We start from the raw sequence: 47,583 nt of genomic DNA on the forward strand, positions 1-47,583 counted from the left end.
AGTATACTTCCTTCACCATAGATGATAGCAATTTTCTCTGGGGAGTTGATTTTAGTTTCTTGATATTTTTCAATAGGAATTAATTTTTTCTTTCCTATTGTATTAAATATATCCTCTTCATAAGCAAGTTTATCAATAAGATGAAATTTTTCCATTTGATGTGGTTCAGAAAAAACAAAATCACCATTTAAAATTCTATCATTAATAAGTTCTTTATTAATTTTTCTTTCTATAATAATTTTATTTAAGAAGTTATCATATATTTTATCATGAAGTCTTTTAATATTCTCTCTATACTCATTAGACATCTCTTTTTTAGTAAAATTTTCACCATAAGACTTATAATCTCCAACGTGGATAACATTAAATTTTACTCCAAATTTATCTGCTAATCCCTTATAGTATGCTAATTCACTATAATAACCAGTGAGATTAACATTAGCACTCATAGTAGGTGGCATAATTATCTCATTAGAGTTAAGTGCAAGTGAATAGTTTCTATTATTTAAGTTAAGAGCAAAAGAGAGAATTTTTTTATTATTCTCTTTTAAAATATTTAATTTTGATCCAAGCTCCTCAATTTGAGCTCTATCCAATGTTATATTATCAAGTTTAAGGAAAATACCTTCAACATTGGGATTAGAATTGATAGAATCTAATTTTTTTAACAGTGAGAAAAAATTGATCTCTCCATCTTTGAGAAAATTAGGAATAGCTTCAGATTTCTCACTATATTTATTCCCTAAGTCAATAACAATATAACTTCCTTTTTCAATTTTTAAATTATTTTTTTCTTTTTGTGCTGAATATTTATTAAATACTCCAATTATTATAAGTAATAGTATTGACATTAAAACTAATTTTATAAAGAATGAAAATATCTCCTTTATAATAAAAATAACAGTTCCAAATATCAAATTTTTTAAAAATTTAAAGAGTTTCATAACAACTATCTTCTCCTATATTGATTTATATTTTAAATGATATCAATATTATAAAAGATAGTCAAATAAAATAAATATTTTCTTTTGATTTTTTAATATATATAATATAATCATAGTTAAGAAAGGTATAGAAGGAGGATTTAATGAAGTATTTAGGAGAGATTTTTGCATTGATAACAGCTTTAGGTTGGGCTTTGAGTTCTTTATTTTTTGAAAAAGCATCAAAAAGAGCTGATAGTATTTCAGTAAATGTAATAAGATTAGTAATAGGAATAATATTTTTAGGGGTATTTACCTTCGTAGAAAGAGGAGTATTTTTACCAACTGATTCTACTAGTTATAATTGGAAGATACTAGGAGTTTCTGGGATAATAGGGTTATTTTTAGGGGATATATTTCTATATGAATCTTATGTTTTAATAGGTGCTAGATTATGTATGTTGTTTATGACATTAACACCTCTTATAGTTGGAGTTTTTGGATATGTATTTTTAGGAGAAGTTTTAACTTTAACTCAATTATTAGCTATGATAATAACATGTAGTGGAGTATTAATAGTTGTTTTAAAATCTAAAGATGGGGAGCAAAATAAAAAAATATCTTCAAAAGGGATAATGTATATATGTATAGCTACTATTTTTGAAGCTATAGGAACTATTTTTACAAAAATGGGTTCGATTGGATATAATCCTAGTTCATCTACTCAGATTAGAATGATATGTGCTTTATTAGTTTTCATTATTTTTATAACTATAAAAAAGTTATGGAGAAAAGTATTTAAAGTAGCTGGAGATTTTAGAAATTTACTTTTAATTACAGCTGGAACTATTACTGCAACAGCAGGAATAACATTTTTGGTTGCAGCATTGAATCTAGGAAATGCAGGAGTTATATCAACAATTGCCTCAACGAGTCCTATATTAATTATTCCTATTTCATATTTATTTTTTAAAGAAAAAATAGCACTAAAAGAGATTATTGGAGCATGTATATCAGTTTTAGGAATAGTTTTATTTTTTTATAAATAAGATATGGATTTTACAAAAAACGATAAAGAAGTCCCTTCGGCCTCAGGACTTCTTTATACGTAGAAATTAAAATGTAATTTAAGGAAATGTCTTATGACAATATTATTATAACATATATTTTGTTATTGTCAATAAATATTTTGAAAAACTAATTATTTTTTTATAAATATATGAGATTAAATATATTTTAATGATATAAAAAATATATTGTACAATAAGAATAAACTAATGTATACTAATAGTAAAAGCAAGATAGAGGAGCAAATGACAGGAGTAAAAATATATAGCTTGGCAGGCGTTATGATATTTTGAAAGGGGAATTTGCCGAAATGGAAGAGAGAGCTAAACTCTTTTGTTGGCAATGTGGATAATATTTACATTGTTGTCATTGAATTTTTTCAGTGGAGAGCTATCTGTGAGAATAAGAGAGGGATTATTTTATCTTTTTTGTAATTTATCACAGTTTAGTCAGCTGTGATTTTTTTATTTTGCTAAAAATTTGAGGAGGTATATATTAATGATTAATGCAATTTGGTGTGGACTTATAGTTATAGGAATTTTAGTAGGAATATTTACAGGTAATGTACAGGCTGTCACAGACTCAGCAATTAAATCAGCGGGAACAGCAGTAACTTTATCTATAGAGATGATAGGTGTTATGGTACTTTGGCTTGGGTTAATGAAAATAGCAGAGGAAGCTGGAATGGTAAAGGCTATTGGAAATTTAATGAAACCAATCTTAGTAAGATTATTTCCAGAAGTACCTGCTGATCATCCAGCAATGGGAAGTATGGTAGCCAATATGGCAGCAAACTTTTTTGGATTAGGAAATGCAGCAACTCCTTTAGGAATAAAGGCTATGCAAGAGTTACAATTATTAAATGATAATAAAGATGAAGCTTCAAATTCAATGGTAATGTTTTTAGCTATAAATACTTCATCAATAACTCTTATATCATCAAGTACAATAGCTTATAGAGTAGCTGCAGGTTCAGCTAATGCAACAGAGATAATAGCTCCTACTATAGTAGCAACAATAGCGTCTACAGCAGTAGCTATAATTTCGTGCAAATTTTTAGAAAAATTACCAAAGTATAGAAGAGAAAAAATATAATATTGAAATAATTTTGAATATTTAGTAAAATTTAGGAGGAAGAATATGTTTGTAAGAATAATGGAGAGTATCTCACTTTATGCAATACCATTAATAATTTTAATAATAGTAGGATATGCTTATTTTGTAAAAAAAATAAAAGTATATGAGGTATTTTGTGAAGGAGCAAAGGAAGGATTTAATACATCAATAAGAATTATACCATTTTTAGTAGCAATGTTAGTTGCAATAGGGATATTTAGAGCTTCTGGATGTATCGATATAATGATGAAGATATTAGATCCTGTATTTGGATTGATAGGAATGCCTGGAGAGGTATTACCAATGGCAATATTAAGACCATTATCAGGTGGTGGAGCAACTGGGGTAATGAATGATTTAATGTTAACATATGGACCAGACTCTTTAATAGGAAGAATAGCTTCAACAATGATGGGATCTACAGAAACTACTTTCTATGTTCTTGCTGTATATTTTGGAGCAGTAAGCATAAGAAAAACGAGGCATGCTGTTGCAGTTGGATTACTAGCCGACCTAGCTGGATTACTAACTGCAGTATGGATTTGTAGAATTATGTTTGCATAAAAATATAATTTGGAGTAGAAAATGAAAAAAATTAAATTATTATTAGTAGCTATAATTTTATTAACTGGATGTACTAATACAAAAGTAGAAAATGAAAATCAGAATCTTGCTCAAAATCTTGAAGTTTCAGAGCAAACCCAAATAGATTCACCAAGTGATATCTTAAAAAATCTTCAAAACACTAACGAGAGTCTTCAAGAAGCAAAGGAAGCTAGAATAGATATCAAAAAAGAGAGTTTAGAAAATAGTATTAAAAGTATAGATGAAGTAGATTCAACTAAAAAAGAGACTATACTTAACGATATTAAAGAGAAAAAAAATGAAAAACAGATTTTTAAAAGTAAAAAAAATATAGTTAAGGAAAAAACTCAAAAAGCTATAGATAAATTTGTAAATTTAGAAACATTAAGATATAGTAATGTAGGAATTAGTATTGTAGATTTAAAAACTGGAGAAACCATAGGAAGTTATCATAAAGAGGCAGCAATGAATCCGGCTTCAGTTTTTAAAGTTATAACATCAGCTACAGCTTTAGAAGTTTTAGGAGCTAATACTAGATTGGAAACTAAACTTTTATATGATGGAAAAATAGATAATGAAGGTATATTAAAAGGGGATATATATATAATAGGTGGTGGAGATCCAACATTAGGATCTGATGGAATAAAGGTTAAACAAAGTGCATTCATGGAAGAATGGTTAAGTAAAATAGAAGCTGCTCAGATTAAAAAAATAGATGGAGATATAATTGTAATAGATAATCTATTTGGTTATGTAGGAGTAGAGGAGAAATGGCTATGGGAAGATTTTGGAACTAGCTATGGACAGGGAACATATGGAGTTAGTATATTTGATAATCTCTATACTTTATATTTAAAATCAGATGATAAAAATGTAAAAATTGTTGGAACTAAGCCAGAAATAGAAGGATTAAAATTTGAAAATAGATTAAAGGTATCTGAAAAGGGTAGAAAGAGTTTTTCAGTAAGAGGAGTAGCTTTTGAAAATAAGAGAATCTTAAACGGAGAAGTACCAGCAAATCAAGAGAAAATAGTTACAAAAAGTGATATTCCAAATCCAGGTTTATTTTTAGGGCAATACTTTAAAAATAGTTTAAAAACTGTTGGAATTGCTGTAAATGGAGAGGTAAAAACAAGTAGAAATACAAATAAAAGACCTAAAAACCCAAATACTTTAGCTATTACAAAATCAGCTACAATAGAAGAGATGGTAAGAGTACTTCTAAAAAGAAGTGATAATCACTATACAGAGCATCTATATCAACTTATAAAACTAAAAGATGTAGATATTGAAGAGTTTTGGAAAGCAAAAGGAGTTGATACAAAAGCCCTCGTGATGAATGATGGAAGTGGACTTTCTCGTGGAGATTATGTATCAGCAGATATTTTAACAAATATATTAGTATATATGAATAAAAACTATTCTGGGTTTGATAAGCTTTTACCAAGAGGGGGTTATGAGGGAACTGTTTCAGATTTCTTAGAACCAAGTGTATTCTCTGGAGATATAAGAGTAAAAAGTGGAAGTATGAGTGGAATTCAATCTTATACTGGATATGTAAAGAAAGATGGACGTGAGCTTGCATTTACAATAATTGTTAATCATTGGAATGGAAGTAGAAATAAATTAAAAGATAATATGGAAACGTTAATTAATGATTTATTTTAGAGGGATAAAATGTTAGGAAAAAAACTAAAAAAAGGTGATACAATAGGAATTATAGCACCAGCTAGCTGTACAACTTATGAGAAAGTTTTAGAGGCAAAGAAAAACATAGAAGACATGGGATATCAGGTAATTTTGGGAGAGTGTACTAAAAAACAGTGGTATTCATATGCTGGAACAGACGAAGAAAGAGCAGAAGAGATAAATAGTTTTTTTGATGATAAAAGTATTGATGCTATAATTTGTATGCGTGGAGGATATGGATGTAATAGATTAATAGAGCTTTTAGATTTTGAAGTTATAAAAAGAAATCCAAAAATATTTGTAGGTTATAGTGATATAACAACACTACATATAGCATTAAATGAAAAAGCTAATCTAATAACATTTCATGGACCAATGGCAGTAAGTAATTTTACTGGTAATTATAACAGAGATACATATGAAAATTTCATAGAGATACTTTCTAACTCAAGAGATAAACAAAGTATAAAAAATATTACAAAAGAGTTGGAAGTTTTAAATGAAGGAAGAGCAAAGGGAAAGCTTGTAGGTGGAAATTTAGCTACTCTTATAGCAACACTTGGAACTGAATATGATTTAGATTATAATGGAAAGATACTATTTTTAGAAGAGATTGGAGAAAAAACTTATAAAATAGATAGATTTCTAAATCAATTAAAAAAGCATGGTGTTTTTGAAAAAATAGAAGGTTTAGTTCTAGGAGATTTTAAAAACTGTATTCAAGATTCAGAAAAAGATATGACACTTTTAGAGGTTTTTCAGAATTATTTTAAGGAGTTAAAAAAGCCTGTAATATATAATTTTGAAAGTGGGCATTCAGAGCCAATGTTGACTCTTCCATTAGGGGCTATATGTGAAATAGATACTTATAATAAAGAGCTAAAAGTATTGGAGAGAGTAGTTAGTGAATAAAGTAGAGATGAGGTATTATGAGTTTAATTCAAAATACCTCATTTTTTAATTGAATTCTATTATTATGAACAAAAAAAATAAAGAAATATTAATTTTTAAAAGGAAAAATAATAAAAATATGAATGATAAAAAAATAAAATTGATAGATAGTATACAGGTAAAAAAATTGCTAAAATAATTTTAGAAAAAATTTTTACAAGCCTGCCAAAAAAGTGTAAAAATATAAAAAATATATTGAATAAAAACATAAAAAGTATTAAAATAAAGGAGTTCAATAATAAAAATCTGGAGGGGTTTCATGAAAACAGAAACAGTGGCAGATAATTTGAAACTTTTACAAAAAGGAAGTGGAAAGTTATATCTGTTATGTATAGTTGTGGGAACTTTGACAGGGGTTACAGTATCACTCTATAGATTAGCTTTAAATTATATTAATCATTTTAGAGAGCTAATGATAAAGAACTCTTTGATAGAAGGAACACACACTATATTTATTATTTGGTTATCTTTTATTTTAATAGGACTTTTAGTAGATTATATATCTAAAAAATATCCTAAGATTTCCGGAAGTGGTATACCACAAGTAAAGGGAATATTATTAAGAAAGTTAGATTATATAAAGTGGTTCCAAGAGCTTATAGCTAAATTTATAACTGGACTTATGGGAATTGGAGCTGGTCTTTCATTGGGAAGAGAGGGGCCATCAGTACAATTAGGTTCATATATTGGTTTTGGAATTACTAAAATATTTAAAAGAGATAGTATAGAGAAAAAATATTTAATTACAAGTGGTTCAAGTGCAGGATTAGCTGGTGCTTTCGGAGCTCCTCTTTCAGGAGTAATTTTTGCTTTAGAGGAATTACATAAGTATATTTCTGCTAAACTATTGATATGTACATTTTTAGCTAGTATAGCTTCTGATTTTGTTGGAAGAAGAATATTTGGAATGAATCCATCATTTAATTTAATAGCTAGTTATCCTAAAAATATTAATCCATATTATCAGTTTGCACTATATATTATCCTAGGGATTATTATAGCTTTTTTTGGAAAATTATTTACAACTACATTAATAAAAGTACAAGATCATTTCAAGGAGTTAAAGCTTTCAAGATGGCTAAAGATTAGCTTTGTAATGTCAACTTCTTTACTATTATGCTATTTGCTTCCAGAAGTTACTGGAGGAGGTCATGAACTAGTAGAGGGAATGGCTGGTGGAACTAGGACAATAAAGTTATTAATAATAATATTTTTAATAAAACTTTTTTTTACAGCATTAAGCTATGCAACAGGATTTGCAGGTGGAATATTTTTACCAATGTTGGTATTGGGAGCTATTATTGGAAAAATATATGGATTAACTTTGATGAAATATCTTGGAATAGGAATAGAATATGTTCCACATTTTATGGTTTTAGGAATGGCTGGTTACTTTGTAGCTGTTGTAAGAGCTCCAATAACTGGAGCAGTACTTATTTTAGAGATGACTGGGAATTTTGATCATTTATTAGCATTAGTTACTGTATCGGTTATAGCTTACTATGTAACTGATCTTTTAGGTTTAGAACCTATATATGAGATACTGTTTAAACGTATGCCAAAAGATACTCCAATGATCGAGGAGAAAAATGAGAAAAAGACAGTAATCTCTATACCTATAATGGCTGAATCTGAATTAGATGGGAAAAAAATATCAGAAATAAAATGGGCTGAAGATGTTTTGGTAGTTGCTATTACAAGGAATGATCATGAGATAATTCCTAAAGGAAATACTGAGATAGAAAGTGGAGATGTGTTGACACTTCTTTTACCAGAAAATAAAGTTTATAATATGAAAGAAATGTTATACAAGCAAGGTGGAAATTAAAATAAAAAGGACTTGATCTTCAAGTCCTTTTTATTTAGTTATATCTATATAAAATATTTTGGGGAAAGATTTAGTATGTATTAAGTATACCATTAGTTAATGTCAAAAGTGTTACAAATATAGGTAATTTAAATAATTATTAAATATCAAAGCAAAAGGTAAAGTTTCGAGGTGTTTTATTTTTAGAATAAATTGAAAGTTTACGAATATGCTCAAAGGATGTACCACAACATCCCCCAATAAAATTAAGCTCACTATTTTCAATTAAACTTTTTAAATTTTCTAACATTATTTCAGGAGTTTCAGGATAATATTCATTTATATCAGGAAAACCAGCATTTGGATGTAAAGATATAGGTTTTGTAGTTAAACTTTCAAGAAGCTTGATAAAAATTTTTATTCCTTTAGAGCCGAAAGAGCAATTAAAACCAAAAGAGACAACAAATTTTCTGTCTAAGTTACAGACAAGATATTTTATATCTTGCCCAGTAAAAATTTTTCCATTTTTATTAATAGTAAAAGATAACATAACAGGAAGAAATATATTTCTTTTATGAAAAATATCCTCTATGACAGAGATAATACATTGAGCATTTAGATAGTCATAAATTGTTTCAATTAGAAGAATATTAACACCCCCATCAATTAAACCATTGATATGTTTATAGTAGGTTGATTTTAAAATATTAAAATTTTTTTCAATTTCAGATAAATTTTTATATTTAGAAAGGGATGTATTGGTAGGCCCAATAGAACCAGCTACATAGATTTTTTTCATAGAGATATCAGCACTTTCTCGAGCTATCTTTGCTCCCTCCTTAGATAAAGTATAAACCATATCAATAAATTTAGGATTTTGGAGAGCTATATTAGAGCAGTTAAAGGTATTAGTTTTTAAAATATCAGCACCAGCTTCAATGTATTTTTGGTGAATATTTTTAATGAGCTCTGGATAAGATAAATTTAAAGCTTCATAATAATTACCCTTTATAAGAAAATATTTTGATGGTATGTGATAGCTTTTAATAGTAGTACCCATAGCTCCATCCATTATTAGTATCCTTTTTTTTAAATCTTCTAAGAATGTCATATATTGCCTCATTAATATTAAATATAATTTCATTAATTCTATCATAGTTATTTTTTGATGTCAATGAATGCTTGATTATCTTTAGAAAAAATGTTTTAATGATATAGGAGGTAAAAATGAGTTTAAATAGAAAAGAGTTAAGTATTTTAGAAGAGTTAAATAAAAGTATTAAAATTTCTCTTACCTATTTTGCTGAAAAGTATAATGTTAGTGAAAGAAACATAAGATATAGTATAGAAAATTTAAACTATTATCTTCTAAAGTTTTCATTAGCAGAAATAAAAATAAAAAAAGGTGAGGTATATTGGAGTATAGAGCAAGAAAATTTAAAAAATTTTATAGAAAGTATTGATATAGAAAATTATATTTTTTCAAAGGAAGAAAGAGAGAACTATATTTTAATTAGTTATCTTTTTTCGGAAAAAACAAAAATTACAGACATAGAGAAATATTTAAAGATAAGTAGACCTACTATAAAAAAAGATTTACTATCATTAGATGGCTATTTAAAAGAATTTGAAGTAGGTTTTATAAGAGAAGAGAATACAATTTTTATAGTTGGTAAGGAGAAAAAGTTAAGGCATTTAAAGTTATTAAAGCTTTTGGAATATTTGGATATAAAGAATGGAAAAGTTGAGTATTTAGAAAAAATATATCTTACTGAAAAAAAAGAGTTAGAGATAGTAAAAAGGTATTTAGAAAAATTTGATATACCTAAATATTATAATATTATTTTACAAATAGAAAGAGAATTAAAAGTTGAATTTGATACTAAATTTAAAAAATTGATGTGTATATATTTAATTTCAACAATAGAGAGAATTGATAAAAATTTTATTATAACTAAAAAAGATAATAGTAAGTTTTTAAGTCAATTAACAGACTAAAAAATTATTAAAAATATTTTGAAAAATATTATTCCAGAAGAGTTGGAATTTGAATTTTTACATCTTACAGAGTATTTTATAAGCGGTTATTACTCTCATGATTTTTCAGAGAACATTTATTTGGTTGAGAGTTTTATAGATGCATTTTGTGGAAAAATAAAAAAAGAATTAGAGTTTGAATTTTTTAATTCTCAAGATTTTAGAGAAGAAGTTTTGAAATATTTATTGCCAGCAGTTTACAGGATAAAAAACAATTTTTTCTTATTAAAAAAGGATGAGAAACCTGATGTGGATAAAGATATATATACTATTGTAAAGAGTGTGGTTTTAGATTGTAATCATATTTTAAAAGAACCATTTAGAGAGGATGAAATATATTTTCTTACTAATAAAATAGAAAAGTATATAGAGATAGAGCAAGATAAAAAAATTTCATTTAAAAAATTATTGGAAATTATAAAAAAGTGTAGTCTAGATTTAGATGAAAAAAAGCTGAAAGAAGAGATAATAAAAGTATTTAAAGATAAGATAGAGTTTGAATAAATTTATATTTGAGAATTTACCTTAAATTTTATTTCAAAAAAAATTGAAAATTATTTGATATTAACAAAAAAATATCTTAAATATATAATAAATGTATTAATATAATATAGGAGGTTCTCAAATATGAGTAAAAAAGTTGGGTTTTGGGAGTTTTTTCAAGGATTGGGAAAAACATTTATGTTACCAGTATCATTATTGGCTGCATGTGGAATTATGTTGGGGATAGGAAGTTCATTTGCTAGTTCAGTTACGGCTGAAATACTTCCATTTTTAAAAATTCCAGCAATAAAATTATTTTTTGAATTTATGTCTACTGTTGGTTCATTTGCTTTTTCAAATTTACCAATAATGTTTGCAATGGCAATACCTTTAGGGCTTGCAAGACAAGATAAAGGGGTTGCAGCTTTTTCAGGGTATGTAGGATTTGTAATGTCAAGTATGACAGCAAATTTCTTTTTAAAAGTGACAGGTACTTTGGCAACTCCAGAAAATATGAAAGCTGCGGGTCAAGCTATGGTTTTTGGAATTCAAAGTATAGATATAGGAGTACTTGGTGGAGTAATCATAGGAGTTATAGTATACAAAATACACGATAAATTTTGTGAAATTAAACTTCCAGATGCTCTAGCTTTCTTTGGAGGAGCGAGATTTGTACCAATTGCCACAGCTGTGATTGTTGGAGTTGTTGGGCTGGTAATTCCACTTATTTGGCCTTTCTTCAACGGTATAATTATAAAAATAGGAGATTTAATAAGTAAAGCTGGTATTTTTGGTCCATTTTTATTTGGAGCTGGAGAGGGAGTTTTAAGACCTTTCGGATTACATCATATATTAGTTGCTATGATAAGATTTACTTCAGCTGGAGGAGAGGCTATTATAAATGGAGAACCAGTTTATGGAGCGTTAAATATTTTCTATAGAGAGTTTGCTAATGGAATATTAGATCCAAATGTGACTAGGTTTTTATCTCAAGGAAAAATGCCTTCATATATGTTTGGATTACCAGCAGTAGCATTAGCTATTTATAACACAGCTAGACCAGAGAATAAAAAAAGAATAAAAGGACTTTTAGTTTCAGGTATTGTAGCTTGTGTAATAGGAGGTATAACAGAACCATTAGAGTTTATATTCTTATTTATATCTCCAATACTATATCTTTTCCATTGTATAATGGTAGGATTAGGTTTTATGACAATGGGGATTTTAAAAGTTGCAATAGGAAATACAGATGGAAATCTAATAGATTTTATTGTTTTTGGAGTTTTACAAGGATTTAGAACAAAGTGGTATCTAGTAATACCAGTGGGAGTAATTTGGTTTATAATATATTATTTTGTATTTAAATATGTTATTTTAAAATTTGACTTAAAAACACCAGGAAGAGAGAAAGTAACAGATAATTCTGAGATAAAATTAGGTGGATTTGATGCTGAAAGACTGCTAAAAGCTTTAGGTGGTAAAGAAAATATAGTATCATTAGATAACTGTATTACAAGATTGAGATTAGTAGTTAATGATATGGGACTTATAAACGAGGAGGAAATAAAAGCAACTGGAGCTATTGCAATAGTAAAATTAGATGAATATAATTTACAAGTTGTAATTGGACCACAAGTGCATGTTGTAAAAAATAAATTAGATAAACTTATTAAATAATGTAGGTGATAAGATGAATTTTGATACTGTCATTGATAGAAGAGGTACTTATTGTACACAATGGGACTATATAAAAGATAGATTTGGAAAAGAAGAGTTGCTTCCATTTACAATTTCAGATATGGATTTTCAAGTTCCAGAAGAGATAACAAAAGCTCTAATAGAGCGAATTAAACATGGGGTATTTGGGTATAGTAGATGGAATAATGAGGATTTTAAAAATTCAATAGAGAGATGGTATAAGGATAGATTTGATTATCAAATAGATAAAGAGTGGATATTATATGCACCAAGTGTAATCTATTCAGTAGCAAAGTTTATTGAGATGAAATCTCAAAAAGGTGATGGTATACTTATATTAAATCCTGCATATGATGGATTTTTTAAAGTAATAGCAGATAACGATAGAAAAATTATATCTTCGTCTTTAATTAAAAAAAATAATAATTATGAAATAGATTTTAAAGATTTTGAAAATAAATGTAAAATTTCTAAAATATTTTTAATGTGTAGTCCTCACAATCCAATTGGAAAAGTATGGAGTAGAGAGGAGCTAGAAAAAATAATATCTATATGTAAAAAATACAATGTTTTCATTATATCTGATGAGATACATATGGATATTGTATATGGTGGAAAACATATACCTATATTAAAATTAGAAAAAGAGTATATAAAAAATATGGTAATATGTACAGCAGCCTCTAAGACTTTTAATACTCCATCATTAGGAGGAGCATATATTTTATGTACCGATTTTAAAGATAGAGATGAGTATTTGAGAATATTAAAAAATAAAGAGGCACTCTCTTCACCAAGTATTTTAGGAATAATAGCAACAATTACTGCCTATAATAAATGTGGATACTGGGTAGATGAGTTATTAAAGTATACGAAAAAAAATATAGAGTATGTAAAGAAATATTTAGAGAAAAATATACCGGAATTAAATTGTGATATACCAGATGGATGTTATTTTGCTTGGATAGATTTTTCAAAATTAGCTGTAAGTAGCGAAGAGTTTCAAAAGGCTTTAATAGATATAGGAAAGGTTGCTATAATGCCAGGAGCTACATATGGAGAAGAAGGAAAAATGTTTTTAAGATTTAATGTTGGATGTTCTAGAGAAAAGGTTGAACAAGGACTTTTGGGAATAAAGATAGCAGTGGAGAGTTTAAAAAATAGATGAAAAGCCTTTATTTATTTCCTGTTATAGAGTATACTTGTATTATACTGGGAACTTAATTGATATCATTATAGAGGGGGAATTAAAATGGTTAATCAATATAATAAAGATGGTAAAAAAGAGGGACTATGGATTAAAACCTATGATAATGGTGTTATTCAAGAAGAGAAGAACTATGTTAATGGTGTTAGAGAGGGAGAGTATAAATCTTACTATATGAATGGACAAGTAGAAACGAGAAAGTTTTATAAAAATGGAAATATAGATGGAGTATATGAAACCTATTATGTAGATGGAAAAGTAAGTTCTATACGTCATTTAGTTGATGGTGAAGTTAAGGGATTATGTGAAGAGTATTATCCAAATGGAAAATTGAAAAGAACAGCTTTTTATGAGACAACATCTACTACCAGTAGAAATATAAAGTACTATCCTAATGGTCAATTAAAAATGAGTGTAAATTTAAAAAATGGGGCTATGTTTGGTCCTTATAAAGAGTATTATTCAAATGGAACTCTTCATTTAGAGTGTCATTATATAGATCATGGGAAACTCCATGGAAGATATAGAGAGTTCGATACAACAGGTAAATTATTAAAGGATTGTACCTATATAGAGGGAATGGAACAAAAAAATAAAAATATTTAAAAAAATATAAGTGAGTAGAGAAAACTTTAGGAAATTAGTATTATATAAAAGTGTGGAGCTAATTTAAAAAGTATTTTCTCTACTTTTTATTTAATAAATAGCTTTTATGAGAAATAAAAGTAATTAAATATAAAGTTGCTTAAAGTTTATAAATATGCTAAAGTATTCTTGAATAATAAATTTTGTGGAGGGAAAAATGGAAAGCTTAGTAAAAAAAGTAGCAGCAATACATGATTTATCAGGATATGGAAGAGCATCATTAACTACTATTATTCCAATTTTATCAAATATGAAAGTACAGGTTTGTCCTGTTCCAACAGCAATACTATCAACGCATACTGGTGGCTTTGAAGGATATAGCTTTATAGATTTAACAGATTATATGCAAGAGCATATAAATCATTGGAAAAAATTAGAACTAGAATTTGATTGTATATATTCTGGTTTTTTAGGTTCACCAAAGCAGATAGAGATTGTAGCAGATTTTATAGATTTTTTTGGTAAAAAAGCTAAATTTACAGTTGTAGATCCAGTTATGGGGGATAATGGGAAACTGTACAGTACTATGGGTAACGAAATGGTAGTTGGAATGAGAAAACTTATAAAAAATGCTGATATTATAACACCTAATTTTACTGAGGTAATCTACCTTTTGGGGAAAGAATATAAAGAAAATATTACTTTAGATGAGGTAAAGGAATATTTAAAAGAATTAGCAAATATAGGGCCTAAAATTGTTATAGCAACAAGTGTACCAGATGAAGAAAGTAATAAATTAGATAGAAAAACAAGTGTAGTAGCTTATGATAGAGAAAATGATGTATTTTGGAGAGTTAGTTGTAGATATATTCCAGCTTCATATCCGGGAACTGGAGATGCATATACAAGTGTTGTAATAGGAAGCTTACTTCAAGGTGATAGTTTACCAATGGCAATAGAGAGAGGAGTACAATTTATAACTCAATGTATAATGGCTAGTTATGGATTTAAATATCCTAAAAAAGAAGGGGTACTTTTGGAAAAAATGTTAGATGTTTTAAAAATGCCGATGATAGCCACAAATTATGAGATGTTAGAATAGGAGGAAATCTATGTTTGATGATAATAGTGTAAGGGCTTTGATTCTATCTTTTATAGCAGGAATGTCAACTTTAATAGGGACATTAGTTGTTTTTATTGTGAAACAGAGAAGTGAAAAATTAGTTAGTGCATCATTAGGGTTTGCTGGTGGAGTGATGATAAGTGTATCTTTTACTGATTTATTGCCCAACGCTAATGAGCTTTTGCAAAGTTATTCAGGAGAAAAAATAGGGATAATTTTAAGTACAATATTTTTGTTACTTGGAGTAGTTATAGCTGGAGGACTTGATAGATTTGTACCTCATATTGAGGAGCAGCAAGGGGAAGATTATAAGCATCAAAATCTATTTAGAGTAGGATTTGTGTCAACTTTAGCTATAGGGTTACATAATTTTCCAGAAGGGATAGCTACATTTATGGCTGGTTATGATAACTTAGCATTGGGACTATCTATTACTTTAGCTATAGCTATGCACAATATACCTGAAGGAATTTCTGTGGCTATGCCAATCTATTTTTCTACTGGAAGTATAGGAAAAGCTTTTAAATATACTTTTTTATCTGGAATAGCTGAACCTATAGGAGCTCTTTTAGCTTTTTTAATTTTAAAACCTTATATAAATGATTTTTCACTTGGGGCAATTTTTTCAGTTATTTCAGGAATAATGTTATATATTGCAATAGAAGAGCTTATTCCAAGTTCAAGACAGTATGGATATATTAGGACAGCTCTTATTTCTACTTTTATTGGAATAATTTTAATGCCACTTACTCATATATTATAAAATGATTAAAGGAGAAAGTTATCTTGATTAAAGTATAATTTCTCCTTTATTTTTATTATTTAGAATATTTATTTACAAAATCTGCAAAGCTTTGGAAAGTGTAGATATTATTCTCTGGTTTTTCCAAAGATATTTTTTTAAAAAAGCACGAAGGTATTTCATTAAGCTGTAAACATTTTTTTATACATAGTTCACATCCTCTATCGTGATTAATAGGATTAAGTGGGCATTTGTGGTCAGTACAAGTACAAAATTCTTTTGCTGTCATAAAAAATCACTCCTTAAAAGATATTAAAAAAGCTCAATTTTTCTATTTATAAAAAAATTGAACTAGTAATAGTAAGTTAAAAATTGTTGTTTTATAGCTAGATTTTAGAATAAAGATATAAAAAAGTAATTGGCAAAAAATATTGTAAATATGATATAATATATGGAAAGGAAAGATTAAAAAAGATAGGTGAAGAGATGAGTAAGAAAAAAATAGTAATTGTAACAGGGTTAAGTGGAAGCGGAAAAACAACAGCTTTAAATGTACTTGAAGATATGGGATATTATACAGTGGATAATTTACCTTGTGAAATAGGAACTCACTTTATAGATTCATCAATAGAGAAAATTGCTCTTGGAATGGACATTCGTTCTTTTAAAAAAGTTGATGAATTTATAGATTTTTTAAAAAAATTAAGAAATAATTCAGAGATAATATGTTCAGTTATATTTTTACAAGCATCTAAAGAGGTAATTTTAAATAGATATAATCTCACTAGAAGAAAACATCCAGTAGAAGAGAGTACTTTACTTCAAAGTATTAGAAAAGAGAGAGAGATAATGGCAGGAGTAAAGGAGTTATCTACCGGAATAATAGATACAAGTTGTGATAAACCAAAGGAGCTAATAGAAAAATTAAAAATAGTATTAGGGTTAGATGTTGATATAAAAGATATCAATATTCATATACAATCTTTTGGATTTAAGTATGGAATTCCTATTGATGTAGATTTAGTTTTTGATGTGAGATTTTTACCAAATCCATATTACTTAGATGAGTTAAGACCAAAAAGTGGATTGGATAGGGAAGTTTCAGATTATGTGATGAGTTTTGATATATCTCAAGAATTTTATGCAAAACTAATGGATATGTTGGATTTTTTAATTCCTAATTATATAAAGGAGGGAAAGAAGCACCTGACAATAGGAATTGGTTGTAGCGGAGGAAAACATCGTTCAGTTACTTTTGCAGAGTTGTTGTATAAAGAGTTATCAGAGATAGAGAATCTTAATGTCTATGTAAATCATAGAGAGAAAGAGAGAGGAAATTGGTAAAGGTTTTTGATATAAAAAAGGTAGATATTCCAGAGAATCCTGGAGTATACTTAATGAAAAAAAATGAAAAAGTTATCTATGTAGGAAAAGCTAAAAATTTAAAAAATAGAGTTTCCTCATACTTTAATAGAGAACATGAGAGTGAAAAGACAAAAGAGTTGGTAAAAAATATAGAGGATATAGAGTTTATAATTTGTAATAGTGAACTCGATGCTCTTATTTTAGAAAATAATTTAATAAAAAAATATACCCCTAAATATAATATTCTCTTAAAAGACGAAAAAACTTATCCTTATATAAAAATAAGCAAAGAAAATTTTCCAAATATAAAAATAATAAGAACGACAAAAGCTCTAGATACAAAATCTGGAGTATATTTTGGACCATATCCATTTGGAGCTTGGAATTTAAAAAAAGCTTTAGTTAAAATTTTTAAAATAAGAGATTGTGAAAGAGATATGAATAAAATATATTCACGTCCATGTTTAAAATATTTTATGAAAATGTGTCCAGGACCGTGTACATATAAAGATATTTTTTTAGAGTATAATGGACAGATAGAGAAAGCTAAAAATCTTCTAAAAGGAAAGAGCAAAGAGGTAATAGATGGATTAAAAAAGGATATGGAGATAGCAGCTGAAGATATGAGGTTTGAAGAGGCTATAAATCTAAGAGAACAGATAAAAGAGATAGAAAATGCTGTTGTTAATCAAGTGACAGAGTATGGAAAAGATTTAGATGAGGATATATTTTCACTAAAAAAAGAGGGAGATAGAGTATTTATCTGTGTTTTAAATGTAAGAGATGGTAAAATTTTAGGAAAGACATCTACAAATATTGATTTAAAAGGTAAGATTGATGGAAATTTAGCTGAAGATATAGTTATGGCATTTTATTCTAAACATCCAATACCTAAAAGTATAGTTTTTCAAGAGGAGTTATCTGAAAGTTTAAATCTAGTAAAAGAGAGTTTAGAAATACAGAGAGGACAAAGGGTAGAGTTTTACTTTCCAAAGATAAAAAGTAGAAGAAAAGAGTTACTTGAAATGGGGGAGTTAAATTTAAGTAGAGATATTGAAAGTTATTTTAAAAAGAAAAGTGTAATAGAAGAGGGACTTTATAAAATATATACAGAGTTGAAATTAAAAAGATATCCAAGAAAGATAGAATGCTTTGATATATCAAATATCCAAGGAAAGGATGCTGTTGCATCTATGAGTGTTTCAGTAGAAGGAAGAGCCTCTAAAAAAGATTATAGAAAATTTAAAATAACTTGTAAGGATACACCAGATGACTTTGCTATGATGAGAGAAGTAATAACTAGAAGATATAGTAAGCTTCCAGAACACGAATTTCCAGATATAGTTTTAATAGATGGAGGACTTGGGCAGATAAATGCTGCTGGAGAAGTTTTTAAAGAGATAGGTAAAGATGGAATAGCAGAATTATTGAGTTTAGCAAAGAGAGATGAAGAGATATATAAATATGGAGAAGCAATACCTTACTCATTTCCAAAGGAATGGGAAGCTTTAAAGATATTTCAAAGAGTAAGAGATGAAGCTCATAGATTTGGAATAACTTATCATAGAAAATTAAGAAGTAAGAGAGTAATATCTTCTGAACTTGATAAAGTTGAAGGAGTTGGGGTAAAGAGAAAAGAGATATTATTAAAAGAATTTGGTTCGGTTAGGAAGATTTTAGTTGAAGATGTAGAGTCGTTAGCTAGATTTGTTCCGAAAAAAGTAGCAGAAAATATATTGAATACATTAAAAGAGAAAAAATAATAAGGTTATAAAATGGAGGAAACTATGAAAAAGAGAGCCTTGTGCCTATTAGCTTTGGTACTTTTAACTACAAGTTGTGGGAGTATCGTGGCTAGAAAGGATAAAAGTCAAATAGTAAAATTTGAAAATAGTAAAATAGTTGCTGATAGATATGATATAACTTTCTATAAAATAATTTATCCTGAAAATCCTCATGATAAAGATAAATTTTATGAGCAATTTGATATTTTAACTTCTAAGATGGTGGCCTATGGAAAAGATATAAATATGATCATCCCATTAGAACTATATAAAGATCTGCTAAACCTTCAAAAAAGAGAAGTAAGAGAGGGAGAAAAGATCTATTATAAACAAGCATACTCTTTAACTGAAGAAGAGAAAAAATTTATTGATAGTAAGATAAATGTAAGTACACCAAATGATGCTGGAGAGATACAAAAATATCTTAATAAACAGGTAGCTTATTGGTATGATTATTTAAAAAAGCCAGAAAAGTATGATGGTACTAGATATTATACTGAGTTAGATAAGGATAGAGTAGTAGATGAAGTATTTGAAAATAGAAAATTCTTTTCAAATACTGTTTTTGCAGTAGTTGATGATTTAGTTATTGAGGTTACTGAAAATGAACTAGAGGAGGTAAAGGATATACCTTATCCTCTTTACTTAGCGACAGATAGTATTCCTATGGAAAAATTAGAAGGAGTAGATTCTAAAATAATCGTTTTAGATGGAAAGTTAGAAGATACAGTTATTCCTGAAAAAATAACTTTAATAAATAATTTAAAGGTTGAAAATGTAAAAGATTATGAAATTTCAACAAATATCATAGATATAGATAATCCACTAAATCTTATTCCAGTGATAGAGGAGTATCAAGGATTAAAATTAAAAGATATTCAAAAGTTTGATATCAAGCATGTACCTAATAGTGTATTGAAAAAAGCGAGTGTAAAAACTCCAGAGAGAAAAAGACAAACAATAGAATTCGATAAAACAGAGAGTAAGTGGAGGATAGAGTAATGATATACTTTATTTTTATACTTGTTATTGGATTGATGCTATACTATTCTAAAAAAAGAGAAGAAGAGATGACAGAGGGAATGATGACAATTCTTACAAGTATTAGGAATAAAAAGAAATTAGAAGATGTTCCAGAAATTTTAAAAGAAGAATATGAAGATACAATAAAAAATGTAATAAAACAAGATTTAGAGTTAGAAAATTCAATTGGAGAATTAAGGGAATATAGGAAGGAATTGGAGGAAACATACAATTCACTTGTACAAAAGTCTATGCAGTTGGAATATAGTAATCAGATACTGGAGAGAAGAGTAGAAAATCTATCTAATTTAAATTCTCTTTCTAGAGCTGTTCTTTCTGTATTGGATTTAGATAATATTATTAATATCATATTAGATGCTTATTTTGTTTTAACTGGAGCTAAGAGAATCTCTTTATATCTTTGGGAAAGTGAAGGTTTAATAAATAAGAAAACAAAAGGTGAGTGTAATTTTAAAGAAAATTTATTGTTTTCAGAAGAGGAAATGAGAGAGTTTTCTAAGAAGGATTATCAAGAGACTTATGAAAAGCTATCTAAAAAATTTACATTAGCTGATAATGAGATAATTGTAATATCACCATTGGTTGTAAAGGAAAAACAACTTGGGGTAATTTATGTAGTAGAAGATAAGAATAAATTGATAGATTTAGATGAAGAAACAATATCTGCTTTAGTTATTCAAGTTTCAATAGCTATAAATAATGCTAAAATTTATTCAGAACTTTTGATAAAAGAGAGAATGTCCAATGAGTTGGATGTTGCTTCAAGAATCCAAAAGAAAATATTACCAGCAGATATGGATGAAATATTTGGACTTGAGATAGCACAATATTTTGAACCAGCTAAGGAGATAGGAGGAGACTATTACGATTATACTATTTTAGATGACAATGTTTTCTCAATTACTATAGCTGATGTAAGTGGTAAAGGAGTGCCGGCAGCTTTTCTAATGGCACTGGGAAGATCAGTGTTAAAAACACTTACCTTAACAGGAGATTTTGCTCCAAATGAAAACTTAAATGAACTAAACAAGATAATCTATTCAGATATAACTGAGGATATGTTCATTACGATGATACATAGCAAGTATAATAGAGAGAATAAAACTCTTTACTATTCTAATGCAGGACATAATCCATTAGTAGTTTATAGAGCAAAAGAAGATACAGTAGAACTTCATACTGTAAAGGGAGTAGCAATAGGTTTCTTAGATGAATATAGATATAAGCAAGGTGAGATTCAGTTAGATAAAGGTGATATTGTTATATTCTATACAGATGGAATTACAGAGGCTGAAAATAAGGATAAAGAGATGTTTGGAATCGATAGATTAAAAGAGGTAATCTATCAAAATAAAGATAAATCTCCTAAAGAGTTAAGAGAAGAGATATTGGAAGCTATAAACAGATTTAGAAAAGATTATGAACAAACAGATGACTTAACATTTGTGATATTGAAAAGCAATGTTTAGTAGAAAGGAGATGTATGAAAGAAAAAGTTAGTATAGGTGGACAAGCTGTAATAGAAGGGGTTATGATGAGAAGTCCAAGTTGTATAGCTACAGCTGTGAGAAAACCTTCTGGAGAGATAGTTTATAAAAAAACAATGATATCTAATAAAAAAGGAAGATTAGCAGAGATTCCTTTTATAAGAGGAGCAGTGATGCTTTTTGATGCTTTAGTAATGGGAGTAAAAGAATTAACTTTTTCAGCTAACGAAGCTGAAGAGAAAGAAGAGGAACAAATTACCCAAAAGGAAGCAATTTTAACTACAATTTTATCTTTAGGGTTAGGAATAGGGTTATTTATAGTTTTACCCTCTTTGATAGGAAGTTTTATATTTTTAAATAATAAGATGTATTCAAATCTTTTAGAGGCTGCTTTAAGACTAGTGTTTTTTATACTATACATATGGCTGATATCTTTTTCAAAGGATGTAAGAAGAGTCTATGAATATCATGGTGCTGAGCATAAGTCTATTTATGCTTATGAAAATGGAATGGAGTTAACACCTGAAAATGCCAAAAAATTTACAACTTTACATCCTAGATGTGGAACAAGTTTTTTATTAATTGTTATGTTGATAGCAATAGTTGTTTTTTCGACAATAGATTTTATTTTTCCTACACCTACTACAATGATTGGAAGAATAGGTATGAAAATAGGATTAAGAGTAATTTTGATGCCATTAATAGCTGGAATATCTTATGAGATTCAAAGATATAGTTCAAAACATTTAGATAATTTTTGTATAAAATTTTTAGCTTTTCCAGGACTTTCTTTACAAAAAATAACAACGAGAGAACCTGATTTAGAACAATTAGAGGTTGCTATAGTAGCAATAAAAGCTGCTTTAGGTGAAAAAATTGAAAACGCAAGAGAAATAAATAGATAAATATTTCACAAACTAAAATAAAACAAAAAAATATTAAGTTGAAACATGTTATATAAGATTAATGTAAAAAAGTTGCAACTTTTAGTATACTATGCTATAATGACTCATATATCAGGAATCAGGGAGATTGTTATGAGAATAAAAAATGAAATAGAGTATGTAATGAGAATTTTGTTATATTTAACAAAATATGGCGAGAATAGAATAGTTCCATCAAATGAGATATCAGAAGCAGAAGATATTCCACACTTATTCAGCTTAAGAATTTTAAAAAAATTAGAAAAAGCAGGACTTGTAAAGATTTTTAAAGGAGCTAAAGGTGGATATCAACTAACTAAACCTAGTGAAGAGATAACTTTAAGAGATGCTGTTGAGACAATAGAGCCAATAATTTGTATAAAAGATTGTGTTAATGATCCTGGATCATGTAATTTAAGAAGAGGAAATTGTGCTTTACATAGAGCTTTTGGAGATATCCAAAGAGAGTTTATAAAGAAATTGGAATCACGTAATTTTAAAGAATTGGCTGAAGAAACTTATTCTGAAGGTACTTGTAGATAATAATAGAGATTAACTAAGTTGCTACATTAAAATTGTAGCAACTTTTTATTATAGGAGAAAAGATGAAAAAAATATATGAGATAGGAAATATTGAAAAAGGAAAATTTATTGAAAGAATAAATAGATTTACAGCAGATATAGAGATTAATGGAAAAACAGAAAGGTGTCATGTACATGATTCTGGGAGAATAAAAGAGTTATTGTTTTTGGGAAATGAAATAGGAATAAAAAAAGCTGAAAATTTAGAAAAAAGAAAAACAGCTTATGATGTCATCTGTGCATTGACATCAGAAAAAGATGAAATGATTTTGATTAATTCAGCTTATCATAGATATATTTCTGAAAACGTATTAAAAGACTTTGAGATTTCTCCATTTGGAAAAGTAGAAAATATAAAGGCGGAAGTAAAGATAGGAGATAGTAGACTGGATTACCTATTAACTAATGGAAATGAAAAAATTTGGATTGAAGTAAAAGGGGTTTCCTTATCTGAAGGAAGAGTTGCAAAATTTCCAGATGCTCCGAGTACAAGAGCTTGTAAACATTTAAAAGAGTTAATAAAATTAAAGGAAAATGGAGATAGATGTGCAGTTATACTATTAATTTTTAGAGACTCAGATAAATTTAGACCAAAATATGAAACAGATGAAGAGTTTTCAAAATTATTTTATGAAGCTAAATCTAAGGGAGTAGAGATATATCCATTACAATTTAAATTAATTGAAGGGAATATATACTATATTGAAAAGAATATAGAGATTATTTAAAAAAGAAGTTGATTAACTTAATAAAACTAGAAATTAAAATTTATATTTTAAATCCAGTATTATAGTTAATCAACCTCTTAAAAATTAAAAGTGATTATATGTTATTTTTATAAAGAGTATAAAGACCTTTTATACTTAAATCAGCATGATAAACATCAATCTCATCTATCTCAGCAGAAAGAAGTTTTCCTAAACCACCAGTGGCTACAACAAAACACTCCTCTCCTACTTCTTCTTTTATTTTTCTAATAATATGTTTAATTTGACCAGCATAACCATAGAATATTCCAGATTGAATTTGTGAAATAGTATCAGAGCCTAAGGCACAATCAGGAGTTGTAAATTTTACTTTTGGAAGTTTAGCAGTATTTCCACAAAGTGCGTTTATACTCATCTCTATTCCCGGTAAGATAGCCCCCCCGATATATACATCTTTCTTTAGAACATCAAATGTTGTAGCAGTTCCTAAATCGATAATTATTAGATTTTTATTTGGATAATCCTTAAGAGCTTGAACAATATCTATTATTCTATCAGCTCCAAAACCAGTGGGATTCATATTTTTAGCGAAAGTAAATGGAAGCTTCTTTTCTAAATCTACAATCATAGGTTCAATATTGAAATATTTTCTTCCAAAAAATTGGAAAATAGTTATTAAATTTGGAACAACTGATGAAACTACAATTCCACTAACCTTTTCAATCTCTATGCCATTAAAGATAGAGATGCTTCTAAAATATGAAAAATACTCATCTTCTGTTAATTTATCGTTAGTTGAAATTCTAAAAGTAAGTAGTATTTTTCCACTCTCATCAAATAATCCAGTAACAATATGAGTATTTCCAATATCAACTGTTATAAGCATTAATTCACCACCTTAATTACTTTAAATTTTCAGGATTTAAAGCTTTTAATTCATCTAAAACAAAGATACCATCTTTTCTCACTAGGATATCATCTATCCAGATCTCTCCTCCACCAAACTCAGGTCTTTGTATAAGAACTAAATCCCAGTGAATTCCTGATTTATTACCATTATCAGCTAGTTTATAAGCTTGTCCAGGAGTAAAATGAATACTTCCAGATATTTTTTCGTCAAAAAGAGTATCTTTCATAGGTTTTAATATATAAGGGTTTACACCAAAAGCAAACTCTCCAATATATCTAGCACCTTCATCAGAATCTAAAATTTCGTTTAATTTTTTAGTATTATTAGCTGTTGCATTAATAATTTTTCCATTTTTAAATTCAAAAACTACATTTTCAAAAGTAAATCCCTCATAAATAGATGGAGTATTATATGAAATTATACCATTAACACTTTCTCTAACTGGTGCAGTATAAAGCTCCCCATCTGGAATATTTCTAAGTCCATAACATTTAACATTAGGTATTCCTTTGATAGAGAAAGATATATCAGTTCCAGGTCCAACTATTCTAACTTTATCAGATTTATTTAAAAGTGAGCTTAAGCTATCCATAGCTTTTTCCATTTTAGAATAATCTAAACAGCATACATCAAAATAAAAATCTTCAAAATTTTCTAAAGAAGTATTTGCAAGTTGAGCCATAGAGTTATTAGGATATCTAAGCACTACCCACTTCGTATTATTAACTCTCTCTTTTAAGTGTACAGGTTTCATAAATATATCAGAATACATTCTCATTTTTTCATCTGATATATCAGATAATTCAGCTGTATTGTCACTACCTCTTATACCTATATAACAATCCATATCTTTCATTCTATCTAATTCATATTTTGCCATCAATTCAAGTTGTTCTTCAGTAGAATCCTTAATAAGTTCTCTAATAACAGAGTGATCTTTTAAAGTTACGAAAGGTAGACCACCAACTTGATGTATCTCTTTAACTAGAGCTTTTGCTAGATTTCTAGGTGCATCTCCAAAAACCTCAATTAAAACTTTTTCACCTTTTTGTACTCTACAAGAGTGAGAGACTAAATTTTTTGCTAATTTTAATATTCTGCTATCCATAGCATTCACCTCATAATATTTTTTTTAATTATAGCATAGAAGCTTAAAAAATAAAATAAAAAAACCACTCATTACAATGAGTGGTGAATTTGCAAGTGGCTGGGGTGGCTGGATTCGAACCAACGCATGACGGAGTCAAAGTCCGTTGCCTTACCGCTTGGCGACACCCCAATTTTAGATGGTCGGAATAGCAAGATTCGAACTTGCGGCCCCCTGCTCCCAAGGCAGATGCGCTACCGGACTGCGCTATATTCCGTCTCATCAACGATATTATAATATCATACTTTAAAAATTTTGTCAATAAAAAAAATAACTTTTCAAAAAAAAAAATAATGGTATTATATCTAATGTAGAAAATAAAATTAAAAAGGAGTTAAATTTATGAAATATGAAGCTATAGTATGCGATTTAGATGGAACACTTTTAAATGCTGATCATAGATTAGCAGAAGAAACAAAAGAGGTTATAAAAAAGGTAAAGGATACAGGTAAGAAAATTTTTATAGCAACTGGAAGACATCATAAAGATGCACTGGAGATTAAAAAACAATTAGGGTTAGATTCTTATCTAATAAGTTCAAATGGTGCTAGAATCCATGATGAAAATAATAAAGAAATTTATGAAAGAAATTTAGATTTAGATATAGTAAACTTTATTTTAGATACCAAGTGTAGTTCAGATATTTCAAGACATATTTATACCGATGAAAAATGGTATGTAGAGGATGAAAAAGAGGAGTATAGAATATCTCATCAAGCAAGTGGATTTTTATATGAAGTAAAAGATTTTTCAAAAATAACTGGAGAAAAATTTATAAAAATATTTTTTATTAGTACAAATCAAGAGGAACTTTTAAAGTTAGAGAAATATTTTGAAAAAGAGCTGGGAGAAAAAGTTTCAATTACATTATCAGGACCAGAATGTTTAGAATTAATGGCGAAAAATGTAACAAAGGGAGAGGCTGTAAAGAATATAATGGAGAAATTAAATATCTCACTTGAAAATACTATGGCCTTTGGAGATGGACTGAATGATTATGAAATGCTTAGTGAAGTAGGAAAAGGGCTTCTTATGGGAAATTGTGCTGAAAGACTTAGAGAGAAACTTCCAAATAATGAAGTGATAGGAAAAAATACTGAAAATGGAGTAGCTAAGTATTTAAAAGAAATTTTTTTATAGGAAAATTACTCTAAGATGAGTGATTTGGAGGAGATTGATGGAAAAAGTAAAATTGGAAACAGAAAATCCTTACTATAAAAGAAATCAGATAGATAAAGTATTGAAAAAATTAGATAAGGAAAAGAGAAAAAAAGCTAGAAATAGAGGAATAATTATTTTAATAATAGTCATTGTAATAATGAGTTGTTTAAATATGATTAGTACAAGATTTTATAGTATATATTCAAATGGAATATCAGTTGTATGGAAACATTTTGTATATATTTTAGCAGGGCTTGTATGCTTTGTTATAACCTCTCAAATAAACTATAAATCTTATAATAAAAATAGAACATCTGGTCTGTTATTTCTATCTTCTATTTTGATTTTTATATCAGTTATAATAGGAAGTAAGATACCAGCTCTTCATAGAATAATTCCAGAGGTAAATGGAGGTATTGGTTGGATAAGAATAGGACCAATTAGTATACAACCTTCTGAACTTATGAAGTTACCATTTATAATAGTTATAGCACACATATTGGAAAAGTGTGAAGAGGAAAGATATGATGATAAAAGAATACTGATGACATTATGTCCTGTATTTTTCATATATATGTTACTAATAAATTTACAAAAAGATATGGGAACCTCAATACACTATATGGGAATTTTTTGTTTTATGTTATTTATGAGTAGAATCAATATGAAATACATAGTAACAGTTAGTACAGTAGTATTTACATTAATTGGAGGATTATTTTATTATGTAAATACTTTAAGTGAGTTGGGAGATAAAAGTTATAAGATAAAAAGGGTAGCTAGTTTTTTAAATGGACTTTTAAAAAACGAGTATGATTATGGTATAGGATATCAAGTTGGACAATCTCTTATTGCTTTTGGAAGTGGAGGTTTAATAGGAAAAGGATATGGAAATGGAGTACAAAAATATAAGTACTTACCAGAGATTGAAACGGATTTTATCTTAGCTTCTTATGGAGAAGAGTTAGGATTTATTGGAATGTTATTACTATTAACAATTTTTTTATTACTATTTAATATAACTCAAAGAACAGCTATGGAAACGAAGGATTATTTTGGGAAGTATTTAGCGATGGGAATTGGTGGTTATATAATAATTCAAATGATAATAAATTTATCAGTTGCATTAGGAATATTACCAGTGTTTGGAATACCAATGCCATTTTTTAGTTCGGGAGGAAGTTCTATTGTAACTGTTTTTTCTGCTTTAGGAATTATAATTAATATAAATAAGAACAGATAAAAAAAGCGTTTTATCAATGAAATTAATCTTTGATAGAACGCTTTTTTTAATTAAAATAGTGTTTTTCTAAAGTTAACGATTGGTAAAACTGGAAAAACTCCATTTTCAGCATAGTTAATAAGCCCTACTTGTAATCCCTCTAATTTTTTAGTAGCATTGATAAAACCAAGTTGTAATCCTCCTACTTGTTGAGCATAGTTAATAAATCCAAGCTGTACTAAAGCTTCTTGATTAACCATATTAAACCCTCCTAGTTGGAAAGTAGCATTTCCACCAACAGTATTTACAAGTCCTAGATTTCCTCCATTTACATCCCCTTTAACATCATTCCAAAGTGCTAATGAGATTCCTTTCATATTTCCATCTACTCTAAAAGCCTCAAAGAATAAAGAAAGGTGAAGTCCACTAAAGTTACCATTTACTTTTCTGTAACCAATAAGTGATAAATCTAGTCCTGAAACATTTTGGTTTTCTGCTCCAAGTAGGTTAAAACTGAAACCATCTATTGAATCAGTTTTAGTAGCTCCTATTTGAACACCAGGTAGGATAGAAAATTGAGCTCCTTGAGTAGCTCCAAAAGAAACTGAAGATAGTAAAGCTATTCCAGCTAATAATGATTTTAATTTCATATAAATTCCTCCATAAACAAAATTCAGTTTTTATTATAGCATATTTTTATCAAAAATAGTATAGTTAATACAGAAAAATATGTGGTATAATTGTAAGAAAAAAGATATGAAAGGAGATAATATGGGAGCGAATTGGGGACACAGTTTGAGACTTTCGATATTTGGAGAATCTCATGGTAAAGCTATAGGAATAAATATAGATGGTTTAGCAAGTGGGATAGAGTTAGATTTTGAAAGTATAGAAAAAAATATGGAGAGACGAGCTCCTGGTAGAAATAAATTTTCGACTCAAAGAAAGGAAAGTGATTCCTTTGAAATTTTAAGTGGCATATATGAGGGAAAAACAACAGGGGCACCACTTTGTGCAATAATAAGAAATGAAGATAAAAAATCAAAAGATTACTCTAAATTAAAGGAGGTAATGAGACCAAATCACAGTGATTATCCAGCCTTCATAAAGTATAAAGGAAATAATGATGTAAGAGGAGGAGGTCATTTTTCAGGGAGAATAACTGCTCCTATAGTATTTGCTGGAAGTATAGCCAAAACAATTTTAGCTAAAAAGGAGATATATGTTGGAGCTTCAATAAAAAGCATAAAAAATATCGAGGTTGAAAGTTTAAAAATGGAGGAGTTAACACTTGATACTTTTGATAAATTAGCTTATAAGGAGATGGCTATTTTAAGTGATAAAAAAATATTAGAGGTAAAGGAAGAGATTGAAAAAGCAAGAATAAATCAAGATTCTGTAGGAGGAACTATAGAATGTTTCGCAATAGGTGTACCTGCAGGCTTAGGGGAACCATTTTTTGATTCTTTAGAAAGTAGTATATCTCATTTAGCTTTCTCTATTCCAGCTGTAAAAGGGATAGAGTTTGGAAAGGGATTTGATATAACAAGATATTATGGTAGTGAAATAAAAGATGAGTATTATTATGAAGGGGAAAAAATAAAAACAAAAAGGAATAATAATGGTGGAATATTAGGTGGACTCTCAACTGGTATGCCTATTAGTTTCAGAGTTGCAATAAAACCAACACCTTCAATTTCAAAAATACAAAATACTGTAAATATAAAAACAAAGGAAAATTGTGAGCTGGTGATAGAGGGAAGACATGATCCTTGTATAGTTCCAAGAGCTGTTGTAGTAATTGAATCAGTTATGGCGATAGCATTATTAGATAAGATATATGAGGCTGGTGGTAAATATGAATAAGTACGGACTTGTGGGAAAAAAATTGGGACACTCTCTTTCACCTATAATACATAACTATGTTTTTAAAAGTTTGAAAATAGATGGGGAGTATTCACTATATGAGATAGAAGATAGTAAAAATATATTAGAGATAATGTTAAAAGAAGGTATAAAAGGATTTAATGTTACAATTCCTTATAAAGAAAGTATAATAGAACATTTGGATTATATATCTGAAGAAGCTAAAAAAATAGGAGCAGTAAATCTCGTAAAAATAGAAAATGGTAGAAGTTATGGATATAATAGTGATTACTTTGGTGTAATTGAGATGTTAAAAAAAAGTGAGGTTCAAGTAAAAAATAAGGTATGTTATATATTAGGGAGTGGAGGAGCATCTAAATCTGTTATAGTGGCTTTGAGTGATCTAGAGGCTAAGGAGATAATAGTAGTAACAAGAGATGTAGAAACAAAAAAAGAGGAGTTAGAAAAAAATTTTAAAGATATAAAAGTTGTATCATATGATGAGATTGGTATGGGTGATATCATAATAAATACAACTCCTTTAGGAATGTATCCTAATATAGATAGTACACCTGTAAATAAAGATATACTTAAAAATTTTAATGTAGCAGTTGATGTAGTTTATAATCCAAAGGTTACAAAGTTTTTAAAGGAAGCAGAGGAGATTGGATTAAAATGTGTAGATGGAATAACTATGTTAATAGCTCAAGCTATAAAAAGTGATGAGCTATGGGAGGGGATAAAAATAGATAATAGTATAGAAGATAGAATAGAAAAAATACTTTTAGAAAGATTAAAATGAGGTGAATAGAGTATGAAAATTATGGTGTTAAATGGACCAAATATAAATTTTTTAGGTATAAGGGAAAAAGAAGTATATGGTTCACAAAACTATGAAGAAATGTGTCAATATATTAAAAGAAATATAAAAAAAGAGATAGAATTAGAAATATATCAAAGTAATATAGAAGGAGAATTAATAAACTTAATTCAAAAAGCATATTTTGATAAATTTGATGGGATTGTTATTAATCCGGGAGCCTATACTCATACATCAATAGCACTATATGATGCAATAAAAAGTGTAAGTATTCCAACTATAGAAGTACATATTTCAAACGTTCATAAAAGAGAAGAATTTAGACATAAATCATTTACAGCAGCAGCTTGTATAGGTCAAATATGTGGTCTTGGTAGTGATGGATATATCTTAGCAATAGAATTTTTATATAATAAAATTATAAACAAATAGTTCTTAAAATACTGATAGAGTACTGAAATAAAAATAAAAAATAAAATTTTAAAAGAAAAAAGTTTTTATTTTGACAAAAAACGAAAAATGTGATATTCTTAACATATAAAAGAAAAAAATATCTCATATATACCTCAAATATGGTGAGGAGTTTCTAGGGTTTACCACTGTAAAAAACCGCTATGAGTTTAAAGATAATAGTTGTATGATTATTATTTTCCTCTTTGGTATGTATGATATTGTTAGGGAGGAAGAGTATGTTATTTGTTAATGAAAAGAGAAAAAAACTGAAAAATAGTTTAAAATCAATTTCTAACAAAGGCATAGTTGTAAACTTAAAAATATGTATAAGAAATGGTCTAAGTGTGTACTAATGCAGAGCATCAGTATATGTTTAGACCTTTTGTTTTAATAGAAACTTTGAGGAGGAAAATGTGAAAACTGATATTCAAATAGCTCAAGAGGCAAAAATAGAAAATATTATAGAGATAGCAAAAAAAGTAGGACTTACTGAAGATGATATAGAGCAGTATGGTAAGTATAAGGCAAAGGTTAATTTAGATGTATTAAAAAAACTTGAAAATAGAAAAGATGGGAAATTAGTATTAGTAACTGCGATTACTCCAACTCCAGCAGGAGAGGGGAAATCTACAGTAACAGTAGGACTTACTCAAGCACTAAATAAATTAGGAAAATCCTCTGTAGCTACTTTGAGAGAGCCTTCACTTGGACCTGTATTTGGAATGAAAGGAGGAGCTACTGGTGGAGGATATGCTCAAGTAATTCCAATGGAAGATATCAATTTACATTTTACTGGAGATTTACATGCTATAGGGGTAGCACATAATTTAATTGCTGCTTGTATAGATAATCATATCAACTCAGGAAATACTTTAGATATAGATATTACAAAGATATCTTGGAAAAGAGTAGTGGATATGAATGATAGAGCTTTAAGAGAGGTTGTTATAGGGCTTGGTGGAAAGGTAAATGGTGTTCCAAGAGAATCATCTTTCCAAATAACAGTAGCTTCTGAGATAATGGCTGCTCTATGTTTAGCTAATTCATTGATGGATTTAAAAGATAAGATTAGAAATATGGTATTTGGGTATTCGAAAGATGGAAAAGCTTTAACGGTTGGGGAGTTAAAAATAGAGGGAGCTGTAACAGCACTGTTGAAAGAAGCATTAAAACCAAACCTTGTTCAAACTTTAGAAAATACTCCTGTATTTATTCATGGAGGACCATTTGCTAATATAGCTCACGGTTGTAACTCAATATTAGCTACAAAATTAGCTTTAAAACTTTCAGATTACACTGTTACAGAAGCTGGATTTGCCGCTGATCTAGGAGCAGAGAAATTTTTAGATATAAAGTGTAGAAAAGGAAATCTAAAACCTAACTGTGTGGTAATAGTAGCTACAGTAAGAGCTTTGAAACATCACGGAGGAGCAAAGGAGCTTTCAGAAGAGAGTATAGAAGCTTTAGAAAAAGGAATAGCAAATTTAGATAAGCATATAGAAAATATGAAGAAGTATAACTTACCAGTTGTAGTAGCAATTAATAGATTTGTAAGTGATACAGAGAAAGAACTTGAATTTATAGAAAAACATTGTAAAAAATTAGATGTACCAGTAGCATTATGTGAGGTATGGGCAAAGGGAGGAGAAGGTGGAATTTCTCTTGCTAAGGAAGTAATTACTCAGTTAGAAAGAGAAATAGATGATTATAAACCACTTTATCCATTAGAATTAAGTATAAAAGATAAAATAGAGATAATAGCAAAAGAGATTTACGGTGCTGATGGAGTGGAATTTAGCACTGGAGCTAAAAAAATGTTAAAAACAATAGATGAGCTAGGTTATGGAGATTTACCAGTTTGTATGTCTAAAACTCAAAAATCTCTTTCAGACAATGCTGCATTAATAGGAAGACCTACAGGATTCACAGTAACAATTAATGAGTTGAGAATATCAGCAGGAGCAGGATTTATAGTGGCAATGGCAGGAGATATAATAGATATGCCAGGATTACCTAAAAAGCCAGCTGCAGAATTGATAGATATAGATGAAAATGGAAAAATAGAGGGATTATTCTAGTATAAAAAATTCTATATTAAGTTTTTCAGGAGGAGAAATGAATTACCGTATTTTTGTAGAGAAGAGACCAGGATTTGACTTAGAAGCTAAAAGACTTGAAAATGAATTAAAAGAGAGCCTTCAATTAAAGGGACTTGAAAAAGTAAGATTACTAAATTGTTATGATATTTTTAAAATAGATAGTTTAGAGTTAGAAAAAGCTAAGAAATTGATATTTTCTGAGGTAGTAACAGATATAGTAACTGAAAATTTAGAAAGTAAAGGAGCAAAATACTTTGCTATAGAGTTTTTACCAGGTCAATTTGATCAAAGAGCTGATTCAGCTATGCAATGTTTAAATTTAATATCTGATAAAAATCAAGAAACTGTAGTAACAAGTGGAAGAGTTATAATTCTTGAAGGAAATATCTCTACAGAAGATTTAGAAAGAGTAAAAAAATACTACATTAACCCAGTTGAGATGAGAGAAAAATCTCTTGAAAAATTAGAAATAGAGAGTGGAGAACAAGCTCAAGAGGTACCAGTATATAATGGGTTTATAGGATATAAAGCTGATGAACTGGAAAATTTTAGAAAAGAGTTAGGGCTTGCAATGACATTTGCAGATATAGCTTTTGTTCAAGAGTATTTTAAAAATACGGAAAGAAGAGATCCAACTGAAACAGAGATAAAAGTTTTAGATACATATTGGTCTGACCATTGTAGACATACAACTTTTGAAACTAAAATAAAAAATATAATTTTTCCAAAATCAGAATTTGGAGATACTTTACAAAAAGCTTTTGAGAATTATTTAGAAGCTAGAAAATTTGTTCATCAAGAAAAAATAGAAAAAAAATATATCTCTTTAATGGACATGGCAACAATCTGTGGTAAAGAGATGAGGAAAACAGGAAAATTAAATGATTTAGAAGTATCAGATGAGATAAATGCTTGTTCAGTGTACATAGATGTAGATGTAGATGGAAAAATTGAAAAGTGGTTATTGATGTTTAAAAATGAAACTCATAATCACCCGACAGAGATAGAACCTTTTGGTGGTGCTTCTACATGTTTAGGGGGAGCAATAAGAGATCCACTATCTGGAAGAGCATATGTTTACCAAGCTATTAGAGTGACAGGATCTGGAAATCCATTAGAGAAGTTAGAAGATACTCTTCAAGGAAAACTACCACAAAAGAAAATAACTACTGGAGCAGCGGCTGGATACTCTGCATATGGAAATCAGATAGGTCTTACTACTGGGCATGTAGCTGAGATATACCATGATGGATATAAAGCAAAAAGAATGGAGGTAGGAGCTGTTGTAGGAGCAGTACCTGCTGATTGGGTAAGAAGAGAAAGTGCTTCAACAGGAGATATAGTTGTACTTTTAGGTGGAAAAACGGGAAGAGATGGTTGTGGTGGAGCAACTGGTTCATCAAAGGAGCATACTGATGATTCTTTAAGACTTTGTGGAGCAGAGGTTCAAAAGGGAAATGCACCAGAGGAGAGAAAAATACAAAGGCTATTTAGAAATCCAGAGGTTACAAAACTTATAAAAAAATGTAATGATTTTGGAGCTGGGGGTGTATCAGTAGCAATAGGAGAATTAGCTCCAGGGCTAGATATAAATCTAGATGTAGTTCCAACAAAATATCTAGGATTGAGTGGAACAGAACTTGCTATCTCTGAATCGCAAGAGAGAATGGCAGTGGTGATAGAAGCAAAAGATAGAGATAAGTTTATAGATTTAGCAAATAGAGAGAACTTAGAAGCAACTGTGGTGGCAGTAGTTACTGATACAAATAGATTAGTATTAAATTGGAAAGGTAAAAAGATAGTTGATATCTCAAGGGAGTTTTTAGATACTAATGGAGTTACTCAAGAGAGTGAGGTAGAAGTAGAAAATATAAATTATAAGGAAAGTCCACTTGTAAATATAGAATATGATGGAAAAACTTTAGAAGAAAGATGGTATAACATGCTATCTTCACTAAATGTAGCCTCACAAAAAGGACTTATGGAGATGTTTGACTCTACAATAGGAGCAACAACTGTACTTATGCCATTTGGAGGAAAATATCAAATGACTCCAACAGATGTAAGTGTACAAAAAATTCCATTGATCAATGGAGAGACAGACACAGCATCTGCAATCACATGGGGATATAATCCGGTTTTATCATCATGGTCTCAATTTCACGGAGGAGCTTATGCAGTGGTTGAATCCTTAGCAAAGTTAGTGAGTGTTGGAGTTGATTATAAAAAAATAAGATTGTCATTCCAAGAGTACTTCCAAAAATTAGGACAAAATCCTATAAATTGGGGAAAACCTTTCTCAGCTTTATTAGGAACAATAGAGATGCAAAGAGCTTTTGAAATTCCAGCCATAGGTGGAAAAGATTCGATGAGTGGAACATTTAATGATATACACGTACCACCTACATTGATCTCATTTGCTGTAGCACCAGTAAAAGCTAGTGTAGTTATATCACCTGAATTTAAAAAATCAGGAAATAAAATCTATTTATTAAAATATCATATGCTAGAGAACTATATGCCTAATGTAGATGAATTGAAAATGAATTTTGAATATTTACATGAAAATATAATTAAAGGAAATATATTATCAGCTATGACATTAAAACATGGAGGAATAGCTGAAGCTGTAAGTAAGATGACATTAGGAAATAGAGTAGGAGCTAAAATAAAAGATCTTGGAAACGAACTATTTAAATTAGGATATGGTAGCTTTATAATTGAATCTTCAGTTGAACTTACTGGTAATAATATTGAATTAATAGGGGAGACAATATCTGAATATAAGATTATTGTTGGAGAAGTAGAGATAGATATGAGAACTGGTGAAAGGGTATGGTTAGATAAGTTATTCCCAGTATTCCCACATAAAACAGTGGAAAAGGTAGAAAAATATATTTGGACACCATATGAAAAGAAAGAGATTGTAGTTTGTAAAAATAAAGTAGCTAAACCAAGAGTTTTAGTACCAGCTTTTCCAGGAACAAACTGTGAATATGATTCAGCTAAGGTATTTGAAAAAGCTGGAGCGGAATCAAATATACTGGTATTTAGAAACTTAACTCAAGAGTATATAAATGACTCTATTGAAAAGATGGTAAAAGAGATCAATAATTCACAAATTCTTATGTTTCCAGGTGGATTTAGTGCTGGAGATGAACCAGATGGTTCTGGTAAATTTATAGCAACGGTACTTACAAATCCAAAGGTAGCAGAAGCAATTCATAAATTTTTAGAGAGAGATGGACTTATCTTAGGAATATGTAATGGATTCCAAGCTTTAATAAAATCAGGATTATTACCATATGGAGAAATTGGTAAAATAACTGAAAATTCTCCAACTCTTACATTCAATAAAATAGGAAGACATATCTCTCAAATGGTAAAAACTAAAGTTACTTCAAATAAATCACCTTGGCTTGCAGGAATAGAAGTAGGATCAGAGTTTGAAATAGCTGTATCACATGGGGAAGGAAGATTCTTTGCAAGTGATGAAGTAATTAAAAAGTTGTTTGAGAATGGACAGGTAGCAACTCAATATGTAAACTTTGAAGGAGAGCCAACAAATGAATTTAGATTTAATCCAAATGGATCAAGCTTTGCTATAGAAGGAATAATATCACCAGATGGAAGAGTATTTGGTAAAATGGGACATACAGAGAGAATCGGTAATAATGTATATAAAAATATAATTGGGAATAAGGAGCAAAAAATATTTGAAAATGGAGTAAAATATTTTAAATAGGAGGAATTATGAAAGTAGCTATTATTTTCGGAAGTAAATCAGATACAGAGAAGATGAGAGGTGCTGCAAACTGTTTAAAGGAATTTGGGATAGAGTATTCAGCTCATATACTTTCAGCTCATAGAGTACCTGAAAAATTAGAAGAGACACTAGAGTTATTGGAGATAGAGGGATATGAGGTAATAATAGCAGGAGCTGGGCTTGCGGCTCATCTCCCTGGGGTTATTGCTTCAAAAACTACACTACCAGTTATAGGAGTACCTATTGAAGCGGCTTTTGATGGAATGGATGCATTATTATCAATAGTACAGATGCCTAAATCAATACCAGTAGCAACTGTAGGGGTAAATAACTCATATAATGCAGGTATGTTAGCTGTTCAGATGTTAGCACTAAAATCACCAGAATTAAAAGAGAAATTAAGAGAGTATAGAAAAGAGATGAAAGCCAAATTTATAGCAGATAATGAAGGTGGAGTAGAGCTATAAAATTAAGTTTAATAAAAATAGTAAAAATAAGTTATAAAAAATATTAAAAGTATCTCAGGAGGAGTTAAGATGTCAGTAGAAAGAAAAGATTTTATTTATGAAGGTAAAGCTAAACAAGTATATTCAACAACAGATGAAAATTTAGTAATAATCCACTATAAAGATGATGCTACTGCAGGAAATGGAGCTAAAAAAGGTACAATAGAAAATAAAGGAATCTTAAATAATAAGATAACTGCGATGCTATTTAAAATGTTAGAGAAGAATGGAATAAAGACTCACTTAGTTGATGTTTTAAATGATAGAGATCAACTTTGTCAAAAAGTAAAAATATTCCCATTAGAAGTAATAGTAAGAAATGTAATAGCTGGATCTATGGCAGCAAGAGTAGGGATTCCAGAAGGAACTAAACCATCAAATACAATATTTGAAATATGTTATAAAAATGATGCCTATGGAGATCCATTAATTAATGATCACCACGCAGTGGCCTTAGGACTTTGTACTTATGAGGAATTAGCTGAAATTTATAGAATAACTGGACAAATTGATAACCTATTAAAAGATGCTTTTGATAAAATTGGAATAACTCTAGTAGATTTCAAAATAGAGTTTGGAAAAAATTCAAAAGGAGAGATATTGTTAGCTGATGAAATAACTCCTGATACATGTAGATTATGGGATAAGGAAACTGGTAAAAAGCTAGATAAAGATAGATTTAGAAGAGATCTTGGAGGAATAGAAGAGGCTTATATAGAAGTATTAAAGAGATTGGGGGCTTAATGATGAACTGCACAGAAATTCTAATGGCTAGAGATAAAATGGAAGAGGAGTGTGGAGTATTTGGAATATATTCAAAGGATAGAAGTGAAGTAGCACAGATAACTTACTATGGATTATATGCTCTTCAACATAGAGGTCAAGAGAGTGCAGGAATATCTGTTTCCAACTTTGGTGAGATAGTTACATATAAGGGAATGGGACTTACTGCTGATGTTTTTACTTCAAAAACATTGGAAAATCTTGTGGGAAATGCTGCTATAGGACATGTTAGATACTCTACAACTGGAGCAAGTAAATTAGAGAATGCTCAACCTCTTGAGAGTAGATACAAATTGGGGCAAATAGCAGTAGCTCATAATGGAAATTTAACAAATGCCAAGATAATAAGAGAGTTATTAGAAGATGGAGGATCAACATTTAATACTACTATAGACTCAGAAGTTATTATAAAAATGATAGCTAGAAAGGCAAATGGAAATGTAGAAGATGCTATAAGAAGTACAGTAGGAGCTATTAAAGGAGCTTATGCTCTAGTGATATTAGCAGGAAATAAATTAGTTGGAGTTAGAGATCCATATGGAATAAGACCTCTTTGCTTGGGAATAAATGAAAATGGAGACTACATATTAGCTTCAGAATCATGTGCTATAGATGCTGTAGGTGGAACTTTAATTAGAGATATACTTCCTGGAGAAATGGTAATAATAGATGAAAATGGAGTAAAATCTATAAAATACTCTGAGAACAATAAAAAAGCCCCATGCTCTTTTGAACATATATACTTTGCTAGACCTGATAGTATAATAGATGGATTAAATGTGTATGAATCTAGAGTAGAGGCTGGAAGATTATTAGCTAAACAAATGAAGGTGGAGGCAGATGTTGTAATAGGAGTTCCAGACTCTGGGGTTCCAGCAGCTATTGGATTTGCTGAAGCAAGTGGAATACCCTATGCAATAGGACTTGTAAAAAATAAGTATATAGGAAGGACATTTATAAAGCCTACCCAAGCTCTTAGAGAGCAAGCTGTAATGGTAAAATTAAATCCATTAAAGGTAAACTTAGAGGGAAAAAGAGTAGTAATTATTGATGACTCTCTAGTAAGAGGAACAACGAGTAAGATTTTAATAGAGATAATTAGAAAGGCAGGAGCTAAGGAAGTACATTTCCGTTCAGCTTCTCCAGCTGTTAAACACTCTTGTTATTTTGGAATAGATACAGCTCATAGAGAGGAATTAATAGCTTCTAGATTATCAGTAGAAGAGATAAGAAAAGAGATAAATGCAGATACACTTGATTATTTAACAATGGAAAATATGTTAAAATCCTTAAAGGGTTGCAATTATTGTGTAGGATGTTTTAATGGTGAGTATCCAGTAGATACACCAACAGAAGAGTAAAAAAGTTATTAAAAAATAATTTCAATTTTGGAGGAAAAAATGGCAATTTCATATAAAGAAGCAGGAGTAGATAAAGAGGAAGGATACAGAGCAGTAGAGCTTATGAAAAAAGCAGTTGCTAAGACAATGAATAATAATGTACTAAATGGATTAGGAAGCTTTGGAGCTATGTATGAGTTAGGAAAGTATGAAAATCCTGTATTGGTTTCTGGAACTGATGGAGTAGGAACAAAGTTAGAAGTAGCTCTTACTACTAAAAAATATGGTACTGTTGGGATAGATGCAGTAGCTATGTGTGTAAATGATGTATTGTGCCATGGGGCAAAACCAATATTCTTTTTAGATTACTTAGCTTGTGGAAAGTTAGATGCAGAAGTAGCTGCTGAATTAGTTTCTGGAGTAGCCGAGGGGTGTTATCAAGCTGGAGCAGCACTTATAGGTGGAGAAACAGCTGAAATGCCTGGTTTTTATAAAGTTGGAGATTATGATATAGCTGGTTTCTGTGTTGGGGTTGTTGAAAAATCCAAAATTGTAAATGGGAGTACAACATCAGAGGGAGATGTTTTAATAGCTATTCCATCTTCTGGGATACATAGTAATGGATTTTCGTTAGTGAGAAAAGTAATAACTGATTATTCTAAAGAATATAATGGAAAACCAATAAGTGAGACACTTCTTACTCCTACAAAAATATATGTAAAACCAGTTCTTGCAGTATTAGAGAAATACAATGTAAAAGGTATGGCACATATAACTGGAGGGGGATTACCAGAAAATCTACCAAGAACAATAAGTGAAGGACATCAACCAGTAGTATTAAAAGAGAAATTAAGAGTATTAGATATTTTCAAATATATCCAAAAAGAGGGAGATATCTCTGAAGAGGAGATGTATGGAACCTTTAATATGGGAGTAGGATTTGTATTAGTAGTAGATCCTAAAGATAAAGATGGAGTGATAGAAGAGCTTGCAAAACATGGAGAAGAAGCTTTTGAAATAGGATATGTTCAAAAGGGAGATAAGGGACTATGTTTAAGATAGGAGTTTTAGTATCTGGTGGAGGAAGCAATCTACAATCAATAATTAATAAATCTCAAAGTGGAGAGTTACAATGTAAAGTTGAAGTTGTAATTGGAGATAGAGAGTGTTATGGAGTAGAGAGAGCTAAAAAAGCTGGAATAGATGGATATATCTTAGATAGAAAGGTTCTAAAAAAAGAGCTGTGTAGAGCAATAGATAAAATAGTAACAGAAAAAAGTATTGATTTGATAGTTTTAGCTGGCTTTTTATCTATTATTGATGAAGAGTTTGTCAATAAATGGAAGGGAAAAATAATCAATATTCATCCTTCACTTCTTCCAAAATTTGGTGGACCTGGAATGTATGGAATAAAGGTACATGAGGCAGTGTTAAATGCTGGTGAAAAAGAGAGTGGTTGTACAGTTCATTATGTAGATATTGGAGTAGATAGTGGAGAGATAATTGCTCAAAAAAAGGTAGCAGTTTTAGAAGGAGATACTCCAGAGGTATTACAAAAAAGAGTTTTAGTAGAGGAACATAAACTATTACCAGAATCTATTGCAAAGATCATTTTAGAGAGAAAATAAAGGAGTCTATATACAATGAAAAGAGCATTAATATCAGTTTTCGATAAAAATGGAATATTAGAATTTGCACAATTCTTAGTAAAAAAAGGTATTGAAATAATATCAACAGGAGGAACTTATAGATATTTAAAAGAAAATAATGTTCCTGTAATAGAGGTAGCTGAGCTTACAAAAGCTCCAGAGATGTTAGATGGAAGAGTAAAAACTTTACATCCAGTAATACATGGGGGAATTTTAGCTATAAGAGATAATGAAGAACATATGGCTACTATAAAAGAGAGAGGAATAGAAACTATTGATATGGTAGTTGTAAATCTATATCCATTTTTTAAGAAGGTAAATGAGGATTTAACTTTTGAAGAAAAAGTTGAATTTATAGATATTGGTGGACCTACAATGTTAAGATCAGCAGCTAAATCTTTTAAAGATGTAGTAGTAATAAGTGACACGGTTGATTATGAAACGGTTATGAAAGAGATGGAAGCTGGAGAGGTAAGTTTTGAAACTAGAAAAAGACTTGCTGGAAAAGTTTTTAACTTAACATCAGCTTATGATGCAGCTATATCTAATTTTTTACTAGGAGATGAGATGCCACACTATTTAAATGCTTCTTACGAAAAAGTAATGGATTTAAGATATGGAGAGAATCCACATCAAAAAGCAGCTTATTATGTTTCTACTACTGATAATGGGGCTATGAAAGATTTTGAACAATTAAATGGAAAAGAGCTATCATTTAATAATATAAGAGATATGGATGTAGCTTGGAAAGTTGTTTGTGAATTTGAAGAACCAGCTTGTTGTGGAGTAAAACACTCTACTCCATGTGGAGCAGCAATTGGGAAAAATATTCACGAAGCTTATGTAAAAGCTTATGAGTGTGATCCTATATCTATTTTTGGTGGAATAGTAGCTCTTAATAAAGAGGTTGATAGAGCAACAGCTGAAGAGCTGGTAAAAATATTCTTAGAAATAGTTATAGCTCCAAGTTTTACTGAAGAAGCTTTAGAAGTATTAAGAACTAAGAAAAATTTAAGAGTAATCAAATGTAATCATAAACCAATGGATAGAGTAAATCTTGTAAAAGTAGATGGTGGAATTTTAGTTCAAGATGAAGATTTAAGTTTTTCGACTAATTATGAAACTGTTACAGAGAAATCACCAACTGAAGCTGAAGTGAGTGACTTAGATTTTGGAATGAGAATAGTAAAACATGTTAAATCAAATGCTATTGTAGTGGCTAAGGATAAAATGGCTATCGGAATAGGAAATGGAGAAACAAATAGAATTTGGCCTACTGAACAGGCAATAGAGAGAGCTGGAGATAGAATAGAGGGAGCGATACTTGCTTCTGATGCTTTCTTCCCATTTAGAGATGTAGTGGATACTTGTGCAAAACATGGAATTAAAGCTATAATTCAACCGGGAGGTTCTATTAGAGATAAAGAATCTATAGAGGCTTGTAATGAGCATGGAATAGCTATGATATTCAGTGGAATGAGACATTTCAAACACTAATTTGCAAAATTATTAAAAAATTAAAAAGAAATTAAAATTCTTTGAGTTTTCTTAGTCAAATTTTGTAGTTGATCAATCTATAAGGAGAAGAGAGAATGAAAATATTAGTAGTTGGAAGCGGTGGAAGAGAACATACTATCTGTTGGAAAGTAAGTCAAAATGAGAAGGTAGAAAAAGTTTATTGTGCTCCTGGAAATGGAGGAACAGAACTACTTGAAAAGGGAGAGAATGTAAATCTAAATGGTGTAGATGAAATTCTTAATTTTGTTAAAGAAAAAAATATAGATTTAACTATTGTTGGAAGTGAAGAGCTTTTAGTAGATGGTATAGTTGATAAATTCCAAGCTGAAGGATTAAGAATTTTTGGACCAGATAAAAAAGCTGCATTACTTGAAGGCTCAAAAGCTTTTGCTAAAGATTTTATGAAAAAATATGGAGTAAAAACAGCAGCTTATGAAGTGTTCAATGAAGCTGATAAAGCTAAAGAGTACATAAAAACATGTGATTTTCCATTGGTAGTAAAAGCTAGTGGACTTGCTGCTGGAAAGGGAGTTCTTATTTGTCAAAATCTTGAAGAGGCATTAAAAGCTGTAGATGAGATAATGATTGATAAAGTTTTTAATAGTGCTGGAGAGCAAATAGTAGTTGAAGAGTTCTTAGATGGAGTGGAAGCTTCTATCTTATCAGTAACAGATTCTAATACTATACTTCCTTTTATTTCAGCTAAGGACCATAAGAAGATAGGGGAAAAGGAAACAGGACTTAACACTGGTGGAATGGGAACAATTGCTCCAAATCCTTATGTAACCAAAGAGGTTTATGATAAATTTATAACTGAGATAATGAATCCTACTCTTGAAGGAATAAAAGCTGAAGGAATGGATTTTGCTGGATTTATCTTCTTTGGACTTATGATAACTTCAAAGGGAGTTTATCTACTTGAATACAATATGAGATTGGGAGATCCAGAAACACAAGTTGTCTTACCACTGTTAGAATCAGATTTCATAACTTTATTAGAGAATGGAATAAATAAGAAACTTTCTACTACTGAGGTAAAGTGGAGTACTAAATCGGCCTGTTGTGTAGTGCTTGCATCTGGGGGATACCCTGAAAAATACAATAAAGGTTATGAGATAACTGGAATGGATAAGGTAGAGAATATGGTGTTTGTAGCGGGAGCTAAAATTGAAAATGGAAAACTTCTTACAAATGGAGGCAGGGTAATCAATGTGGTAGCACTAGGAGATACTCTCGAAGAAGCTAGAGCTAAAGCTTATTATGATGCTGAACAAGTAAATTTTGAAAAGAAATATTTCAGAAAAGATATCGGAGTATTATATAGATAAAAAATATTTTAATTAAAAGGAGTTGTGTAGAAATAATCTACTTAACTCCTTTTTGTATTAAAAAAGTCTAGTTATTAGTCAGTTTTGTTTTATTAAATTAAAAAAATGTGATATAATATTTGACGAGACTAAAGTGTTTTTAGTTTTTAAAAGATAAAAAGTATTTAGGAGGGATTTATAATGAGAATGTTTCGGCAGCGTAATGAGAAGTTTTTGAGAGGAGGAAATAAATTAAAAAAAGAGAAATGAAGTAAAAAGGATGGTAGAAAATATGAATAAAAAAACATTATCTATAACAATATCAGCAATGGGAATAGGATTAAATATAGTATTAGCAGTTTTAGCTAAAACTTTTGCAATTCCATTTTTATTTTTTGATACTATTGGAACAATTTTAGCTGGAGTACTTTTAGGACCATTTTTTGGTGGGATTACAGGGCTTATAACAAATGTATTAACATCTATTGTGAATAATCCTGTTGAATTACCTTATGCTATAGTGAATATGGTAATAGGAATATTTGTAGGTTGTATAGCTAGAAAATATGTTTTTAATGTAAAAACTGCGATCATAACAGGACTTATTTTATCAGTATTAGCTCCACTTATAGGAACTCCTATTACTGTATATTTATTTGGTGGATTAGCAGGTGGAACTTTAGATATATTTGTAGGTTGGTTAGCTAAAAGTGGGCAAAAAATATTTACAGCAGCTTTTATTCCAAGGGTATTGTCAAATGTTATAGATAAAAGTGTTTCGTGTGTTATAGTTGCCTTAATAATTCAAAAATTGCCTCAAAATATAAAAAGAGAGTTGAATATAAATGAATAGAGGAAGAAAAATTTTAGTTCTTTCTCATTGTATCTTGAATCAAAACTCTGTTGTTTTACCTTATGGAAGAAAAATGTTGGATTTTCAAAAATTAATAAATTATTGTTTGGAAAATAATATAGGTTTAATTCAACTTCCATGTCCAGAGTTTAAACAGTTAGGTTTAAAAAGATGGGGACATTTAAAAACACAATTAGATTACACTGGTTATAGAAATTTATGTAAAAAATTATTAATTCCTATAGTAGAAGAAGTAGAAGATTATTTAGCAAATGATTATAAAGTTTTAGGAGTTTGTGGAATAAAAGGAAGTCCTACATGTGGAGTTACACTAACTTGTGTAGGAGATTGGCAAGGAGAAGTAAGTACATATAAAAATATAGAAGATGCAACAGCTAAGGTCAAGATGGTAGAAGAAAAGGGAATATTAATGGAAATTTTCCAAGAATTAGTAAAAGATAGAGGAATAAATATAAATTTCTTTGATTTTGATAACTGGAGGGAAAATATTGATAGAGATTAAAAATATTGATTTTTCATATTATGAGAGAGAAGTATTTAAGAATTTTTCTTTAAAGTTAGAAAAGGGAAAATTTTATATTCTAATAGGAAAAAATGGTACAGGTAAATCTACATTAGTAAAACTTCTACTTGGTATAGAGAAGATTCAAAAAGGTGAGATACTGCTAGATGGGAAAAGTTTACTAGATAATCTCTATGAGGTAAGAAAAGAGATAGGAATGGTTTTTCAAAATCCTGATGAACAAATAGTTTCTGAAAGAATAGATGAGGAATTAGCTTTTGCAATGGAGAATTATGGTTATTCTTCTGAAGAGATGAGAAAAAGAATAGATGAAGTTTTAAAAGCTATAAACCTTCTTGAAAAAAGAAAATTTAGAATATCTCAGCTCTCAGGAGGAGAGAAGCAAAGATTATGTATAGGTTCAGCTTTAGTATTGAAGCCAAAGGTTTTAATTTTAGATGAAGGTACAGCTATGCTAGATGAAAGAAATAGGGATAGGATAATGCTATTGTTAGAAAGCTTAAAAAATAGTGGAACAACAATAATTTTAATAAGTCATCATTTAAATGAATTAAAATATGTAGATGAAGTGATTTATTTGAAAGAGAAGGGTATTTGGCAAGGAGAAAGAGATATTTTTTTAAAGGAAATTATTGAAGGAAATTTAGGAGAAACATTAGAACTTCCACCAAATTTTTATATAGCCAGAGAGATATTTAGAAAAAAGGGAGTAGATATAACGGCTGATCTTTTTAATAATGAGGAGGTGGCTGAGTATTTATGGAAATTAAGCTTGAAAAAATAATTTCTGGATATAGCAGTGAGTATCTAAAAGATATAGATATATCTTTTTCAAGTAATGATTGGATTTTCTTCATTGGAGAGACAGGAAGCGGAAAATCTACTCTTCTTCAAACTATAGCTTATTTAACAAAAATATTTCAAGGAAAATATTATTTTAACGGAAAAGAGTTAGGAAATAAAGAAAGTTTAAAAGAATTTAGAGATAAAATCGGAGTGATGTTTCAATATACAGAGAAACAATTTTTTTGTAATAGTGTAAAGGAAGAAATAACTTATACATTAAGAAGAAAAAAAGTTTCGGGTATTGAAATAGAAAAGAGATTAGAAGAGATAATAGAACTTTTAAATTTTCCAAAAGAAATTTTAAAAAACTCACCTTTCGAAATAAGTGGTGGTCAGAAAAGATTTACAGCTTTAGCTTCAATATTAATAAACGAACCAAAGATATTAATATTAGATGAACCTACTGCTGGGCTAGATATAGAAAATAAAAGAGTTTTTTATAATGTTTTAGAGAAGTTAAATAGTTCAGGTATAATGATAATTCAAAGTTCACATACATTAGAAGATGTATTAAAATATGGAAAAAGAGTGATAAAACTTGAAAATGGAAGGATTGTAAAGAATGGAAATCCAAAAGATATTTTATTGGAAGAAAAAAGTGAAAGTATAGATATTTTTAGAAGATTATCACAAAAAGGTATTGATTTATCAAAAATATATTCTATCGAGCAACTATGCGAGGTGATGTTAGGTGAATGAATATGATCCTAGAACACTTTTTTTTACAACAATTATGTATATAATTTTATTAGCTATAACAAAAACATATTTAGGAGTTTTATTTATACTTCCATTTTTACTAGGTCATATATTAATTTTCTCAATTAAGTTAGAAAATTTAAGAAAAGTTTTAAAATATTCAATAACATTATTTTTATCAATTGTAT

General features: G+C 29.2%; 45 protein-coding genes, 2 tRNA genes and 1 riboswitch (1 of these 48 cut by a window edge). Of the genes, 39 read left to right on the plus strand and 8 right to left on the minus strand.

Features of this window, described 5'->3' with window-relative positions; translation table 11 throughout:
* Positions 1-944 carry the 5' portion of a signal peptide peptidase SppA gene (gene sppA / locus IAA47_07460; protein ID MBU3842802.1) on the minus strand. The gene continues 781 nt to the left of window position 1, outside the view, so only the first 944 of its 1,725 coding nucleotides appear in the window; it begins with the start codon at positions 942-944; its stop codon lies beyond the left edge, outside the window.
* A 143-nt stretch (positions 945-1,087) separates the two neighbouring features.
* On the opposite strand from sppA, the gene IAA47_07465 reads away from it, so the two are divergent.
* From IAA47_07465 to IAA47_07490, 6 genes are all read left to right on the plus strand, one after another.
* A complete protein-coding gene (locus IAA47_07465) occupies positions 1,088-1,972 on the plus strand; it encodes a DMT family transporter (protein MBU3842803.1) in 885 nt (294 codons plus the stop codon).
* Between the two features lie 517 nt (positions 1,973-2,489).
* Positions 2,490-3,086, plus strand: coding sequence for a nucleoside recognition protein (locus IAA47_07470; GenBank protein ID MBU3842804.1), 597 nt, complete (start codon positions 2,490-2,492; stop codon positions 3,084-3,086).
* Between the two features lie 45 nt (positions 3,087-3,131).
* A complete protein-coding gene (locus IAA47_07475) occupies positions 3,132-3,671 on the plus strand; it encodes a spore maturation protein (protein ID MBU3842805.1) in 540 nt (179 codons plus the stop codon).
* Positions 3,672-3,692: 21 nt separating this feature from the next.
* On the plus strand, positions 3,693-5,360 hold the full coding sequence (dacB, locus tag IAA47_07480; GenBank protein MBU3842806.1) for a D-alanyl-D-alanine carboxypeptidase/D-alanyl-D-alanine-endopeptidase: 1,668 nt from the start codon (positions 3,693-3,695) through the stop codon (positions 5,358-5,360).
* A gap of 9 nt (positions 5,361-5,369) precedes the next feature.
* Positions 5,370-6,293 (plus strand): LD-carboxypeptidase, encoded by a 924-nt coding sequence (locus IAA47_07485; GenBank protein MBU3842807.1) that lies wholly within the window; start codon positions 5,370-5,372, stop codon positions 6,291-6,293.
* A gap of 298 nt (positions 6,294-6,591) precedes the next feature.
* Positions 6,592-8,160, plus strand: coding sequence for a ClC family H(+)/Cl(-) exchange transporter (locus IAA47_07490; protein ID MBU3842808.1), 1,569 nt, complete (start codon positions 6,592-6,594; stop codon positions 8,158-8,160).
* Between the two features lie 139 nt (positions 8,161-8,299).
* Here the strand turns inward: IAA47_07490 and IAA47_07495 are convergent, their stop codons facing one another.
* Entirely contained in the window at positions 8,300-9,250 is a 951-nt protein-coding gene (locus IAA47_07495; protein ID MBU3842809.1) for a homocysteine S-methyltransferase family protein, read from the minus strand.
* Between the two features lie 116 nt (positions 9,251-9,366).
* Between IAA47_07495 and IAA47_07500 the strand changes: the two genes are divergently transcribed.
* The 7 genes from IAA47_07500 (at position 9,367) to zupT (ending at position 16,035) form a co-directional block, all read left to right on the plus strand.
* Positions 9,367-10,137 carry a helix-turn-helix domain-containing protein gene (locus IAA47_07500; protein ID MBU3842810.1) on the plus strand — a complete coding sequence of 257 codons (771 nt, stop codon included), beginning with the start codon at positions 9,367-9,369 and terminating at the stop codon, positions 10,135-10,137.
* A gap of 18 nt (positions 10,138-10,155) precedes the next feature.
* Positions 10,156-10,680 carry a hypothetical protein gene (locus IAA47_07505; protein ID MBU3842811.1) on the plus strand — a complete coding sequence of 175 codons (525 nt, stop codon included), beginning with the start codon at positions 10,156-10,158 and terminating at the stop codon, positions 10,678-10,680.
* Between the two features lie 123 nt (positions 10,681-10,803).
* A complete protein-coding gene (gene malX / locus IAA47_07510) occupies positions 10,804-12,336 on the plus strand; it encodes a maltose/glucose-specific PTS transporter subunit IIBC (protein MBU3842812.1) in 1,533 nt (510 codons plus the stop codon).
* A 13-nt stretch (positions 12,337-12,349) separates the two neighbouring features.
* Positions 12,350-13,525: a pyridoxal phosphate-dependent aminotransferase gene (locus IAA47_07515; protein ID MBU3842813.1), complete on the plus strand. Its 1,176-nt coding sequence runs from the start codon at positions 12,350-12,352 to the stop codon at positions 13,523-13,525.
* An 84-nt stretch (positions 13,526-13,609) separates the two neighbouring features.
* A complete protein-coding gene (locus tag IAA47_07520) occupies positions 13,610-14,170 on the plus strand; it encodes a toxin-antitoxin system YwqK family antitoxin (GenBank protein MBU3842814.1) in 561 nt (186 codons plus the stop codon).
* 196 nt (positions 14,171-14,366) lie between these two features.
* A complete protein-coding gene (locus IAA47_07525; protein ID MBU3842815.1) occupies positions 14,367-15,251 on the plus strand; it encodes a pyridoxamine kinase in 885 nt (294 codons plus the stop codon).
* A 10-nt stretch (positions 15,252-15,261) separates the two neighbouring features.
* Positions 15,262-16,035 (plus strand): zinc transporter ZupT, encoded by a 774-nt coding sequence (zupT, locus tag IAA47_07530; GenBank protein ID MBU3842816.1) that lies wholly within the window; start codon positions 15,262-15,264, stop codon positions 16,033-16,035.
* Between the two features lie 55 nt (positions 16,036-16,090).
* Here the strand turns inward: zupT and IAA47_07535 are convergent, their stop codons facing one another.
* On the minus strand, positions 16,091-16,303 hold the full coding sequence (locus IAA47_07535) for a hypothetical protein (GenBank protein MBU3842817.1): 213 nt from the start codon (positions 16,301-16,303) through the stop codon (positions 16,091-16,093).
* 197 nt (positions 16,304-16,500) lie between these two features.
* On the opposite strand from IAA47_07535, the gene rapZ reads away from it, so the two are divergent.
* The 7 genes from rapZ to sfsA all read left to right on the plus strand — a co-directional run bounded on the left by rapZ (position 16,501) and on the right by sfsA (position 23,927).
* Positions 16,501-17,358 carry an RNase adapter RapZ gene (gene rapZ, locus IAA47_07540; protein ID MBU3842818.1) on the plus strand — a complete coding sequence of 286 codons (858 nt, stop codon included), beginning with the start codon at positions 16,501-16,503 and terminating at the stop codon, positions 17,356-17,358.
* Positions 17,352-19,142, plus strand: a complete 1,791-nt coding sequence (gene uvrC / locus IAA47_07545; protein MBU3842819.1) for an excinuclease ABC subunit UvrC — start codon at positions 17,352-17,354, stop codon at positions 19,140-19,142. Before rapZ ends, uvrC begins: the two co-directional genes overlap by 7 nt.
* Before the next feature lie 24 nt (positions 19,143-19,166).
* Positions 19,167-20,165: a hypothetical protein gene (locus IAA47_07550; protein MBU3842820.1), complete on the plus strand. Its 999-nt coding sequence runs from the start codon at positions 19,167-19,169 to the stop codon at positions 20,163-20,165.
* Positions 20,165-21,676, plus strand: a complete 1,512-nt coding sequence (locus tag IAA47_07555; protein MBU3842821.1) for a PP2C family protein-serine/threonine phosphatase — start codon at positions 20,165-20,167, stop codon at positions 21,674-21,676. The genes IAA47_07550 and IAA47_07555 overlap by 1 nt, the downstream gene beginning before the upstream one ends.
* Before the next feature lie 14 nt (positions 21,677-21,690).
* Positions 21,691-22,599 (plus strand): DUF1385 domain-containing protein, encoded by a 909-nt coding sequence (locus tag IAA47_07560; protein ID MBU3842822.1) that lies wholly within the window; start codon positions 21,691-21,693, stop codon positions 22,597-22,599.
* A gap of 132 nt (positions 22,600-22,731) precedes the next feature.
* Positions 22,732-23,160 (plus strand): Rrf2 family transcriptional regulator, encoded by a 429-nt coding sequence (locus IAA47_07565; protein MBU3842823.1) that lies wholly within the window; start codon positions 22,732-22,734, stop codon positions 23,158-23,160.
* Between the two features lie 62 nt (positions 23,161-23,222).
* Positions 23,223-23,927 (plus strand): DNA/RNA nuclease SfsA, encoded by a 705-nt coding sequence (gene sfsA, locus IAA47_07570; protein ID MBU3842824.1) that lies wholly within the window; start codon positions 23,223-23,225, stop codon positions 23,925-23,927.
* 94 nt (positions 23,928-24,021) lie between these two features.
* Here the strand turns inward: sfsA and IAA47_07575 are convergent, their stop codons facing one another.
* The 4 genes from IAA47_07575 to IAA47_07590 all read right to left on the minus strand — a co-directional run bounded on the left by IAA47_07575 (position 24,022) and on the right by IAA47_07590 (position 26,180).
* Positions 24,022-24,792 (minus strand): type III pantothenate kinase, encoded by a 771-nt coding sequence (locus tag IAA47_07575; GenBank protein MBU3842825.1) that lies wholly within the window; start codon positions 24,790-24,792, stop codon positions 24,022-24,024.
* Positions 24,793-24,808: 16 nt separating this feature from the next.
* Positions 24,809-25,924, minus strand: a complete 1,116-nt coding sequence (locus IAA47_07580) for an aminopeptidase (protein MBU3842826.1) — start codon at positions 25,922-25,924, stop codon at positions 24,809-24,811.
* A gap of 96 nt (positions 25,925-26,020) precedes the next feature.
* Positions 26,021-26,095 (minus strand) — tRNA-Gln (locus IAA47_07585).
* An 8-nt stretch (positions 26,096-26,103) separates the two neighbouring features.
* Positions 26,104-26,180: transfer RNA gene (locus IAA47_07590), tRNA-Pro, on the minus strand.
* Between the two features lie 125 nt (positions 26,181-26,305).
* Here IAA47_07590 and IAA47_07595 point away from each other — a divergent pair.
* Positions 26,306-27,103, plus strand: a complete 798-nt coding sequence (locus IAA47_07595) for a Cof-type HAD-IIB family hydrolase (protein ID MBU3842827.1) — start codon at positions 26,306-26,308, stop codon at positions 27,101-27,103.
* 37 nt (positions 27,104-27,140) lie between these two features.
* Entirely contained in the window at positions 27,141-28,367 is a 1,227-nt protein-coding gene (locus tag IAA47_07600) for an FtsW/RodA/SpoVE family cell cycle protein (protein ID MBU3842828.1), read from the plus strand.
* Positions 28,368-28,417: 50 nt separating this feature from the next.
* Here the strand turns inward: IAA47_07600 and IAA47_07605 are convergent, their stop codons facing one another.
* Positions 28,418-28,996, minus strand: a complete 579-nt coding sequence (locus IAA47_07605; GenBank protein MBU3842829.1) for a phaC PHA synthase — start codon at positions 28,994-28,996, stop codon at positions 28,418-28,420.
* A 121-nt stretch (positions 28,997-29,117) separates the two neighbouring features.
* Here IAA47_07605 and aroC point away from each other — a divergent pair, with 121 nt between their 5' ends.
* The 17 genes from aroC to IAA47_07690 all read left to right on the plus strand — a co-directional run.
* Positions 29,118-30,212, plus strand: a complete 1,095-nt coding sequence (aroC, locus tag IAA47_07610) for a chorismate synthase (protein MBU3842830.1) — start codon at positions 29,118-29,120, stop codon at positions 30,210-30,212.
* Positions 30,205-31,014, plus strand: coding sequence for a shikimate dehydrogenase (aroE, locus tag IAA47_07615; GenBank protein ID MBU3842831.1), 810 nt, complete (start codon positions 30,205-30,207; stop codon positions 31,012-31,014). Before aroC ends, aroE begins: the two co-directional genes overlap by 8 nt.
* 12 nt (positions 31,015-31,026) lie before the next feature.
* Complete coding sequence (gene aroQ / locus IAA47_07620) at positions 31,027-31,464, plus strand: type II 3-dehydroquinate dehydratase (GenBank protein MBU3842832.1); 438 nt, start codon at positions 31,027-31,029, stop codon at positions 31,462-31,464.
* Positions 31,465-31,567: 103 nt separating this feature from the next.
* A riboswitch (purine riboswitch) is annotated at positions 31,568-31,667 on the plus strand.
* A gap of 231 nt (positions 31,668-31,898) precedes the next feature.
* Complete coding sequence (locus IAA47_07625; protein ID MBU3842833.1) at positions 31,899-33,563, plus strand: formate--tetrahydrofolate ligase; 1,665 nt, start codon at positions 31,899-31,901, stop codon at positions 33,561-33,563.
* A 37-nt stretch (positions 33,564-33,600) separates the two neighbouring features.
* Positions 33,601-37,329 carry a phosphoribosylformylglycinamidine synthase gene (locus IAA47_07630; protein MBU3842834.1) on the plus strand — a complete coding sequence of 1,243 codons (3,729 nt, stop codon included), beginning with the start codon at positions 33,601-33,603 and terminating at the stop codon, positions 37,327-37,329.
* Positions 37,330-37,337: 8 nt separating this feature from the next.
* Positions 37,338-37,817: a 5-(carboxyamino)imidazole ribonucleotide mutase gene (gene purE / locus IAA47_07635; protein ID MBU3842835.1), complete on the plus strand. Its 480-nt coding sequence runs from the start codon at positions 37,338-37,340 to the stop codon at positions 37,815-37,817.
* 69 nt (positions 37,818-37,886) lie between these two features.
* On the plus strand, positions 37,887-38,600 hold the full coding sequence (locus IAA47_07640; protein MBU3842836.1) for a phosphoribosylaminoimidazolesuccinocarboxamide synthase: 714 nt from the start codon (positions 37,887-37,889) through the stop codon (positions 38,598-38,600).
* Positions 38,601-38,602: 2 nt separating this feature from the next.
* Complete coding sequence (locus tag IAA47_07645) at positions 38,603-40,000, plus strand: amidophosphoribosyltransferase (protein ID MBU3842837.1); 1,398 nt, start codon at positions 38,603-38,605, stop codon at positions 39,998-40,000.
* Positions 40,001-40,039: 39 nt separating this feature from the next.
* Positions 40,040-41,041 (plus strand): phosphoribosylformylglycinamidine cyclo-ligase, encoded by a 1,002-nt coding sequence (gene purM, locus IAA47_07650; protein ID MBU3842838.1) that lies wholly within the window; start codon positions 40,040-40,042, stop codon positions 41,039-41,041.
* On the plus strand, positions 41,029-41,607 hold the full coding sequence (locus IAA47_07655; GenBank protein ID MBU3842839.1) for a phosphoribosylglycinamide formyltransferase: 579 nt from the start codon (positions 41,029-41,031) through the stop codon (positions 41,605-41,607). The genes purM and IAA47_07655 overlap by 13 nt, the downstream gene beginning before the upstream one ends.
* Before the next feature lie 15 nt (positions 41,608-41,622).
* Positions 41,623-43,125 carry a bifunctional phosphoribosylaminoimidazolecarboxamide formyltransferase/IMP cyclohydrolase gene (gene purH / locus IAA47_07660; GenBank protein ID MBU3842840.1) on the plus strand — a complete coding sequence of 501 codons (1,503 nt, stop codon included), beginning with the start codon at positions 41,623-41,625 and terminating at the stop codon, positions 43,123-43,125.
* Positions 43,126-43,220: 95 nt separating this feature from the next.
* Positions 43,221-44,474: a phosphoribosylamine--glycine ligase gene (purD, locus tag IAA47_07665; GenBank protein ID MBU3842841.1), complete on the plus strand. Its 1,254-nt coding sequence runs from the start codon at positions 43,221-43,223 to the stop codon at positions 44,472-44,474.
* 271 nt (positions 44,475-44,745) lie between these two features.
* Positions 44,746-45,306 carry an ECF transporter S component gene (locus IAA47_07670; GenBank protein MBU3842842.1) on the plus strand — a complete coding sequence of 187 codons (561 nt, stop codon included), beginning with the start codon at positions 44,746-44,748 and terminating at the stop codon, positions 45,304-45,306.
* Positions 45,299-45,829 carry a hypothetical protein gene (locus tag IAA47_07675; protein MBU3842843.1) on the plus strand — a complete coding sequence of 177 codons (531 nt, stop codon included), beginning with the start codon at positions 45,299-45,301 and terminating at the stop codon, positions 45,827-45,829. The genes IAA47_07670 and IAA47_07675 overlap by 8 nt, the downstream gene beginning before the upstream one ends.
* Complete coding sequence (locus tag IAA47_07680; protein MBU3842844.1) at positions 45,816-46,634, plus strand: ATP-binding cassette domain-containing protein; 819 nt, start codon at positions 45,816-45,818, stop codon at positions 46,632-46,634. The genes IAA47_07675 and IAA47_07680 overlap by 14 nt, the downstream gene beginning before the upstream one ends.
* Positions 46,610-47,395: an energy-coupling factor ABC transporter ATP-binding protein gene (locus IAA47_07685; GenBank protein ID MBU3842845.1), complete on the plus strand. Its 786-nt coding sequence runs from the start codon at positions 46,610-46,612 to the stop codon at positions 47,393-47,395. Before IAA47_07680 ends, IAA47_07685 begins: the two co-directional genes overlap by 25 nt.
* Positions 47,388-47,583: hypothetical protein (locus tag IAA47_07690; GenBank protein ID MBU3842846.1), on the plus strand; the 196-nt coding region annotated here is incomplete at its 3' end. The genes IAA47_07685 and IAA47_07690, both read left to right, overlap by 8 nt.

It is taken from the genome of Candidatus Fusobacterium pullicola (assembly GCA_018883725.1).
GTDB classification, from domain to species: Bacteria; Fusobacteriota; Fusobacteriia; order Fusobacteriales; family Fusobacteriaceae; genus Fusobacterium_A; species Fusobacterium_A pullicola.

What these genes read in the sequence shown, in the direction of transcription:
- IAA47_07575 (MBU3842825.1), bottom strand. Translation starts at nt 24,792, where the DNA reads ATGCTTATAACAGTTGATATTGGAAATACTCATATTGTTACTGGATTA.
- IAA47_07525 (MBU3842815.1), top strand. Translation starts at nt 14,367, where the DNA reads ATGGAAAGCTTAGTAAAAAAAGTAGCAGCAATACATGATTTATCAGGA.
- IAA47_07630 (MBU3842834.1), top strand. Translation starts at nt 33,601, where the DNA reads ATGAATTACCGTATTTTTGTAGAGAAGAGACCAGGATTTGACTTAGAA.
- IAA47_07535 (MBU3842817.1), bottom strand. Translation starts at nt 16,303, where the DNA reads ATGACAGCAAAAGAATTTTGTACTTGTACTGACCACAAATGCCCACTT.
- aroE (MBU3842831.1), top strand. Translation starts at nt 30,205, where the DNA reads ATGAATAAGTACGGACTTGTGGGAAAAAAATTGGGACACTCTCTTTCA.
- IAA47_07465 (MBU3842803.1), top strand. Translation starts at nt 1,088, where the DNA reads ATGAAGTATTTAGGAGAGATTTTTGCATTGATAACAGCTTTAGGTTGG.
- IAA47_07550 (MBU3842820.1), top strand. Translation starts at nt 19,167, where the DNA reads ATGAAAAAGAGAGCCTTGTGCCTATTAGCTTTGGTACTTTTAACTACA.
- rapZ (MBU3842818.1), top strand. Translation starts at nt 16,501, where the DNA reads ATGAGTAAGAAAAAAATAGTAATTGTAACAGGGTTAAGTGGAAGCGGA.
- IAA47_07655 (MBU3842839.1), top strand. Translation starts at nt 41,029, where the DNA reads ATGTTTAAGATAGGAGTTTTAGTATCTGGTGGAGGAAGCAATCTACAA.
- IAA47_07475 (MBU3842805.1), top strand. Translation starts at nt 3,132, where the DNA reads ATGTTTGTAAGAATAATGGAGAGTATCTCACTTTATGCAATACCATTA.
- IAA47_07640 (MBU3842836.1), top strand. Translation starts at nt 37,887, where the DNA reads ATGTCAGTAGAAAGAAAAGATTTTATTTATGAAGGTAAAGCTAAACAA.
- IAA47_07565 (MBU3842823.1), top strand. Translation starts at nt 22,732, where the DNA reads ATGAGAATAAAAAATGAAATAGAGTATGTAATGAGAATTTTGTTATAT.
- malX (MBU3842812.1), top strand. Translation starts at nt 10,804, where the DNA reads ATGAGTAAAAAAGTTGGGTTTTGGGAGTTTTTTCAAGGATTGGGAAAA.
- aroC (MBU3842830.1), top strand. Translation starts at nt 29,118, where the DNA reads ATGGGAGCGAATTGGGGACACAGTTTGAGACTTTCGATATTTGGAGAA.
- IAA47_07600 (MBU3842828.1), top strand. Translation starts at nt 27,141, where the DNA reads ATGGAAAAAGTAAAATTGGAAACAGAAAATCCTTACTATAAAAGAAAT.
- purH (MBU3842840.1), top strand. Translation starts at nt 41,623, where the DNA reads ATGAAAAGAGCATTAATATCAGTTTTCGATAAAAATGGAATATTAGAA.
- IAA47_07560 (MBU3842822.1), top strand. Translation starts at nt 21,691, where the DNA reads ATGAAAGAAAAAGTTAGTATAGGTGGACAAGCTGTAATAGAAGGGGTT.
- IAA47_07515 (MBU3842813.1), top strand. Translation starts at nt 12,350, where the DNA reads ATGAATTTTGATACTGTCATTGATAGAAGAGGTACTTATTGTACACAA.
- purD (MBU3842841.1), top strand. Translation starts at nt 43,221, where the DNA reads ATGAAAATATTAGTAGTTGGAAGCGGTGGAAGAGAACATACTATCTGT.
- IAA47_07470 (MBU3842804.1), top strand. Translation starts at nt 2,490, where the DNA reads ATGATTAATGCAATTTGGTGTGGACTTATAGTTATAGGAATTTTAGTA.
- IAA47_07500 (MBU3842810.1), top strand. Translation starts at nt 9,367, where the DNA reads ATGAGTTTAAATAGAAAAGAGTTAAGTATTTTAGAAGAGTTAAATAAA.
- IAA47_07495 (MBU3842809.1), bottom strand. Translation starts at nt 9,250, where the DNA reads ATGACATTCTTAGAAGATTTAAAAAAAAGGATACTAATAATGGATGGA.
- zupT (MBU3842816.1), top strand. Translation starts at nt 15,262, where the DNA reads ATGTTTGATGATAATAGTGTAAGGGCTTTGATTCTATCTTTTATAGCA.
- IAA47_07685 (MBU3842845.1), top strand. Translation starts at nt 46,610, where the DNA reads ATGGAAATTAAGCTTGAAAAAATAATTTCTGGATATAGCAGTGAGTAT.
- IAA47_07595 (MBU3842827.1), top strand. Translation starts at nt 26,306, where the DNA reads ATGAAATATGAAGCTATAGTATGCGATTTAGATGGAACACTTTTAAAT.
- IAA47_07520 (MBU3842814.1), top strand. Translation starts at nt 13,610, where the DNA reads ATGGTTAATCAATATAATAAAGATGGTAAAAAAGAGGGACTATGGATT.
- IAA47_07555 (MBU3842821.1), top strand. Translation starts at nt 20,165, where the DNA reads ATGATATACTTTATTTTTATACTTGTTATTGGATTGATGCTATACTAT.
- IAA47_07580 (MBU3842826.1), bottom strand. Translation starts at nt 25,924, where the DNA reads ATGGATAGCAGAATATTAAAATTAGCAAAAAATTTAGTCTCTCACTCT.
- sfsA (MBU3842824.1), top strand. Translation starts at nt 23,223, where the DNA reads ATGAAAAAAATATATGAGATAGGAAATATTGAAAAAGGAAAATTTATT.
- purM (MBU3842838.1), top strand. Translation starts at nt 40,040, where the DNA reads ATGGCAATTTCATATAAAGAAGCAGGAGTAGATAAAGAGGAAGGATAC.
- IAA47_07670 (MBU3842842.1), top strand. Translation starts at nt 44,746, where the DNA reads ATGAATAAAAAAACATTATCTATAACAATATCAGCAATGGGAATAGGA.
- IAA47_07485 (MBU3842807.1), top strand. Translation starts at nt 5,370, where the DNA reads ATGTTAGGAAAAAAACTAAAAAAAGGTGATACAATAGGAATTATAGCA.
- IAA47_07490 (MBU3842808.1), top strand. Translation starts at nt 6,592, where the DNA reads ATGAAAACAGAAACAGTGGCAGATAATTTGAAACTTTTACAAAAAGGA.
- IAA47_07675 (MBU3842843.1), top strand. Translation starts at nt 45,299, where the DNA reads ATGAATAGAGGAAGAAAAATTTTAGTTCTTTCTCATTGTATCTTGAAT.
- aroQ (MBU3842832.1), top strand. Translation starts at nt 31,027, where the DNA reads ATGAAAATTATGGTGTTAAATGGACCAAATATAAATTTTTTAGGTATA.
- dacB (MBU3842806.1), top strand. Translation starts at nt 3,693, where the DNA reads ATGAAAAAAATTAAATTATTATTAGTAGCTATAATTTTATTAACTGGA.
- purE (MBU3842835.1), top strand. Translation starts at nt 37,338, where the DNA reads ATGAAAGTAGCTATTATTTTCGGAAGTAAATCAGATACAGAGAAGATG.
- IAA47_07645 (MBU3842837.1), top strand. Translation starts at nt 38,603, where the DNA reads ATGAACTGCACAGAAATTCTAATGGCTAGAGATAAAATGGAAGAGGAG.
- IAA47_07605 (MBU3842829.1), bottom strand. Translation starts at nt 28,996, where the DNA reads ATGAAATTAAAATCATTATTAGCTGGAATAGCTTTACTATCTTCAGTT.